General features: G+C 71.3%; 56 protein-coding genes (2 of these 56 cut by a window edge). 34 read left to right on the forward strand and 22 right to left on the reverse strand.

The window, feature by feature from the left end:
* Positions 1-441: the 3' portion of a type III secretion system chaperone family protein gene (locus AC0NH5_RS25440; protein ID WP_474408306.1), read on the forward strand. 48 nt of this gene lie to the left of the window's left edge; only the last 441 of its 489 coding nucleotides appear in the window; its start codon lies off the left edge, out of view; its stop codon occupies positions 439-441.
* Here the strand turns inward: AC0NH5_RS25440 and AC0NH5_RS25445 are convergent.
* Positions 419-1,594 (reverse strand): Ig-like domain-containing protein, encoded by a 1,176-nt coding sequence (locus AC0NH5_RS25445; RefSeq protein WP_474408308.1) that lies wholly within the window; start codon positions 1,592-1,594, stop codon positions 419-421. The genes AC0NH5_RS25440 and AC0NH5_RS25445 overlap by 23 nt on opposite strands.
* 562 nt (positions 1,595-2,156) lie before the next feature.
* Complete coding sequence (locus tag AC0NH5_RS25450) at positions 2,157-3,401, reverse strand: MDR family MFS transporter (RefSeq protein ID WP_474408310.1); 1,245 nt, start codon at positions 3,399-3,401, stop codon at positions 2,157-2,159.
* Positions 3,402-3,536: 135 nt separating this feature from the next.
* Here AC0NH5_RS25450 and AC0NH5_RS25455 point away from each other — a divergent pair, with 135 nt between their 5' ends.
* Positions 3,537-4,283 (forward strand): phosphoglyceromutase, encoded by a 747-nt coding sequence (locus AC0NH5_RS25455; RefSeq protein ID WP_474408312.1) that lies wholly within the window; start codon positions 3,537-3,539, stop codon positions 4,281-4,283.
* A 142-nt stretch (positions 4,284-4,425) separates the two neighbouring features.
* Here AC0NH5_RS25455 and phoU read toward each other — a convergent pair whose 3' ends face one another.
* The gene (gene phoU / locus AC0NH5_RS25460; RefSeq protein WP_474408314.1) at positions 4,426-5,091 is read right to left on the reverse strand and encodes a phosphate signaling complex protein PhoU; all 666 of its coding nucleotides are present in this window, start codon (positions 5,089-5,091) and stop codon (positions 4,426-4,428) included.
* 196 nt (positions 5,092-5,287) lie between these two features.
* On the opposite strand from phoU, the gene AC0NH5_RS25465 reads away from it, so the two are divergent.
* Together AC0NH5_RS25465 and AC0NH5_RS25470 are read left to right on the forward strand one after the other, a co-directional pair.
* Entirely contained in the window at positions 5,288-6,568 is a 1,281-nt protein-coding gene (locus AC0NH5_RS25465) for a sensor histidine kinase (RefSeq protein ID WP_474408316.1), read from the forward strand.
* Positions 6,569-6,597: 29 nt separating this feature from the next.
* Complete coding sequence (locus tag AC0NH5_RS25470; protein ID WP_189199254.1) at positions 6,598-7,281, forward strand: response regulator transcription factor; 684 nt, start codon at positions 6,598-6,600, stop codon at positions 7,279-7,281.
* 386 nt (positions 7,282-7,667) lie between these two features.
* On the opposite strand, the gene AC0NH5_RS25475 is transcribed toward AC0NH5_RS25470, so the two are convergent.
* A complete protein-coding gene (locus AC0NH5_RS25475) occupies positions 7,668-8,504 on the reverse strand; it encodes a DUF3109 family protein (RefSeq protein WP_474408318.1) in 837 nt (278 codons plus the stop codon).
* An 84-nt stretch (positions 8,505-8,588) separates the two neighbouring features.
* Here AC0NH5_RS25475 and AC0NH5_RS25480 point away from each other — a divergent pair, with 84 nt between their 5' ends.
* Positions 8,589-9,401, forward strand: coding sequence for a sugar phosphate isomerase/epimerase family protein (locus tag AC0NH5_RS25480; protein WP_474408320.1), 813 nt, complete (start codon positions 8,589-8,591; stop codon positions 9,399-9,401).
* A gap of 120 nt (positions 9,402-9,521) precedes the next feature.
* Here AC0NH5_RS25480 and AC0NH5_RS25485 read toward each other — a convergent pair whose 3' ends face one another.
* Positions 9,522-10,100: a CGNR zinc finger domain-containing protein gene (locus AC0NH5_RS25485; protein WP_474408322.1), complete on the reverse strand. Its 579-nt coding sequence runs from the start codon at positions 10,098-10,100 to the stop codon at positions 9,522-9,524.
* A gap of 112 nt (positions 10,101-10,212) precedes the next feature.
* Here AC0NH5_RS25485 and AC0NH5_RS25490 point away from each other — a divergent pair, with 112 nt between their 5' ends.
* From AC0NH5_RS25490 to AC0NH5_RS25510, 5 genes are all read left to right on the forward strand, one after another.
* Positions 10,213-11,130, forward strand: coding sequence for a proline dehydrogenase family protein (locus AC0NH5_RS25490; protein WP_474408324.1), 918 nt, complete (start codon positions 10,213-10,215; stop codon positions 11,128-11,130).
* Positions 11,131-11,315: 185 nt separating this feature from the next.
* On the forward strand, positions 11,316-11,528 hold the full coding sequence (locus tag AC0NH5_RS25495; RefSeq protein ID WP_014447695.1) for a helix-turn-helix domain-containing protein: 213 nt from the start codon (positions 11,316-11,318) through the stop codon (positions 11,526-11,528).
* 384 nt (positions 11,529-11,912) lie between these two features.
* Positions 11,913-12,014: a 30S ribosomal protein bS22 gene (locus tag AC0NH5_RS25500; protein WP_007465623.1), complete on the forward strand. Its 102-nt coding sequence runs from the start codon at positions 11,913-11,915 to the stop codon at positions 12,012-12,014.
* Between the two features lie 153 nt (positions 12,015-12,167).
* Positions 12,168-13,301: an NAD-dependent epimerase/dehydratase family protein gene (locus AC0NH5_RS25505; protein ID WP_474408331.1), complete on the forward strand. Its 1,134-nt coding sequence runs from the start codon at positions 12,168-12,170 to the stop codon at positions 13,299-13,301.
* Entirely contained in the window at positions 13,298-14,305 is a 1,008-nt protein-coding gene (locus tag AC0NH5_RS25510; RefSeq protein ID WP_474408333.1) for a lysophospholipid acyltransferase family protein, read from the forward strand. Before AC0NH5_RS25505 ends, AC0NH5_RS25510 begins: the two co-directional genes overlap by 4 nt.
* Positions 14,306-14,437: 132 nt before the next feature.
* Here the strand turns inward: AC0NH5_RS25510 and AC0NH5_RS25515 are convergent, their stop codons facing one another.
* Complete coding sequence (locus AC0NH5_RS25515) at positions 14,438-15,595, reverse strand: DUF5667 domain-containing protein (protein WP_474408335.1); 1,158 nt, start codon at positions 15,593-15,595, stop codon at positions 14,438-14,440.
* 175 nt (positions 15,596-15,770) lie between these two features.
* A complete protein-coding gene (locus AC0NH5_RS25520) occupies positions 15,771-16,631 on the reverse strand; it encodes an ECF subfamily RNA polymerase sigma factor, BldN family (RefSeq protein WP_474408478.1) in 861 nt (286 codons plus the stop codon).
* 459 nt (positions 16,632-17,090) lie between these two features.
* Between AC0NH5_RS25520 and AC0NH5_RS25525 the strand changes: the two genes are divergently transcribed.
* The 8 genes from AC0NH5_RS25525 (at position 17,091) to hemB (ending at position 25,324) form a co-directional block, all read left to right on the forward strand.
* On the forward strand, positions 17,091-18,587 hold the full coding sequence (locus AC0NH5_RS25525; RefSeq protein WP_474408337.1) for a class I adenylate-forming enzyme family protein: 1,497 nt from the start codon (positions 17,091-17,093) through the stop codon (positions 18,585-18,587).
* Positions 18,584-18,838, forward strand: coding sequence for a glutaredoxin family protein (locus AC0NH5_RS25530; protein WP_474408480.1), 255 nt, complete (start codon positions 18,584-18,586; stop codon positions 18,836-18,838). The genes AC0NH5_RS25525 and AC0NH5_RS25530 overlap by 4 nt, the downstream gene beginning before the upstream one ends.
* 11 nt (positions 18,839-18,849) lie before the next feature.
* On the forward strand, positions 18,850-19,491 hold the full coding sequence (locus AC0NH5_RS25535) for an HAD family hydrolase (RefSeq protein ID WP_474408339.1): 642 nt from the start codon (positions 18,850-18,852) through the stop codon (positions 19,489-19,491).
* A 231-nt stretch (positions 19,492-19,722) separates the two neighbouring features.
* A complete protein-coding gene (locus tag AC0NH5_RS25540; protein ID WP_474408340.1) occupies positions 19,723-20,463 on the forward strand; it encodes a redox-sensing transcriptional repressor Rex in 741 nt (246 codons plus the stop codon).
* On the forward strand, positions 20,460-21,782 hold the full coding sequence (locus tag AC0NH5_RS25545) for a glutamyl-tRNA reductase (RefSeq protein WP_474408342.1): 1,323 nt from the start codon (positions 20,460-20,462) through the stop codon (positions 21,780-21,782). Before AC0NH5_RS25540 ends, AC0NH5_RS25545 begins: the two co-directional genes overlap by 4 nt.
* Positions 21,776-22,705: a hydroxymethylbilane synthase gene (hemC, locus tag AC0NH5_RS25550; RefSeq protein ID WP_474408482.1), complete on the forward strand. Its 930-nt coding sequence runs from the start codon at positions 21,776-21,778 to the stop codon at positions 22,703-22,705. Before AC0NH5_RS25545 ends, hemC begins: the two co-directional genes overlap by 7 nt.
* Positions 22,702-24,288, forward strand: coding sequence for a bifunctional uroporphyrinogen-III C-methyltransferase/uroporphyrinogen-III synthase (locus AC0NH5_RS25555; protein WP_474408344.1), 1,587 nt, complete (start codon positions 22,702-22,704; stop codon positions 24,286-24,288). Before hemC ends, AC0NH5_RS25555 begins: the two co-directional genes overlap by 4 nt.
* 55 nt (positions 24,289-24,343) lie before the next feature.
* Complete coding sequence (gene hemB, locus AC0NH5_RS25560; RefSeq protein WP_474408346.1) at positions 24,344-25,324, forward strand: porphobilinogen synthase; 981 nt, start codon at positions 24,344-24,346, stop codon at positions 25,322-25,324.
* Positions 25,325-25,441: 117 nt separating this feature from the next.
* Here hemB and AC0NH5_RS25565 read toward each other — a convergent pair whose 3' ends face one another.
* Complete coding sequence (locus tag AC0NH5_RS25565) at positions 25,442-26,401, reverse strand: GNAT family N-acetyltransferase (protein WP_474408484.1); 960 nt, start codon at positions 26,399-26,401, stop codon at positions 25,442-25,444.
* Positions 26,402-26,631: 230 nt separating this feature from the next.
* Positions 26,632-28,188, reverse strand: coding sequence for a lytic murein transglycosylase (locus tag AC0NH5_RS25570; RefSeq protein WP_474408348.1), 1,557 nt, complete (start codon positions 28,186-28,188; stop codon positions 26,632-26,634).
* 101 nt (positions 28,189-28,289) lie between these two features.
* Between AC0NH5_RS25570 and AC0NH5_RS25575 the strand changes: the two genes are divergently transcribed.
* Together AC0NH5_RS25575 and AC0NH5_RS25580 are read left to right on the forward strand one after the other, a co-directional pair.
* Entirely contained in the window at positions 28,290-28,502 is a 213-nt protein-coding gene (locus tag AC0NH5_RS25575) for an FmdB family zinc ribbon protein (protein WP_474408350.1), read from the forward strand.
* Positions 28,503-28,886: 384 nt separating this feature from the next.
* Positions 28,887-31,505, forward strand: a complete 2,619-nt coding sequence (locus AC0NH5_RS25580) for an ATP-binding protein (protein WP_474408352.1) — start codon at positions 28,887-28,889, stop codon at positions 31,503-31,505.
* Here AC0NH5_RS25580 and AC0NH5_RS25585 read toward each other — a convergent pair.
* The gene (locus AC0NH5_RS25585) at positions 31,502-31,963 is read right to left on the reverse strand and encodes a phospholipase (RefSeq protein ID WP_474408354.1); all 462 of its coding nucleotides are present in this window, start codon (positions 31,961-31,963) and stop codon (positions 31,502-31,504) included. The genes AC0NH5_RS25580 and AC0NH5_RS25585 overlap by 4 nt on opposite strands.
* A 63-nt stretch (positions 31,964-32,026) precedes the next feature.
* Here AC0NH5_RS25585 and AC0NH5_RS25590 point away from each other — a divergent pair, with 63 nt between their 5' ends.
* Positions 32,027-33,043 carry a potassium channel family protein gene (locus AC0NH5_RS25590; RefSeq protein WP_474408356.1) on the forward strand — a complete coding sequence of 339 codons (1,017 nt, stop codon included), beginning with the start codon at positions 32,027-32,029 and terminating at the stop codon, positions 33,041-33,043.
* Positions 33,044-33,143: 100 nt separating this feature from the next.
* On the opposite strand, the gene AC0NH5_RS25595 is transcribed toward AC0NH5_RS25590, so the two are convergent.
* A complete protein-coding gene (locus AC0NH5_RS25595; RefSeq protein ID WP_474408358.1) occupies positions 33,144-34,163 on the reverse strand; it encodes a 2-oxoacid:ferredoxin oxidoreductase subunit beta in 1,020 nt (339 codons plus the stop codon).
* A complete protein-coding gene (locus AC0NH5_RS25600; protein WP_474408360.1) occupies positions 34,156-36,009 on the reverse strand; it encodes a 2-oxoacid:acceptor oxidoreductase subunit alpha in 1,854 nt (617 codons plus the stop codon). Before AC0NH5_RS25600 ends, AC0NH5_RS25595 begins: the two co-directional genes overlap by 8 nt.
* Before the next feature lie 204 nt (positions 36,010-36,213).
* Between AC0NH5_RS25600 and ndhC the strand changes: the two genes are divergently transcribed.
* The 5 genes from ndhC (at position 36,214) to AC0NH5_RS25625 (ending at position 39,005) form a co-directional block, all read left to right on the forward strand.
* Complete coding sequence (gene ndhC, locus AC0NH5_RS25605; RefSeq protein ID WP_474408362.1) at positions 36,214-36,591, forward strand: NADH-quinone oxidoreductase subunit A; 378 nt, start codon at positions 36,214-36,216, stop codon at positions 36,589-36,591.
* An 80-nt stretch (positions 36,592-36,671) separates the two neighbouring features.
* A complete protein-coding gene (locus tag AC0NH5_RS25610; protein WP_474408364.1) occupies positions 36,672-37,238 on the forward strand; it encodes a DivIVA domain-containing protein in 567 nt (188 codons plus the stop codon).
* Positions 37,235-37,744 (forward strand): SRPBCC family protein, encoded by a 510-nt coding sequence (locus tag AC0NH5_RS25615; RefSeq protein ID WP_474408366.1) that lies wholly within the window; start codon positions 37,235-37,237, stop codon positions 37,742-37,744. The genes AC0NH5_RS25610 and AC0NH5_RS25615 overlap by 4 nt, the downstream gene beginning before the upstream one ends.
* Positions 37,745-37,888: 144 nt before the next feature.
* Entirely contained in the window at positions 37,889-38,467 is a 579-nt protein-coding gene (locus AC0NH5_RS25620) for a DNA-3-methyladenine glycosylase I (protein WP_474408368.1), read from the forward strand.
* Positions 38,468-38,492: 25 nt separating this feature from the next.
* Positions 38,493-39,005: a hypothetical protein gene (locus AC0NH5_RS25625; RefSeq protein WP_474408370.1), complete on the forward strand. Its 513-nt coding sequence runs from the start codon at positions 38,493-38,495 to the stop codon at positions 39,003-39,005.
* Between the two features lie 139 nt (positions 39,006-39,144).
* Here AC0NH5_RS25625 and AC0NH5_RS25630 read toward each other — a convergent pair whose 3' ends face one another.
* The gene (locus tag AC0NH5_RS25630) at positions 39,145-39,978 is read right to left on the reverse strand and encodes an enoyl-CoA hydratase/isomerase family protein (RefSeq protein ID WP_474408372.1); all 834 of its coding nucleotides are present in this window, start codon (positions 39,976-39,978) and stop codon (positions 39,145-39,147) included.
* A complete protein-coding gene (locus AC0NH5_RS25635) occupies positions 39,975-40,787 on the reverse strand; it encodes a PaaX family transcriptional regulator (protein ID WP_474408374.1) in 813 nt (270 codons plus the stop codon). Before AC0NH5_RS25635 ends, AC0NH5_RS25630 begins: the two co-directional genes overlap by 4 nt.
* Positions 40,788-41,060: 273 nt before the next feature.
* Here AC0NH5_RS25635 and AC0NH5_RS25640 point away from each other — a divergent pair, with 273 nt between their 5' ends.
* Both AC0NH5_RS25640 and AC0NH5_RS25645 read left to right on the forward strand, forming a co-directional pair.
* Positions 41,061-41,228 carry a DUF3117 domain-containing protein gene (locus AC0NH5_RS25640; RefSeq protein WP_014447667.1) on the forward strand — a complete coding sequence of 56 codons (168 nt, stop codon included), beginning with the start codon at positions 41,061-41,063 and terminating at the stop codon, positions 41,226-41,228.
* A gap of 77 nt (positions 41,229-41,305) precedes the next feature.
* The gene (locus AC0NH5_RS25645; RefSeq protein ID WP_474408376.1) at positions 41,306-42,721 is read left to right on the forward strand and encodes a leucyl aminopeptidase family protein; all 1,416 of its coding nucleotides are present in this window, start codon (positions 41,306-41,308) and stop codon (positions 42,719-42,721) included.
* Here AC0NH5_RS25645 and AC0NH5_RS25650 read toward each other — a convergent pair.
* Positions 42,698-43,399, reverse strand: a complete 702-nt coding sequence (locus AC0NH5_RS25650; RefSeq protein ID WP_474408378.1) for an O-methyltransferase — start codon at positions 43,397-43,399, stop codon at positions 42,698-42,700. The genes AC0NH5_RS25645 and AC0NH5_RS25650 overlap by 24 nt on opposite strands.
* 162 nt (positions 43,400-43,561) lie before the next feature.
* Here AC0NH5_RS25650 and AC0NH5_RS25655 point away from each other — a divergent pair, with 162 nt between their 5' ends.
* Both AC0NH5_RS25655 and AC0NH5_RS25660 read left to right on the forward strand, forming a co-directional pair.
* Positions 43,562-44,833 (forward strand): S1C family serine protease, encoded by a 1,272-nt coding sequence (locus tag AC0NH5_RS25655; protein WP_474408380.1) that lies wholly within the window; start codon positions 43,562-43,564, stop codon positions 44,831-44,833.
* 70 nt (positions 44,834-44,903) lie between these two features.
* Positions 44,904-45,326, forward strand: coding sequence for a Sec-independent protein translocase subunit TatB (locus tag AC0NH5_RS25660; RefSeq protein WP_474408381.1), 423 nt, complete (start codon positions 44,904-44,906; stop codon positions 45,324-45,326).
* Between the two features lie 44 nt (positions 45,327-45,370).
* On the opposite strand, the gene AC0NH5_RS25665 is transcribed toward AC0NH5_RS25660, so the two are convergent.
* The 3 genes from AC0NH5_RS25665 to AC0NH5_RS25675 are packed head-to-tail and all read right to left on the reverse strand — an operon-like array spanning position 45,371 to position 48,339.
* Positions 45,371-46,519, reverse strand: a complete 1,149-nt coding sequence (locus AC0NH5_RS25665) for an Mrp/NBP35 family ATP-binding protein (RefSeq protein ID WP_474408383.1) — start codon at positions 46,517-46,519, stop codon at positions 45,371-45,373.
* 21 nt (positions 46,520-46,540) lie between these two features.
* Positions 46,541-47,065: a DUF1003 domain-containing protein gene (locus AC0NH5_RS25670; RefSeq protein WP_474408385.1), complete on the reverse strand. Its 525-nt coding sequence runs from the start codon at positions 47,063-47,065 to the stop codon at positions 46,541-46,543.
* A complete protein-coding gene (locus tag AC0NH5_RS25675) occupies positions 47,062-48,339 on the reverse strand; it encodes a magnesium transporter MgtE N-terminal domain-containing protein (RefSeq protein ID WP_474408387.1) in 1,278 nt (425 codons plus the stop codon). The genes AC0NH5_RS25670 and AC0NH5_RS25675 overlap by 4 nt, the downstream gene beginning before the upstream one ends.
* A 27-nt stretch (positions 48,340-48,366) precedes the next feature.
* Here AC0NH5_RS25675 and AC0NH5_RS25680 point away from each other — a divergent pair, with 27 nt between their 5' ends.
* The gene (locus tag AC0NH5_RS25680) at positions 48,367-49,242 is read left to right on the forward strand and encodes a PhzF family phenazine biosynthesis protein (protein WP_474408389.1); all 876 of its coding nucleotides are present in this window, start codon (positions 48,367-48,369) and stop codon (positions 49,240-49,242) included.
* Positions 49,243-49,425: 183 nt separating this feature from the next.
* Here the strand turns inward: AC0NH5_RS25680 and AC0NH5_RS25685 are convergent, their stop codons facing one another.
* Both AC0NH5_RS25685 and AC0NH5_RS25690 read right to left on the reverse strand, forming a co-directional pair.
* Positions 49,426-49,920: a hypothetical protein gene (locus AC0NH5_RS25685; protein ID WP_474408391.1), complete on the reverse strand. Its 495-nt coding sequence runs from the start codon at positions 49,918-49,920 to the stop codon at positions 49,426-49,428.
* A 238-nt stretch (positions 49,921-50,158) separates the two neighbouring features.
* Entirely contained in the window at positions 50,159-50,866 is a 708-nt protein-coding gene (locus AC0NH5_RS25690) for an HAD family hydrolase (RefSeq protein WP_474408393.1), read from the reverse strand.
* 140 nt (positions 50,867-51,006) lie between these two features.
* Between AC0NH5_RS25690 and AC0NH5_RS25695 the strand changes: the two genes are divergently transcribed.
* From AC0NH5_RS25695 to AC0NH5_RS25705, 3 genes are all read left to right on the forward strand, one after another.
* Entirely contained in the window at positions 51,007-51,933 is a 927-nt protein-coding gene (locus AC0NH5_RS25695) for a DMT family transporter (RefSeq protein ID WP_474408396.1), read from the forward strand.
* 148 nt (positions 51,934-52,081) lie between these two features.
* Positions 52,082-52,720 carry a hypothetical protein gene (locus tag AC0NH5_RS25700; RefSeq protein WP_474408397.1) on the forward strand — a complete coding sequence of 213 codons (639 nt, stop codon included), beginning with the start codon at positions 52,082-52,084 and terminating at the stop codon, positions 52,718-52,720.
* 225 nt (positions 52,721-52,945) lie between these two features.
* On the forward strand, positions 52,946-53,755 hold the full coding sequence (locus tag AC0NH5_RS25705; RefSeq protein ID WP_474408399.1) for an SDR family NAD(P)-dependent oxidoreductase: 810 nt from the start codon (positions 52,946-52,948) through the stop codon (positions 53,753-53,755).
* 151 nt (positions 53,756-53,906) lie between these two features.
* Here AC0NH5_RS25705 and AC0NH5_RS25710 read toward each other — a convergent pair whose 3' ends face one another.
* Together AC0NH5_RS25710 and AC0NH5_RS25715 are read right to left on the reverse strand one after the other, a co-directional pair.
* The gene (locus tag AC0NH5_RS25710; protein WP_474408402.1) at positions 53,907-54,314 is read right to left on the reverse strand and encodes a CoA-binding protein; all 408 of its coding nucleotides are present in this window, start codon (positions 54,312-54,314) and stop codon (positions 53,907-53,909) included.
* A gap of 320 nt (positions 54,315-54,634) precedes the next feature.
* Positions 54,635-55,903, reverse strand: the 3' portion of a protein-coding gene (locus AC0NH5_RS25715; RefSeq protein WP_474408404.1) for an intein-containing Rv2578c family radical SAM protein. Its footprint extends 810 nt past the window's final position; only the last 1,269 of its 2,079 coding nucleotides appear in the window; the start codon falls outside the window, past its right edge; it ends in the stop codon at positions 54,635-54,637.

Consider the following 55,903-nt stretch of genomic DNA (forward strand, 5'->3'; position numbering starts at 1 on the left):
TGGGAGTCCACTGCGGATCGTGCGTACGTGGTGACCCTGCCCGGCACCCACAAACTGAAGACGGCCGTCAACCTCATCGTCGGCGAGCACGCGCTGCGGGTGGAGGCGTTCGTGATGCGCCGGCCCGACGAGCGCCACGAGGACCTCTGGGCCTGGATGCTGCGCCGCAACGCCCGGATGTACGGCGTCGCGTTCTCGATCGACACCGTCGGCGACGTCTATCTCACCGGCCGGGTCTCGCTGAAGGGCCTCGACGAGGACGAGTTGGACCGGCTGCTCGGATCGGTGCTGACGTACGCCGACGAGTCGTTCGACACGATGCTGGAGATCGGCTTCGGCACGTCGATCCGCCGGGAGTGGGAGTGGCGGGTCAAGCGCGGCGAGTCCCTGGCCAACCTCCAGGCCTTCAAACACCTGGCTAGCGACGATAAGACCGGGTGACGCTGTAACGCACGTTGCCCGCCAGGTCGTACGCCCGCACCCGGATCTTGAACTTCTTGCCGTATCTCTTCGGGTCGACCGTGAAGCGGTACGCGGCTGTGGTGTCGGTGGCCACCACCTTGCCGTTGACGATCAGCTGCACCTTGGCGACGCCGTACGGATCGGTGGCCTTCGCGGTCACCGTGAACCTCTTGGTGACCTTCGCCTTGTTCCGCGGCGCCCTGCTGATCGACACCGCGGGCGCGTGGTTGTCGAAGGTCAGCGTCCGCCGGACGACGGTGACGTTGCCGGCCGCGTCGGCGGCGTGCCAGCCGACGGGGTAACGACCGTCCCGGAACACCCGGGTGTCGAACTGGACCGAGCGGCCCGGCCCGTGGAACTCGTGGCCCGGGATCGTGGCGAAGAACCGGCTCAGCGGCGTGGCGTCGCGATAACCGGTCAGCGAGAGCGTGAGGACGCCGCGGGCCGTGCCGGCCGGCCTGCTGCCGGCCGCGATCACCGGACGATCATTGTCGATCGTGACCGCCCGGGTCAGCTCCGTCGCGTTGCCCGCCTGGTCCAGCACCCGGACCGTCATCCGGGCCGGCCCGTTGGGGAGCCGGGTGTTCCAGCGCATGTCGAAGCTGCCGTGGGTCAGGTTCCGTGCGTCCACCACCGCGCCGTTGGCCAGCAACTCCACGTCGGTGACGGCCAGATCGTCCCGGGCGTCGACGGCGAGCACGCCGCCCTGACCGAGATAGCCGGTGCTGCCGGGGAAGCGCAAGGTAACGCCGGTCGGGGCCTGCTTGTCCACTGTGCGCAGGTCTTCCCACGTCTCCGTGTTGCCCAGCACGTCGGCAGTCTCGGCCCGCAGGCGCACCACGTTCGCGTACGGCCGGGTGTCCCAGTCGACGCTCCACGGCGCGGCGGTGTCGGTGCCGACGAGCTTGCCGTCGGCGAAGAGCGAGACCGAGGCCATGTCGGAGAGGTCGTCACCACCGCGCGGCACGAAACTGACCGGGACCACACCGTTCAGCACCCAGTGCCCGCGGGGTGTCTGGATGGCGACCCGGGGCCCCTGGCTGTCGTCTGCAGACGCCGGCGTTGCCGCAGCCAGCGAGACGGCCACGACTGCTGAGGTGAAAAGCCCGATGTGCCGGATTGCGAGTGCCAAGAAATCCCCCAAGATCGCTGCGACGGGAGTCTATCTGATGGAGAACTGCGACCAGGAAATGAACTCCGTGTGAACCGGTGCCCGTCGGGTAATTCTGGGGGTCGTATTTCTTCTGAGTCGGGAACCCCGGACGAGTGATTGGCGGATCAGCCGATCGGTTGGTTGTCGGTGAATGTGACGGTCGAGACAGATGTCGACACGGAATCGGGTTGTGGGGCTTGACTGCCCCAACTAGCGTGGTCGATGGACGCCGAGCCGTTAGTTCGGGGAACGGGTCGACCGGCAACGGTCGCCGCGGATCGGCGTTTGGGGACGGGTGGCATGAGCCGTTGGGGGACGGCGCGACCCGAGACCGGCGGTTAGTGCGGGCGGTGCCTATGGGGATGGGCGCCGTCCGCCGCCGCCGGCGCTTTTGTTTGCGGCCCCGTTGTGTTGCTTAGCGCTTTCGATCAAACGATGTGCGCATTCCGCGCGGATGTTCGCGCGACGCGTGCGCGATTCGACGCTGCCCTGTGAAGAGGGCTCCTTGCGCCCGGGTCGCAGCGCTACGTCAGGCGGGCCCTCACGGTACGGGCGCCTTCGCCGTTCGGCGTTCCCCGGCCCGGCGCTGCTGCTCCGCTCGCCGAGCTCGTGCCGGCCCGGCCAGCAACTGGCCCACCGCGGACAGGGCGCACAGCACGAAGCAGCCCACCCAGAGCTCCGCGTCGCCACCCTTCTGCAGGATCAGGCCGCCGAGAACCGGCGCCACCGCCGACCCGATCGACCAGGTGAGCGAGTTCAGGCCCTGATACCGCCCGCGCAGCGCGGGCGGGGACAGCGCCGCGACGGTGGCCGCGTTGCTGGGTGACTGGAGCATCTCGCCGAGCGTCCAGATGATCACGGCGATCGCGTACATCCAGGCTGCCTCGGCGACCGCGAACAGCCCGAACCCCACCCCGATGATCAGCGCCGCGAGCGCCAGGACCCGGGCGCTGTCGCGGCCCGCGATGAGCTTGGGCACGAAGAGCTGACCGAGCACGATCAGGACGCCGTTGACCGCGATCACCACGCCGTACGTCGCCGCCGAGAAACCGTCGGCCAGCATGGCGATCGGCAAGGTCGAGGCGTGCTGCAGGATCACCAGCACCGACGCGAGGCTGAGCAGCAGGTAGACCAGGAACACCCGGTCCTTCAGCGCGGCGCCCATGCCGGGCGCCGCGACGTCCTCGGCGGCCGGGCGCACCCGCGCGGGACGGGTCTCGGCCAGGAAGACGGCGGTGATGACGGCGGTGACCAGGGTGGTGCCCGCGTCGACCGCGAACAGCAGGAAGTAGTCGAACTGCGCGGCGAACCCGGCCGCGACCGCGGCGAGCGCGAACCCCAGGTTGACGGCCCAGTAGTTCAGCGAGAACGCCCGGACCCGGTCGTGGTCCGGGACGATGTCGACCATCATCGCCGAGAAGGCCGGCCGGACCGCCTCGGCGAACAGGCCGAGCACCAGCGTGGTCACCGCGATCTGCGCGTACGTGTGGGCGAATCCCAGCGCCAGCATCAGGGCGGCCGCGCCGAACTGGGCGGTCAGCATGGTCGGCCGCCGCCCCCATCGGTCGGCCAGCACGCCGCCGGACATCGTGCCGATCGCGCCGCCCACCCCGTACAGCCCGAGGATGATGCCCGCCTGGCTCTGCGTGAAATGCCGGTCGCCGGTCAGGTAGATGCTCAGGAACAGCACCACGAACGAGCCGAGGCGGTTGATCAGGGTGCCGGTCCAGAGGAACCAGAACTGCCTCGGCAGCCCACCCGTGGCTTGCCGCAGCCAACCCCGCACGACGCCTCCCCGGTAAGCCCCCATGGCGGTCAATATCCTTACATTCCGGTGTTCGGCGCAACCGGGTTTCGCTGTGGCGGCGGCCACGTGCCGGGTGGCCGCACGCGTCACCCGGTCACGGGGGAAGATGTGGTCATGACTGGAACCCTGGTGCTGCTGCGGCACGGCAACAGCGAGTGGAACGCCAAGAACCTCTTCACCGGCTGGGTCGACGTGGACCTGGACGCCAAGGGTGAGGACGAGGCCCGGCGCGGCGGCGAACTTCTCAAGGAGCAGGGGGTGCTGCCCGACGTGGTGCACACCAGCCTGCTGCGCCGCGCGATCCGGACCAGCGAGATCGCCCTGCACATCACCGACCGCCACTGGATCCCGGTGAAGCGTTCCTGGCGGCTCAACGAGCGCCACTACGGCGCCCTGCAGGGCAAGGACAAGAAGCAGACCCTGGAGGCGTACGGCGAGGAGCAGTTCATGCTCTGGCGCCGGTCGTACGACGTGCCCCCGCCCCCGATCGAGGACGGCGCCGAGTTCTCCCAGGCCGGCGACGCGCGGTACGCGGCTCTCCCGCCGGAGATCCTGCCCAAGGCGGAGTGCCTGAAGGACGTGCTGGTCCGGGCGCTGCCCTACTGGTACGACGCGATCGTGCCGGACCTGCGCGCCGGCAAGACCGTGCTGGTCGCCGCGCACGGCAACTCGCTGCGCGCCATCGTCAAGCACCTCGACCAGGTCTCCGACGAGGCGATCGCCAAGCTGAACATCCCGACCGGCATCCCGCTGCGGTACGACCTGGACGACAACCTGCGCCCGGTCAACAAGGGCGGCACCTACCTCGACCCGCAGGCTGCCAAGGAGGCCGCCGCCGCGGTCGCCAACCAGGGCCGCTGACCCCACCCCGTGTGTGAAGTTCGGCCCACATGGCGACCCGAACTTCACACGCGGGACGGGCCGCACCGAGGACGACGAAGGCCGGGATGCCCCCGTGGCATCCCGGCCTTCCGCATCCTCAGGCGTCGGCCCGGGACCTCCGTCAGTCCTCGGCGGTGGCCACCGGGTTCGCCGGCTGCCCGGTGATCAGGTAGATCAGGTGCTCACCGATGTTCACGGCGTGATCCGCGTACCGCTCGTAGAACCGGCCGAGCAGAGCGCCGTCGATGGCGGTCTCCGCCCCGTACGGCCAGTCGTCGTCCAGCATGATCTTGAAGAGGTGACGCTCGAGGTCGTCGATCGCGTCGTCTTCCTTCTCCAGCTGCGCGGCGACCGCGGCGTCCGGGTTCTGCAGCAGCCCGGTGATCTTCTCCGCCATCCGGTCCGCCACCTCCGCCATCTGCTTGAAGGTGGGACGCAGCTCGGCCGGGACGGCCGGCGACGGGTGCCGGCGCGCGGCGGTCTTCGCCACATGCTCGGCGAGGTCGCCCATCCGCTCCAGGTCCGCCGAGATGTGCAGTGCGGTGATCACCCGGCGCAGGTCACCAGCGACCGGCGCCTGCCGGGCGATCGTGTCCGCCACCTTCCCCTCGACCAAACCGTAGATCTTGTCGACCTCGACGTCGCGCTCCATCACCGCTTCGGCGGCCTTGAGGTCCGCAGTCAGCAGCGCGGTCGTCGCCTTGCGGAGCGCGGCGCGAACCGACTCCGCCATGGTCACCAACAGGCGGCTCACCTCGACGAGGTCGGCCTGGTACTCCTCGCGCATGTTCTGGTCCCGGTGCTCAGGGCCGGCCCGATCCGCGGGCGCCGGCCGGTGTGGTGCCCACGCTAGGTCGAGACGGCGGCGTGAACATGAACAGTGGTGAACGACGCCGGGCGCAGTGGTGAACATTATTCGACGCGCGCCGGTTTTGCACCATTAGCCCTGTAGCTCAGGTAAACAATGACCCTACGATCGCAGCGTGGAGTGGGAATTCGCCGTCGGCCTAGCCGTTACCGCGCTCGCCGTCGGTGTCGCAGCGGGGCTGACCCTGGCCCGGGTCCGCCGGCCGGGCGAAACAGCCCAGCCGGGACCGCGGGAGGGGAGCGCCACCATCGAACCGGACGACGATCGCCCGGCAGGCAAACACGGCCTGAAAGGGCTCGGCCGAAAGAGCCTCGACTCGCTACGCGTCGGCGTGGTCGTCCTCGACTCGGAGGACTCCCCCGTTCTCGTCAACCCGGCAGCCCGTGCCATGGGCCTGCTCCGCTCCGGCGGCGCGCCCGGCACCATCGCCGCACACCCCATCCTGCGCACCCTGGCCGGCCAGGTCCGGCGCACCGGCGTACGCCGCGAGGTCGAACTCGACCTGCCGCGCGGCCGCGCCGGCGGGGCCCAGGCCCCGCTCGGCCTGCACCTGCGCGCCGTCGCCCTGAACGCCACCCACGTCGCCGTCGAAGCCGCCGACGTGACCGAGTCGCACCGGCTCGCCCGGGTCCGCCGGGACTTCGTCGCCAACGTCAGCCACGAGCTGAAAACCCCGATCGGGGCGCTCCAGCTCCTGGCCGAGGCGCTGCTCGACGCCACCCAGCTGCCCGAATCGGAGATCGAGTCGCAGTCCGAGGACCTCCTCGCCGCCCGTCGCTTCGCCGAACGCATCCACCACGAGTCCGCCCGGATGGGCCGGCTCGTCAACGAACTCCTAGAACTCAGCCGCCTCCAGGGTGCCGAACCGTTGCCCGACCCCGAACCGGTCCCCATCGACTGGGTCATCGCCGAGGTCATCGACCGGACCCGGACCACCGCCTCGGCCAAGAACATCGAAATCGTGTACGAAGGGCCCAAGGGCTCCACCGCCTACGGCAGCGACAGCCAGATCGCCACCGCAGTCACCAACCTCGTCGAGAACGCCATCGCCTACTCCGGCAACGACACGAAGGTGTCGCTCACCATGCGGCACAACGAGGACTGGATCGAGATAGACGTCACCGACCAGGGCATCGGCATCTCGCCACAGGACGTCGACCGCATCTTCGAACGGTTCTACCGAGCAGATCAGGCCCGGTCCCGCTCCACCGGCGGAACAGGACTCGGCCTGGCCATCGTCAAACACATCGCCACCAACCACGGGGGCCGTGTCGACGTGACCAGTTCACTCGGCGACGGCTCTACGTTCACCCTGCGCCTACCGGCGCGTCCCCCGGAATCCCCCTCGCCGTCACCGACGGCGATTGAGATCGAGTCCGGTGTGGCCGGGCGCTGACCCGGTCACCGACGACGGAAGGAACTTCATTGGCACGCGTGCTCGTGGTCGAGGACGAGGAGTCGTTCTCCGACGCCCTGTCGTACATGCTGCGTAAAGAAGGATTCGAGGTCTCGGTCGCCGCGACCGGAACCTCCGCGCTCACGCAGTTCGACCGGACCGGTGCCGACATCGTCCTGCTCGACCTCATGCTGCCGGAGATGTCCGGCACCGAGGTGTGCCGCCAGTTGAGGCAGCGCTCCGCAGTTCCGATCATCATGGTCACCGCCCGGGACAGCGAGATCGACAAGGTGGTCGGTCTCGAGATCGGTGCTGACGACTATGTGACCAAGCCCTATTCGCCGCGTGAACTGGTGGCCCGGATCCGTGCGGTGCTGCGCCGCCAAGGTGCCGAGGCCGCGGAGGTGACCACCCCGACGCTGGCTGCCGGGCCGGTCCGGATGGATGTCGAACGGCATGTCGTGACTGTGGACGGGGCGGGGGTGCAGTTGCCGCTCAAGGAGTTCGAGCTGCTGGAGTTGCTGCTGCGGAACGCCGGCCGGGTCCTGACCCGGGGGCAGCTGATCGACCGGGTGTGGGGTGCGGATTATGTGGGCGACACCAAGACCCTGGACGTCCATGTGAAGCGGCTGCGGTCGAAGGTGGAGCCGGAGCCTTCTGCGCCTCGGTACATCGTCACGGTGCGGGGGTTGGGCTACAAGTTCGAGCCGTGATCGGGGCGGGCGCGGTTGCCCGGGGTCTTTCCTCGGCGGGGACGAGCAAAAGACCTCGGGGGTACGGCCGCGCGCCATGCGCCCCGGGCACGCGGCGCGTCATGCGCCATGCGCCGCGCGTCGTGCTTCCCGGGCAACGCGCCACGCGGCCACGCGCCCCGCACGCCGCGCGCTGGCACGGCTGCGCACCTCGCGCTGGCATGGCCATGCGCCGCCGCAGCAAATCCGCGGGGCACCTTCGCGGCGGATCTGCGTGCGGTGGGGGCCGCCTGCGGCGGGCTTTGCCTCCGGCGGGGGAGCCCCCACCATCAGGATGGGGACGCCATCCCGGCGCCCGTCGACCCAGGCGGAGCCGAGCAAGTTGTCGCCGGGGTGCCGGCTCGGGGTCAGGTTTGGCGGGGAGTGGCTGGTTCGCGGCCGCCGCGGCGGCGGGGCTGGGCGCTCTGGTTGGCCTGGGTGGTGGCGGGGTGGATGGCGATCAGGCCGGAGCTGATGCGGGCCGTGCAGAGTTCGGTGAGCTTGCTGTATGCGGCCTCGCCGATCAGCTCGGCCAGTTCCGGGCCGTAGGAGATGTACATCGGCTCGGTGCCTACGTGGGCTTCCGGGGACGAGGTGCACCACCAGGCCAGGTCGTGGCCGCCGGGGCCCCAGCCGCGGCGGTCGAATTCGGTCAGGGTGGATTGCAGGAGCTTCGTGCCGTCGGCGCGGGTGATCCAGTCTTGTTCGCGGCGGACCGGTAGCTGCCAGCAGACGTCCGGCTTGTACTTCAGCGGGTGTACGCCGTCGCGCAGGGCCTGGGCGTGCAGGGCGCAGCCGCCGCCGGCGGGGAAGTCGGCGTCGTTGAGGAAGACGCAGGGGCCGTCACCGGTTCGAGTGGCGGTACGCCGTGCGGGTTTCGACCCGTCGACGGTGTCCACCTCCGTGTAGTTCTTGAAGCCTCGCCGGTGGTGCTGCCACGTCTCCGGGGTGAGCCGGGCAGCGGCCGCTTTGATCCGGTTCTCGTCGTCGGCGTCGGTGAAGAAGGCGCCGTGTGAGCAGCAGCCGTCCTGGGCGCGGCCGCGCAGGATGCCGTGGCAGGCTGAGCCGAAGACGCAGGTCCAGCGGGAGAGCAGCCAGGTCAGGTCGGCGCGGACGAGGTGCTGGTCATCGGCCGGGTCGAGGAACTCGATCCATTCGCGAGGGAAGTCGAGCGGTACTTCCCGGGGCGGCTGCGTGCGGCTCATCCGCGACAGCGTACGCCCATCCGTGGCTCATGACCGTTTAGCGCTGATATATCCGGGCGTGCCGGGCGCGGCTACGCTTGAGGCGTGAGTTCCCGCGTTCCCGTGCTTCTCTCCAGCTCCTCGGTCTTCCCGGAGCCGACGGCGGCCGCGTTCGAGATGGCGGCGACGGTCGGCTACGACGGTCTCGAGGTCATGGTCTGGACCGACGCCGTCAGTCAGGACGCCGGCGCCCTGAAAGGGCTGTCCGAGCATTACGACGTGCCGGTGCTGTCGGTCCACGCGCCCTGTCTGCTGGTGACCCAGCGGGTGTGGAGTTCGGATCCGTGGGAGCGGCTGAGCCGGGCCGCCCAGCTCGCCGAGTCGCTGGGCGCGCCGACGGTCGTGGTGCACCCGCCGTTCACCTGGCAGCGTGACTACGCGCGCAACTTCGCCGAGGGCCTGGCCAAGGTGCAGGACCGGCATCCGGGCCTGCGGTTCGCGGTGGAGAACATGTTCCCGGTGAAGATGGCCGGGCGCTGGTTCGTGCCGTACACGCCGGGCTGGGATCCCACCGAGACCGGCTTCGACGCGTACACGCTGGATCTGTCGCACTGTGCGGCCTCGCGCATCGACGCGCTGGAGATGGCCGACCGGATGGGTGCGGGTCTGCAGCACGTGCACCTGGGTGACGGCACCGGCGAGGGCCGGGACGAGCATCTCGTGCCGGGGCGCGGCAATCAGCCGTGCGCGGAGCTGTTGCAGTCGCTCGCCGGGCGCGGGTTCACCGGGTCGGTGGCCTTGGAGATCAACACCCGCAAGGCAGCCAGCCGTCCGGCACGCGAGGCCGACCTGCGCGAGGCCCTCGAGTTCGCCCGCCGTTATCTGGCCCCCGCCGAGACCGCGATCACCCAGGCATGACCCGCACCCTCAGATCATGAGACCGCGGGGGTACGACAAAACGCGTGCCGTCAAAGGCAGGCGTCACTACCCCCCCCGTAACCCGGTGTGACAGCGCCCCAAACGCGTTTCCCCATCGACCTACCGGGGCGAAACGCCGCCGAGCGCAGCGAGGCCATCAGACCCAGCGAGGCCATCAGACCCAGCGCGCTTCCGCGCGCGGTGCGCCGCCACGTGCGAGCGGGTGGCGCACCGCTCGGAGCAGAACCGCCGGCAGTTGTTGGACGACGTGTCGAGGTAGACGTTGCCGCAGCGCTCGTCGGCGCAGATGCCGAAGCGGGCGCTGCCGAACTCGCACAGCCACACCGAGAGGCCCCATGCGGCACCCGCCAGGTATTCGGCGCTGACGGACGCGCCACGGCTGGTCACGTGCATGTGCCAGTCGCTCGCGTCGTGCCCGGAGATGCGTGGCTGCACCGGGTGGGCCTCGAGCAGCGTGTTGAGTTCCTGCACCGCCTCGGCGTCGCGCCCGGAGGTGCCGTACTCGAAGACTTCGCGCAGGCGCCGCTGGGCGCGGCGGAACACGGCGAGGTCTTTCTCGCCGACCTCGTCCCGCATCCAGGCCTGCTCACCGGAGAACAGGGCTCGCAACCCGGCGAGGTCGTCCAGGCCGGCGTTGACGAGGTCGACCGCCGTCCGGGCGTACGCATCGAAGTTCACCCGACAACGGTAGCCGCACCTGGCCCGAACGGGCACATACGCAGTGCCCGGGACGTGCGAACGGGGGTCGCGCCGCAGGCTCGCGGGCGGGGCCAGCGGTTACGCTCGGCGCATGTTCCGTTCCCTGTTTCTCGCCGCGGCCGGATCTGCCCAACTCCAGCGGATGGTCGAGTCCGTGCCCGCGACCAGGATAGTTGGGCGTTTCGTCGCCGGTCGCAGTGTTGACGAGGCGCTGCGGGTGAGCCGGGAGCTGGCGGACGACGGGCTGACTGTGAGCCTGCACCACCTTCGGGCCGACACCCGAACGGGGGACCAGGCGGTGGCTACCCGCGACGAGTACGTCGCCGCCCTCCGGCGGCTGCGGGACGGCGGTCTGACGCCGGCGGTCGAGGTGAGCGTGAAGCTTTCGGCGCTGGGGCAGCAGATCGACGAGAAACTGGCGTACGAGCATGCGCGCGCGATCTGTGCGGCCGCCGACGAGGCCGGCACCGCCGTGACGCTGGACGCCGAGGATCACACCACGACCGATGCGACGCTGGAGACGCTGCTGGAGTTGCGGCGTGACTTCCCGTCGACGGGCGCGGCGTTGCAGGCCCATCTGCGGCGCACCGAGGGGGACTGCCGGGAGCTGGCGACGGCCGGGTCGCGGGTGCGGCTCTGCAAGGGGGCGTACGCGGAGCCCGAGTCGGTGGCGTTCCAGTCCGCGCTGGACGTCGACAAGTCGTACGTCCGCTGCCTGAACATCCTGATGTCAGGGGAGGGCTATCCGATGGTGGCCACCCACGACCCGCGGCTGATCGCGATCGCCGAGGACCGGGCCCGCTGGTTCGACCGCTCCACCGGTGACTACGAGTTCCAGGTGCTGTACGGCGTCCGCCCCCAGGAGCAGGCCCGGCTGGCGGCCGGCGGGCACACCGTGCGGGTCTACCTGCCGTACGGCGAGCAGTGGTACGGCTATCTGATGCGCCGCCTCGCCGACCGCCCGGCCACCGTGGCGGTGCTCGCGCGGGCCGTCACCTCAAAGAAGTAACTCAATCGGGCGATAACCGTCCGAAAGCGGCGTGTCTACCTTGACTTTTTGTGGGCATTTCACGGAACGTATCGCGTTGGTCACAGCTGTATCGATACCGTTCTGATGACACGCACGTCATCCGTCGCGGCGCCACTGGGCCGGTCACGGCGGATCGTGCCTGCGAAAGGATCGGTGCGAACGCGATGACGGGTCCAGCCCAGACCGAGGAACGCCTCTCGGAGGTTCGGTTCCTGACGGTTGCCGAGGTGGCCGCGCTCATGCGGGTTTCCAAGATGACCGTTTACCGGCTCGTGCACGGCGGTGATCTCACCGCGGTCCGGGTCGGCCGATCGTTCCGGGTGCCCGAGCACGCGGTACACGAGTATCTGCGCGGCGCGTTCTCACAGAGCGCTTGACGCGGAGCGCTTGAAGGCAGAGCGCTTGAACGCAGGGCGGCCGGGAAGTAGCGCGCGCCGGGAAGCAGGGCGCGCCGGGAAGTAGCGCGCGCCGGGAAGCAGGGCGCGCCGGGAAGCAGGGCGCGCTGAAAACAGGGCGCCTGAGGATCTGGGCACCGGCGACGGTGAGCGCCGCGGAGGCAGCGCACCGGAGCGGCGGAGCGCCTGACGGCCGGGGTCGTGTTGGCCCGGTAGGAGCATGCCGGTACGCTTGACCGGTTGGTTCCCGGGTCCGTGCGCCGTTCCGCGGCGCTGTCGCTCCCGGAGACCGTCCGGTCCGGTTCCGGCCACGTCCGCAAAGGCGTGTGCCAGGTCCCACTCACATGGTTTCGAGAGGCTTTTCGTATGGGCTCCGTGGTCAAGAAGCGCCGCAAGCGTATGGCGAAGAAGAAGCACCGCAAGCTGCTGCGCAAGACCCGCGTCCAGCGTCGCCGTCTCGGCAAGTGACGGCCGGCCGGGTGTGACACCCGGCCGTCACCGGCTCTTGCCGACAATCTCCGAGACTCTCCCTCGACGGGCGCTGCTTCACCCGGCGCCGCTTCGACGGGCACTGCTTCGCGAGACTCTGCACCGCAAGACTCCGCATCGAAAGGTGCACTCGTGGTGACCTCACCGCCCAGCGTTGTCGTGGTCACCGGAGTCAGCCGCTATCTCGGCGCTCGGGTGGCCGCACGCCTCGCCGCCGATCCTCGGATCGACCGTGTCGTCGGCCTGGATCCGCACGATCCGCCAGCACGGCTTCTCGGCCTGCTCAAGGACGTGGAACGGATCCGGGCCGACGCGCGCGCGGCCACCGAAGCGATCGCCGAGCTCGGCGCCGAAGCGGTCGTGCACCTGGCCGTGACCAGCGTGCCCGACCCGCAGCACGGCGGCCGCGCGGCGATGAAGGAACAGAACGTCATCGGCACCATGCAGGTGCTGGCGGCCGCGCAGGGCACCAGTCGCCTGCGCAAGATCGTGGTGCGGTCCTCCACGGCGGCGTACGGCGCCTCGTTCCGCGACCCCGCGGTCTTCACCGAGGACACCGAGCCCCGGGCCGTGCCGCGCGGGCCGTTCGCCCGCGACATCCTCGACATCGAGGGGTACGTGCGTGGCTTCCGCCGCCGCCGTCCCGAGGTCGCGGCCACCGTGCTCCGGTTCGCCCCGATGATCAGCGACTCCGCCGACACGTCGCTGACCCGATATTTCTCCCAGCCCGTGGTGCCGACAGTGCTGGGCCGCGACGCGCGGCTCCAGTTCGTGCACGTCGAGGACGCGCTGGAGATCCTGCACCGGTCGGTGACCGAGGACCATCCGGGCACCTACAACGTGGCCGGCGCGGGTGTGCTGATGCTCGCCCAGGCGGTGCGCCGGGCCGGTCGCCTCGCTCTGCCGCTTCCCGAGTCGGCGCTCTCCGCCGGTGCCGCGCTGCTGCGCAACCTCGGTGTCGAGCAGATCGGCCTGGACCAGATCGACCTCTTCGTGCACGGCCGCGTCGTGGACACCACCCGGCTGATCCGCGAGTTCGGCTTCACCCCGCGCACCACCACGGAGGCGTTCGAGGAGTTCATCAAGGCGCACGCGGCCGGCTCCACGCTCACGGCGGACCGGCTGGCCACCGCCGAGCGGGCGATCCTGGACGGGATCCGGCGGGTGCGCGCGGCGGCCGAGGCGCCGGCTGTCGAGCCGACGACCACCGGAGCGGCCGGCCGGCCGGCCGCCGGATCAGCCACCGCGGGACGGGACCGGTCATGAGCCAGGACGAGTTCCGCGACATGCTGCCCGGGCAGGCCGACTTCCAGCTGCCCTCGCCCGCCCCGGTGCAGCGGGTCAACGGGCGCCGGCCGATTCCGGAGGAACCCGTGGGGACGCAGCCGACGGCACCGCGCGCGGCGAACGACTCCGCCGGCGACAGCATCGACATCTGGGACCAGCGGGTCGCCAGGGGCCTGGCCTTCCTGCGCCGGCGACTCGCCGGGGCGTACGAGGTGGACGACTTCGGGTTCGACCCGGAGCTGGCCGAGTCGGTCTTCCACCCGATGCTCAAGGTGCTCTACCGGGACTGGTTCCGCACCGAGGTCCTCGGCATCGAGAACGTGCCGGCCGACGGCGGCGCCCTGGTGGTCGGTAACCACTCCGGCACGATCGCGCTGGACGCGCTGATGCTGACCGTCGCGATGCACGACAAGCACCCGGGCCGGCGGCATCTGCGCCTGCTCGGCGCCGACCTGGTCTTCCGGATGCCGGTGATGAGCGAGCTGGCCCGGGCGGCCGGCGCGACGGTGGCCTGCAACCCGGACGCCGAGCGCCTGATGACCAGCGGCCAGCTGGTGGGCGTCTTCCCGGAGGGCTTCAAGGGGATCGGCAAGCGCTTCGCGGATCGTTACAAGCTGCAGCGCTTCGGCCGCGGCGGGTTCGTCTCGGCCGCGCTGCGCACCGGCACCCCGATCGTCCCGGTGGCGATCGTCGGCGCCGAGGAGATCTATCCGATCCTCGCCGACCTGAAGCCGCTGGCCCGGCTCCTCGGCGTGCCGTACTTCCCGGTCACGCCCACCTTCCCGTGGCTGGGTCCGCTGGGCCTGGTGCCGCTGCCGAGCAAGTGGCTGATCCAGTTCTGCCCGCCGATCCCGACCGCGCACCTGACCGAGTTCGCCGACGACCCGCTGGTCGTCTACAACCTGGCCGACCAGGTGCGCGAGACGATTCAGGCCACGCTGCACGAGCTGCTGGAGAAGCGCCCGGACCCGTTCGGCCTGTGAGGGCGGGCCCGGCCCGGAAACGTGACGGATCGGCGTGAATCACTGGAGTGGTTCACGCCGTCCGTCCATAATGATGAGTGAGGGGCGGCCCTGGAGGTGAATCTCCGGCACCGCCCCTCGCCACGTTCGCTTCTAGAACAGGTCGCCGAGCACGCCGCCCAGCACACCGTCCTTCTTCTTCTCGTCCTCGGTCCCGTCCGTGGGCGGCGTGGTCGTCGCGCCGGACGGTTCGGGCGTCACGCTCGAGATCGTCGGGCGCTCCGTGGGCTCCTCGGACGTCGCCGATCCGGGCACCGCCGCCCCGCCGGTGGCGTCCGGCTTCGCGGTGGCGCCGCTCTTCGCCGGCTTCGGCGTGGAGCGCTCGCCGTCCTGCTTGCCCGTGCCCTTGCCGCCCTTCGACGGCTGCGGGCCGGAGTTCGCGGGACTCTCGGAGCCGCTGTCGCAGTCCTTCAGCTTCGGCCCGAGCCGGTCGGTTCCGGCCGGGACGACCTTGGCGCAGCCGAGCCCGTCCCGCAGATCGCCGGTGCGCCCGGCGACCTCCTCCAGCAGGGCCAGCGACTTGAACGCCCGGTCCTGGTTGTCCGCGGAGAGCGTCTCCAGGGCCGGCCCGAAGGTTTCCCGCTGCCCGGCGACGAAACCGTCCAGCGTGGTGAGCGGCTGCACGTCCTTGTTGGACACCGCCGAAGTGGTGAGCAACCGCACCCCCTTGCGGGTGTCCGCGTCCATGTCGTCCAGCACCGTGCGGAAACTGGGATCGGCGCCGTCCATGGCCACCGCCTCGGCCAACCGGGTCCTCGCGAAGTCCAGCGACAGCTGGCCCCGCGTCACGTCGGACCCGGCGATCGCCAGCTGGGCGCGCTCGGTGGACCGTTTCACGCTGTAGAGAGCGTCGCCGGGTGACGCGCTCTCACTCGCCGCGGAGATCCCGGACACGGCCATCGCGCCGGCGGCCACGCCGATCACGATGGCGCCCCGGGCCCGGATGCGGCGCCCGAAGAACGCTCGCCGGGCGCCGTCCGCGGTGTGCGCGGCCGGCTCGAAGTCGTCGGTGGCGGTACGGCCGATGCCGTCCCGCTCGGCCGTCGCGACCAGCATGGCGCGCAGGCCGACGCGGAACTCGGAGTCGACCGGCGCACCGGGCCGCGCCGTGGAGAGGCGGTTGCCGATGGCCACCAGCCGGTCGAGCTCCGCGCCGGCGTGGCCATGACTGTGGTGCCGGGCGCCGCCGGTCTCGTCGAGAAGTTCCGCGAAGCGCTCGGCGCTCCGGCGGTCCAGAAATGCGAACTTCACCGTGGGCACCTCCCCTCGCTCGTGACTGTCTCGCCGGCCTGCGGGCCGGCGTCGGCGACCCGGCCGGTAAAGACGGCCCGGGGTCGCATCCGGACAAACGCGCGACACGCGGCGCCGGTTACGGGTGTGCGGAGGTGCCATCGGGTATCGGAGATCGACATCCGGGAGCGCTTGATCAAGATTGGAACCCTTCCGGCAGGAGCCGGTTGAGCGCGCGCACGGCCCGGTACTGCAGAGCCTTGATGGCGCCCTCGTTCTTGCCCATGGTCTGCGCGGTCTCGGCGACCGAGAAACCCTGCAGGAACCGGAGCACGATGCACTCCTGCTGTTCCGGGTTGAGCTGCTTGACCGCCGTGAGCAGAGCGACGTTGGTGATGTGGTCGACCACCGCGGACTCCGGGCTGCCCTCCGGCCCCCGGTCCTCGCGGTCGGCGTCCAGGACGTCACCGGTGGTCACCTCGAGGCGGTACCGGCCCGACTTGAAGTGGTCGGCGACCAGGTTGCGGGCGATGGTGACCAGCCACGCGCCCAGGTCACGGCCCTGCCAGGTGAAGCTGCCGATCCGTTTGAGCGCGCGCAGGAAGGTGTCCGAGGTCAGGTCCTCGGCGAGTTGCCGGTTGCCGACCCGGAAGTAGACGAACCGGAAGACGGTGTCCACATACCGGTCGTAGATCAGTCCGAATGCCTCCGCCTCGCCGGCCTGCGCCCGCTCGACCAGCGCCCACACCTCGGCCGCCGGGTCCCCTCGGTCCGGCCGGGCCTTGGGTGGTGCCGACTCGGTCGGGGGACCGGTGGTGCTCTGCGTCGGCAGGACCACGGTGTGGTCCGGCGTGGCCGCCTCGGCCTCGGGCAGGTTGGACCGCTGGCCGGCGGTCGGTTGTGCGGGCGGACGCGGCACACCGGCCCGGCCACCGCTGTACTTGCCGTTGCCTCCGTGCGGCTGGGTGGCCGCCGGCGGACTGTTCGGAGTCCGGCGGCTGCCGGTCTGCTTCGGACTGTCACCGCGGATCGCGTTGACGACGAATGAGTCGCGCAGAACGTTCAACCCTCCAGTGAGCGCTTGTCGTGTCGCGAGGACGTCGCGCCGGAACGGGCCCTCGGCGTACACATGAGTCACTTCGCCTCCTCAACCCGGCGGGCCTGTGACGACCGCGAATCCGTCCCGCCAGACAGGGATTCGCCATGATTCCGTGCGTTGTGTGGCACAGCGGCCTCCTCGGGATGAGGGTGGTCACTCACAACAAAAGGGGTGGGGCAACCCGCTGAAACGCCGGTTGACCTCACCCGTTGGTGTGGATCCCGTTACACAGACCGGAAGTATCACCGGCATCGGACACGACGAGTCGCACACCGTGTGCGCTGCGCGCAAAGCCGCGAATCCCAGCAAAACGTGAATGCCGAAGGTCTCCTCCAACCTCGCCGGAACGGCGCCCGCCGGAACGGACCGGCTGTCCGGCATCCCGGTGGGAGGCGGGTTGTGCCAGACTCGGGCCTCGTGGAGGAACCCGCCCCCGCCGCGCCGGCCCGAGACGCGGTCGCCGAGGCCGCCGCCCGTCGTCCCGGCCGCACCGCGCTGATCGCCGGTGACACCGAGATCGACTGGGCGGAACTGGACACCAGGGTGTCCGCGGTCGCGCACTGGGTGGCGTCGCGCACGGCGCCGGGCGACCGGGTCGCGCTGCTGCTCGGCAACACGGTGGAGTTCGCGGCGGCCTATTTCGGCATCCTGCGGTCCGGCCGGGTGGCGGTGCCGCTCAACCCCGGATACACCGCGGACGAACGGGACCACGCGATCACCGACTCCGGTGCGGCACTCGTGATCGACCGTGCTCCGGTCGTACCCCCGCGGTCCGAAAGAGGAGGGGACGCTCTGCCGCAGCCGGCGGCAGACGATCTCGCGGTCCTGCTCTACACCTCGGGGACCAGCGGGCGGCCGAAGGGCGCAATGCTCACCCACGCCGCGCTCGCCGCCAACCACGATCAGCTCGGCCGGATCGAGCCGCCGGTGGCCGGCCCGGACGACATCATCCTGCTGACCGTGCCGTTCTTCCACGCCTACGGCCTGAACACCGGCCTGGGCGCCGTCGCGCACCACGCGGCGACCGGGGTGCTGGCCGAGCGGTTCGACGCCGAGGGCTCGCTGGAGCTGATCTCCCGGCACCGGGTGACCGTCACCGTCGGTGTGCCGGGCATGTACCTCGCCTGGTCACGGGTCCCGCAGGCAGCCGGCGCGCTGAGCGGCCTGCGGTCCGCCGTCTGCGGCGCGGCGCCGCTGGACAACGGGGTGGCGGCGCGCTTCAGCGCCCTGACCGGCAAGAACATCATCATCGGGTACGGCCTGACGGAGTCGGCGCCGGTGCTCACCACGACTGCGGTCAGTCACCGGGACAAGAGCGGGTCGATCGGCCGCCCGTTGCCCGGGGTGGAGCTGCTGCTGCGCGCCCGGGACGGCGCCGAGCTGTGGCGCGACGGCACCGCGTCGGTCGAGGAGGACCTCGCCGAGCTGGACCTGGCGCTCGCGGTCTCGGCGGGCACCGACCCGGGCGAGATCGTGGTGCGCGGGCCGAACCTCTTCTCCGGTTACTGGCCGGACGGCGCCGGTGGCCCGGACCCGGACGGCTGGTGGGCCACCGGGGACATCGCCTACGCCGACGGCGACGGCGACCTGGTCCTGGTCGACCGGATCGGCGAGATGATCCTGGTGAACGGTTTCAACGTCTACCCGGCTGAGATCGAACGGGTGCTGGACGCGCATCCGCGGGTGGCCGCCGTGGCCGTGGTCGCGGTCCCCGACCCGGAGAGCGGTCAGCGGCCGCACGCCTACGTGGTGCCGGCCGGCGATCCGCCGGCGGCCGGGAGCCGGCTGACCGTGACCGAGTTGCGGGTGCACTGCGCGGCCCGGCTGGCCCGGTTCAAACTGCCGACCATCGAGCTGGTCGCCGACCTGCCCCGGTCGCCGATCGGGAAGATCCGCAAGAGGGAACTCAGCTGATGACCAACCGCCTCACCCTGATCAGCCGCGTCGGATGCCACCTGTGCGAGGTGGCCGAGCAGACGCTGGAGCGGATCGCGCCCGGACAGTGGACCAAGGTCGACGTGGACTCCGACATCGAGCTGGAACGTGACTACGGTGACCGGGTGCCGGTGCTGCTGCTGGACGGCAAGGAGCACGGCTACTGGCGGATCGAGGAGGAGCGGCTGCTGCGAGATCTCGCTGGACAACCGGGTGAGCCCCGGTTGTAAGTTGGCTCCCCGTGACAGCAAAGCACCTGGTCTGGGACTGGAACGGAACCCTTCTCGACGATCTTCACCTGGTGGTCTCCTCGACCAACCACGCCTTCGCCACGGTCGGCGGCCGCGCCGTCGAGGCCGACGAGCACCGGCGGGCGTTCCGGCGTCCGGTCGCCGAGTTCTACGCCGAGATGCTGGGCCGGGCGGTGGACGCGGAGGAGTTCGGCCGGCTGGACCGGATCTTCCACGACGCGTACCGGGTCGGCCTCACCGACATCTCCCTCGCCGCCGACGCCACGGCCGCGATCCGCGCCTGGCCGGGAACCCAGTCGCTGCTCTCCATGTGGTTCCACGAGGAGCTGATCCCGGCCGTCGAGGGCCACGGGCTGACCGGCCTGTTCACCCGCATCGACGGCCTGCGCACCGAGGTGGGCGGCGACCTGAAGGCCGGGCATCTGGCGCGCCACCTGGCCGAACTCGGAGTGCCCGGCAGCGCCGTGGTGCTGATCGGCGACTCCCTCGACGACGCCACCGCGGCCGAGGCCGTCGGGGGGCAGGCGGTCCTCTACACGGGCGGTTTCACCGACCCGGCGCGGCTGCGCGCCTCGGGCCGTCCGGTGGCCGACACGCTGGTGGACGCGGTAAAGATGGCCATGTCACTCTGAGTCAAGTGGCTACGGCGGGGTCCGAGCGGTAATACTCGACAGGTCGGTCCGGCTAACACAGCTGGGTCGATCTTGTCCAATTGTCCCGACAAGATCGCGATTTGTGCACGCCTTCACAAGCGCCTACTCTGTGATTTCGAGAGCCCCGCTACCACAGCCACCCCACGAGGGTTCCACCGGTATCGCACAGACTGGGCTCACCGCAGGTTCGCCTCGTCGGCACGGAGTCAGATGAGTCAGCAGCGTCACGGAAGCACGCCCGGCAACGCCGGTGACGTCCCGGCCTTCCCGGAACTGCCGGAGGCGACCATCGCGCGGCTGCCGGAATATCTGCGCGCCCTTCACCACCTGGCCGAGACGGGCGCCGAAACGGTCTCCAGCGAGGGACTCGCCGCCGCCGCCGGGGTGAACTCCGCGAAACTCCGCAAGGATCTGTCCCACCTCGGGTCCTATGGAACCCGGGGCGTGGGGTACGACGTGGCCCTCCTGGTCCACCAGATCGAGTACATCCTGGGCCTGGACAAGAACCGGGCGGTCTGCCTGGTCGGAGTCGGCAACCTCGGTCACGCGCTGGCCGGTTACGCCGGGTTCGCCAGCCGGGGCTTCCGCGTCGTGGCGCTCTTCGACGCCGACCCGAACAAGGTCGGCGAAAGGATAAACGGTCTGGCCGTGCAGCACATCGACGAGCTGAGCCGGGTCGCGGCCGAGGAGTCGATCGCGATCGGCGTGATAGCGACCCCGCCGGGCACCGCCCAGTCGGTGGCCGACGCCCTGGTCGCGGCCGGTGTGACGAGCATCCTGAACTTCGCTCCCGGCGTCCTCTCGGTGCCGGCCAACGTCGACGTGCGCAAGGTGGACCTCGCGATCGAACTTCAGATCCTCTCGTTCCATGAACATCGCAAGGCGTCCCTGACCGCGCTGCCGGGAGGCCGGACAGCCGAGGCGGACGATCAGGAGGCGGTCAGCTCGTGAACCTGCTCAGCATCGGCGCGTCCTACCGGACCGCCGACGTCTCCGTCCTGGAACGGGTCGTCATCCCCGAGTCGGCGGTGCCCGGCGTGCTGCAGAAGCTCATCGCCCAGCCGTACGTGGGAGAGGCCGTCGTCGTCTCCACCTGCAACCGCGTCGAGGTGTACGCGGCGGTCAGCGGCTTCCACGGCGGGCTCGGCGACATCTGCAACGTGCTCGCCGAGCACTCCGGCATCCCTGCCAACGAACTGGCCGGCCACCTGTACGTGCACTACGGCGAAGCCGCCGTCCAGCACTCGTTCCGGGTCTCCGCGGGCCTCGACTCGATGGTCGTCGGCGAGGCGCAGATCCTCGGGCAGCTCCGTGATTCGTACCACGCGGCGACCGAGGCGGACTCGGCCGGCCGCCTGCTGCACGAGCTGATGCAGCAGGCGCTGCGGGTCGGCAAGCGCGCGCACGCCGAGACCGGCATCGACAAGGCCGGCCAGAGCGTGGTCACAGCCGCCCTCGACGTGGCCGGCGAACACCTCGGCGGCGACCTCACCGGACGGCCCGCGCTGGTGATCGGCGCCGGCGCGATGGGTGCGCTCTCGGTGGCCACGCTCACGCGTACCGGGGTGGGGCCGCTGCGCATCACCAACCGCAGCCCGGAGCGCGCCGGCCGGCTGGCCGAGGCGTACGGAGCCGTCGCGGTGCCGTTCGAGGAGCTCGAGACGGTCCTGCGCGAGGTGGACATCGTGGTCAGCGCGACCGCCTCCACCACCCCGGTGCTGACCCGGGACCGGCTGGCCGCCGTGCTCGCCGCCCGTGGCTCCGACGGGACGGCGGCGCCGCTGGTGGTGCTTGACCTCGCCGTGCCCCGGGACGTGGCGCCGGACGCCGCCGACCTGCCCGGCGTGGTGGTGGTCGACATCGACGGGCTGGCCGCGAGCCGACGGTCCCTGCCCGCGACGGCCGAGACCGCGGCGGTGGAGCAGATCGTCGCCACCGAGGTGGACAACTTCCTCGCCTGGATGCGCGGCGCCGAGATCGCCCCCACGGTGGCGGCCCTGCGCACGCGCGCCGAGTCGGTCGTCTCGGCCGAGATGCGCAAGCTCCTGTCGCGGCGGCCGGAATTCACCGAGGAGCAGCGGGCCGACGTTTCCCGTACCCTGCACCGGGTCGTCCAGCAGCTGCTGCATTCGCCGACCGTGCGGGTCCGGCAGCTGGCCGCCGAACCCGGCGGAGATCAGTACGCGGCGCTGCTGCGTGAGCTGTTCGATCTGGACGTGCCCCTCGCCACCCATGCCGACGCCGTGCCTGAGATCGGAGGTCGATCGTGAACCCACTCCGTCTCGGCACCCGGGGCAGCGCGCTGGCGCTCACCCAGTCGCAGCTGGTCGCCGACGAGGTGACCGCGAAGACGGGCCGCCCGGTCGAGCTGGTCCAGATCCTCACCACCGGCGACCGCTCCACGGCGCCGGTCGCCCAGCTGGGCGTGGGCGTGTTCGTCTCCGCGCTGCGGGACGCGCTGCTCGCCGGTGAGATCGACTTCGCCGTGCACTCGTACAAGGACCTGCCCACCGCCGACCACCCGCGGCTGCACATCGCCGCGGTGCCGCAGCGGGAGGACCCCCGGGACGCCCTGATCGCCCGCGACGGACTGACGCTCACCGAGCTCCCACCGGGCTCGGTCATCGGCACCGGGGCGGTGCGCCGAATCGCGCAATTGCATGCCTTGGGCCTAGAGTTGCAGGTCACGCCGATCCGGGGGAACGTCGACTCGCGCATCGCCCGGGTCCTGGGACCCGGTGCCGACCTCGATGCCGTCGTCCTGGCCCGGGCCGGTGTGGCTCGTCTCGGCCGGTCGACGGAGATCACCGAGACGCTCGACCCGATGCTCATGCTGCCCGCCCCCGCTCAGGGAGCGCTGGCAGTGGAGTGCCGGGCCGGCGACACCGACCTGATCGAGCTGCTGGCCGCACTCGATCACGCACCGAGTCGCGCCGCCGTCGTGGCGGAGCGGTCGATGCTTGCCACGCTCGAGGCCGGGTGCTCCGCCCCGGTCGCGGCACACGCCGAGTTCGCCGAAGGCGAGGACGGTGACGAGATCTACCTGCGCGGTGCGGTGATCAGCCCGGACGGGCTCCGAGCCATCCGACTGTCGCGCACCGGAACGCCCGCCGGCGCGGCGGAGATCGGCAAGGCGCTCGCCACCGATCTCCTCGACGCCGGAGCCGATACCCTGATGGGGAGCACAGAATGACCACCCGCACCGCCCGTAAGCCAGCCGGACGCATCGCGTTCATCGGCGCCGGACCCGGCGACCCGGAGCTGCTGACCCGCCGCGCGTACGCGGCGCTGACCGATGCCGACCAGGTGGTCTACGACCGTGGCGTCCCCGATTCGCTGCTGAGCGCGATCCGTTCCGGCGCGAAGGACGACGCTCAGTTCAGCCCCGCCGAGGGCGCGCCCGGCGACGTCGCCAAGGTGCTCCTGTCCGCCGCCAAGTCCGGGCTCTCCGCCGTGCACCTGGTCGCCGGTGACCCGTTCGGGCACGACTCGGTGGTCAAGGAGGTGCAGGCGGTCGCACGGACCGCGGTGCACTTCGAGGTGATCCCGGGCATCGGGCAGGCCGAAGGCGTCGCCGCCTACGCCGGCGTGCCGTTGCCCGGCGTGCGCATCGCCGCCGACGTCGACGACATCGCCACCCTGGACTTCGACGCGCTCGCCGCGGCGGCCCAGAAGGGCTCGTTCGCGGTCGCCGTGGACGCGGGCGACCTCGCCGCGGTCCGCGACGGGCTGCTCGCGGCCGGGGTCGAGCCGGGCGTCCCGGTCGGCGTGACCGGCGACGGCACCGGCGAGACCCAGTACACGACCACCTCAACGGTGGACAGCTTCGTCGCTGCGGCGCTCGGCTTCACCGGCCGGGTGGTGCTGACCGTCGGCGCCGAGGTGGCCGAGCGCGACACCCTCAGCTGGTGGGAGAACCGCCCGCTGTACGGGTGGAAGGTGCTCGTCCCCCGGACCAAGGAGCAGGCCGGCGCGATGAGTGCCCGGCTCCGGGCGTACGGGGCCATCCCGTGCGAGGTGCCGACCATCGCGGTCGAGCCGCCCCGCACGCCGGCCCAGATGGAGCGCGCGGTCAAGGGCCTGGTCGACGGCCGGTACGCCTGGGTGATCTTCACCTCGGTGAACGCGGTCCGCGCGGTCTGGGAGAAGTTCGGCGAGCACGGTCTCGACGCCCGCCACTTCGGCGGCGTGAAGATCGCCTGCATCGGTGAGGCCACCGCCGACGCGGTCCGCGCGTTCGGCATCCAGCCCGAGCTGATCCCGTCCGGCGAGCAGTCCAGCGAGGGTCTCCTGGCCGAGTTCTCGCCGCACGACGAGATCCTCGACCCGGTCGGCCGGGTGCTGCTGCCGCGCGCCGACATCGCCACCGAGACCCTCGCCGCCGGGCTCATCGAGCGTGGCTGGGAGGTCGACGACGTGACCGCGTACCGGACGGTTCGCGCGGCCCCGCCGCCCGCCGAGATCCGCGACGCGATCAAGTCCGGCGGTTTCGACGCGGTGCTGTTCACCTCGTCCTCGACGGTGCGGAACCTGGTCGGCATCGCCGGCAAGCCGCACGCCCGTACAGTGGTCGCCGTGATCGGCCCGAAGACCGCCGAGACCGCTGTCGAGTTCGGCCTGCGGGTCGACACCCAGCCGCAGACGGCGTCGGTCCCGGACCTGGTCGAGGCCCTCGCCGAGTACGCGCTGGAGCTGCGCGAGAAGCTGGCCGCGATGCCGGCCAAGCAGCGCCGGGGCTCGAAGGTCCAGGGCCCCACCGCTCTCCGTTTCCGCTGATCTCGTGAAAGCGCGCCGGCAGCCGCCGGCGCGCTTCTTCCGTGTAGGAGCGCCGATGTCCTTCCCTGACATTCGCCCGCGCCGGCTCCGGCGCACCCCGGCGATCCGCCGCCTGGTGGAAGAGACCCGGGTCGCCCCGTCCGAACTGGTCCTGCCGCTCTTCCTCAAGGAGGGGCTGACCGAGGCCCGGCCGATCAGCTCGCTGCCCGGCGTCGTCCAGCACTCCCGCGAGTCACTGCGCAAGGCCGCGCACGAGGCGGTCAGCGCGGGCGTCGGCGGGCTCATGCTCTTCGGGGTGCCGGAGAACGCCAACAAGGACGAGACCGGCTCGGCCGGGCTCGACCCGGACGGCGTCCTCAACGCCGGGCTCCGTGACCTGAAGGCCGAGCTGGGCGACAGCACGGTCATCATGAGCGACCTGTGCCTCGACGAGTTCACCTCGCACGGGCACTGCGGCGTGCTCGCCGCGGACGGCTCGGTGGACAACGACGCCACGCTGGAGATCTATGCCAGGATGGCGGTCGCGCAGGCCGACGCCGGGGCGCACATGGTCGGTCCGTCCGGGATGATGGACGGCCAGATCGGCGTGGTCCGCAAGGCCCTCGACGCCGCCGGCCACCAGGACGTGGCGGTGCTCGCCTACTCGGCGAAATACGCGGGCGCCTTCTACGGGCCGTTCCGTGAGGCCGTGGAGTCCAGCCTGCAGGGCGACCGCCGGCAGTACCAGCAGGACCCGCCGAACCTGCGGGAGGCGCTGCGCGAGGTCGACCTGGACGTGGCCGAGGGCGCGGACATCGTGATGGTCAAGCCGGCGCTGCCGTACCTCGACGTGATCGCCGCGATCCGGGACCGGGTCACCGTGCCGGTCGCGGCCTATCAGGTCTCCGGTGAGTACGCGATGGTCGAGGCGGCCGCGGCCAACGGCTGGATCGACCGGGAGCGGGTCATGGTGGAGTCGCTGACCTCGATCAAGCGGGCCGGCGCCCAGATCATCCTCACGTACTGGGCCACCGAGGTCGCCCACCTGCTCCGCTGACCCCCAGCGTGGGGAGTTGGGGTGCGATACGCGCCCGAAGTCCCCACGCAGCTCTGCGCCACCTGTGTGGTGACTTGAGGTCCCGTGCGCACCCCACTCCCCACGCTGGGTGGGGTGTCAGGGGTCGGTGGGCTCCAGCGTCTGCACGAGCTGCGTGACGTCGGCGATGTACTCGAACCAGTCGCGGTCGGACTGGTAACCCAGCTCCGCGTTGACCTTGAGCATCGACTCGTTGTGCTGCGCGTTCCACGTCTGCACCTGGCGCAGGCCGGGCTCGGCGGCGCGCAGTTCGAAGAGCATCCGCGCCTTGATGGCCCGGTCGATGCCGTAACCACGGTGCTCCCGCACGACGATCGTGTCGTACTGATCGGCCCGCTCCGGGTGCTGCGCCGGGACGACCACCTCGGTCAGCCCGGCGACGGCGCCGGTGGCGTCGTGGATGGCGAGCACGATGTACGGCTTCAGGCCCCGCTTGTGCAGGGTGTCCAGTGACTCGCGCAACCGTTGCGGGTCGGACGAGCGGGGCTGCAGGTCGAGATCGTCGTCGTCGTGCTGCGCCTCGGCCTTGGCCAGCGCGTACGCCTCGAGGAGCGGGTCGGGCGGGCCGCCCGGGTGGTACTCGATGCGGTAGCCGGCGCTGATGCCGCCGGCCATCGCTCCCAGGGCCGGCCAGTCCACCGTGTCCAGGTTGAGCACGCTGCGTGTCTCCACGTACTCCCGCTCGAAGCCGAGTGACTCGTAGAACGGGATCGCCGTGGTGCCGCCGATGGCCTCCACGCCGATCGAGGAGAAACCCTCCAGATATGCCCGGCGGGCCGCCATCGCGACCAGCTGCCGCCCCAGGCCACGGCGGCGCAGCTCGGGCCGGACCAGCACCTCGAGCACGCCGATGTCGCCGAGCAGCAGGATGCTGACGTGGGCGAAGATGCGGCCCTCACCCTCGGGGAGACGGTCGTCCTCGGCGATCCAGGTGATCCGCCGCTCGCCCGGCATGGTCTCCGCCAGATAGTCGCGGACCTGCACGTCACGCCAGGGTGGATCGTCCGGGAGATCGGCAGCCATGATGGCGTTGACCATCTCCACGAGCGAGTGGATCTCGGTCGCGGACGCGGAGCGGGGATCCCATTCACGCACCCTCACTCGTACATCGTGCCGTTCAACGGACCTTCAGGGAAGTGCCCACCACGCAAAATGTACCGGCGCGCTCACCCAGCGTCGCGACCCCGGACCACTGTCGAACCGCTTCGGACCTGCTAGGACGGTCCTTTGAGGTAGGCGCGGCGCTAGGTCATACCGCTTCGGCGTAACTACGTGCGGCTGCGCACGCCGTAGTCGTTGGCCGCAGTGAAGACGTCCTGCGCGTACTGCCGGACGTCGTTGTAGGTCAGCACCGCGTCCCACCAGGAGTCGGCCCGGGCCATGTCGCGGCCACCCTTGCAGAGGTACGCCGCGGCGGTCAGCGCGGCGTCGTCGATGTCGTTGGGGTCCTTCGCGCCGTTGTTGTCGGCGTCGACGGCCGTCGCCTGCCAGGTGGCCGGAATGAACTGCATCGGGCCGATCGCCCGGTCATAGGTGGTGTCGCCGTCGAGCGTGCCGCGATCGGTGTCCCGGATCATCTGGCGTCCGCCCTGCCCGTCCAGCGGCAGGCCGCGGATGGGCGGCGTGGTCACCCCGTCCGCCCCGAGCACCGCTCCCTCGTGGCTGCCGTGCCCCGACTCGATCTTGCCGATGGCGGCGAGCGTGGTCCAGCTCAGGTGACAGGAGGGCGTGGTTCTCGCGGTGACGAGCTCGGCGTAGCCGTATGCCTGGACAGCGACGACCGGGATGCCGACGCGGGTGCCGACCTGCTGCGCCCAGCTCGCCAGCGCGTCGGCCGGCCGGGCGCCGGTCGCGGTGGGCTGGGCGGTCGGGAGGCCGGTCGCCGGCAGGGTCCCGGTGGGCGGCGCGGCGCCGGTGGTGGCCCCCGGGGCGCCGCCGGGGAGCGTGGGACCGCCGGGGACCGCGGGGTCGCTCCAGCCTGCGCTGGGCGCCGCGGACTGGCCGGTGAACGTGGGGGTGGCGGTCGGGGCGGCGGCCTCCAGGGCGCGCGGGACCAGATAGGCCCCGGACGTCCCGGCGAGCACCACGAGGCCGACGACGACGAGACCGGGCAGGACCACGCGGCCCACCGGACCGCGTGCCCAGGTGGCGGTCGCCCGGCCACCCTTGCCGACGGCGGCCAGCGGCCGGAACCGGCGGGTGGCGGCGCCCGCCGCCGCGGCAGCCGGCACAGCCGCCTTGCCCGCGGCGTCTTTGCCCGTGCCTTCCTTGGCCGCGCCCTCTTTGCCCGTGCCCTCCTTGGCCGTGCCCTCCTTGGCCGCGCCCTCCTTGGCCGCGCCCTCCTTGGCCGCGCCCTCTTTGCCCGTGCCGTCCGTCGAGGCGCTGTCCTTGCCGGTCGCATCCTTGGGGGCGTCGCCCTTGGAAGCGTCGCCCTTGGGGGTGGCGTCCTTGTCCGCGGCGTCCTTGGCTGCGCTGTCCTTGACGGCGTCCTTGGCAGCGTCCTCGGCGGAGGGCTCCTTAACCGGGCCGCTCGGGGCCGCGGCCTTCGTCTCGGCCGGCTTCTCCGGGCTGTCCTTCGCTGCTTCAGGCTTCGAGGGCGCTGCCGGTGTCTCGGCCGTGGGCGTCGTGGGCGCGTCCTCAGCCGGCGGGACCTCGCTGCCGGACGTCACCGCCGACTCCGGAGCCGGCTCACGCACATCCGACTTGTCCGACTCGCTGGGATCCCCGCTCGGCGCCGCGCCGGAACTGCCCAGCGGCCCGCGCTGATGTGGTGCCGCGGAGCGCAACTCCGGCACCTCTCCTGGGGTCTTTCGCGCCTCCGCCACAGATCGACCCTACCCGCCCGTGTCACTGGACGGGGAGGTCGCCGGGGCCCTGTGGCCAAGTCGCCGTGCGCCGACCCTGGCATGGGCCCTACGCTGGTCTGATGCCGCGTTATGAGTACCGGTGCCGCGCCTGCGGCGCCACCTTCGAGGTCAACCGTCCGATGCGGGAGGCGACCGCCGCGGCCGCCTGTCCGGAGGGCCACGCCGACACTGTCAAGCTGCTGTCCACAGTCGCCGTCACCGGCCGCGGCGGTGGCGCGCCGGCAGCCCCGGCCGGTGGTGGCGGCTGCTGTGGTGGCGGCTGCGGCTGCTGACCAACTGATCACCCGCCCGGCCGGCCGCGCGGCCGATCCCGGCACGGCCGGCCCCGGCTCGACTTCCTGGGCAAGGCTGTGCGGCGAGGCGCGTCGACTTCGGCCGGTGAGCCCGCGCTCGCACGCCGTACCCGTTCCGTTGCCCCATATGGGTACACCCGAACGGCCTGACGGTTTTGGCTGAGCGCGGCGTTTCCGTGTTCGATCTCTTTCGTTACGAGACGCGTAGTCCCGTATGCCGCCGTCGATCCCGCGATCAGTTCGTCCTCCGTACGGGGTAGGCCGTGGCGCATAAATGATTACCGTCCGTTTCTAGGATGGGCGGTGACGCAGAGATACGGCAACATGAGGCGTGACTTCCACAAAGGGGGCGGAGGTTCCACCGTGTCGGGACGGAGCGAGCTACCTAGCGGTCTGGTGACCTTCATGTTCACCGACATCGAGGGCTCGACACGCCTCGCCCGGATGCTTGGCGAGGCGTACCGGGATGTTCTCGGAGCGCATCGATCGGTGCTACGCGCTGTGTTCAGAAACTACGACGGTGTCGAACTGTTAACTGAGGGTGATTCCTTCTTCGTCGCCTTCTCGAATGCTGACGCCGCTGTTGCCGCGTGCGTCGAGGCGCAGCGCCGACTGTCCGGTCACGACTGGCCCCGGGCCGACGCGGTGCCCCGCGTCCGGATGGGACTGCACACCGGGCGGGCCACACCGATCGGCCAGGAATACGCGAGCGCCGAGGTGCACCGCGCCGCACGCGTCTCCGCCGCCGCCCACGGCGGCCAGATCCTTTGCTCCGAGGCGACCACGCTGGCCGTGACCACGACCTATGCCACCGCCGGCGTGCCCACCGCTGCCGCCGCGATGCTGGCCACCGTGGACCTGCTCGACCTGGGCCCGTTCCGGCTGCGCGGCTTCGACGACGACGAGCGGCTGTTCCAGGTGATCGCGCCCGGACTGGATCGTGACTTCCCCCGGCCACGCACCGCCGCGGCGCCACGGCACAACCTGCCCGCCGAGCACAGCCTCTTCATCGGCCGGCGTGCCGAGTCCGCCGAGCTGGCCGAGTTGATCAGCCACTGTCGGCTGGTGTCGGTGGTGGGACCGGGCGGTGCCGGCAAGACGCGACTCACGCATGCGGTCGCCGAGCGCCTGCTTCCGGCGTACCCCGATGGTGTTTGGACGATCGATGCCGCCACCGCGGCGAACGGCCTGCCCAGCGCCTTGGCCGCGGCCCTCGGCCTGCGCCCCGAGCCGGGCCGTCCGATGATCGACACCCTGGTCGAGCAGTGCGCCGAGCGGCGGATGCTGGTGCTGTTACAGACCTGCGACGCGGCGCCCGCGCTCACCGCCAATCTGGTCCACCGCCTGCTCAGCCGGTGCCGGCGGTTGGACGTCGTGGCCACCGGGCGCGCGCCGCTCGGTCTCGCCGGCGAGACCGTCTGGCGGATCCCGCCGCTCGTGCCGGCCGACTCGTTCGCGCTGCTCAAGGACCGTGCGTCGCTGGCGCAGGGCGGCCGGGCGGGTGACGGTGAGGCGCAGCTGGCGCGGTTGGCGGCCCGGCTGGAGGGGTCGCCGCTGGCGATCGAGCTGGCCGCCGCGCGGCTTCGGCTGCTGCCGGCCGAGCAGCTCGCCCGGCGCCTCGACGATCCGCTCGGCGCGCTGGACAACGACGCGGCCGGCGACGGACGGCACGCCAGCCTGGCCAACAATCTGGCCTGGTCCTATCGAACCCTGGGGAGCCGGGCGGCGGGTCTGCTGCACCGGCTGGCGGTCTTCGCGGGGCCGGTGGACCTCGCGACCGTCGAGTGGTGCGGCGCCGAGGCGCTCGGCGCGCTCTCCGAGCTTGCCGACAAATCACTGGTCGAGGTGGTGCCCGGCCCGCGCTACCGGCTTTCCGATCAGGTACGCGCGTACGCGCTGCGCCGACTCGCCGCGGTCGGCGAGGAGCCGGACGCACGCGACCAGCACCTCGCCTGGTCGCTGCGCATCGTCGAGACCGTCACGGTGGACACCGACGGCCAGGCGCGCACGGTGTCGCTGACCGAGCTGAGCCCGTACGTCGGGGAGTGGGAGTCGGCGCTGCGCTGGGCCGCGACCGGCGGTGACGTGCGGGCCGGGTTGCGGCTGGCCGGCGTGCTCGATCCGTGGTGGCGGGAACACGGCGGTGCGGGCGCGGGACGTGAGCTGCTCTCCCTGCTCTATCAGCGGATCGGCGCGGAGCAGGCCGGGCCCGCCGAGCTGGCCGGGGCGTACCTGGTGCACGCGGGGCTCGCCGACGACCGCGCCGAGCGGGAGCGCTACCTGCGCCGGTCGGAGGAGGCGGCCCGCGAGTGCGGTGATCCGGTGCTGCTGATCCGGGTGCTGGCCGCACGCCAGGCGCAGGTGGAGCGCGCCGGCGACGGCGCGGAGCAGGCCTGCCGGGAGGTGATCGCCGAGGCCGAGCGGGTCGGCTCGCCGGCCGCCGCGCTGCCGGCCGTGCTGGCCCTGGCCGAGCTGCTCTGGCGGCGGGACGCGCTGGGCGAGGCCGCCGAGCTGCTGGGCGCCGCGCGCCAGCTGGAGGCCGAGCATCCGGAGGATCGCGGCCGCCGCACCGTCGACTGGCTGCTCGGCATGGTCGCGCTGCGCCGCGGTGACCTGGTCGCCGCCCACGACCACCTGGTGGTCGCGCTGCGGTCCCGGCTGCGGCACGGGTTCCGGGGCGCCGCGGCGGACGCGGTGGCGGCGATCGCGGTGCGCTGCGTGCTCGGCGATGACCCGGTAACCGCGACGGTGCTCTTCGGCGGGGCGGAGGCGGCGTCCGGCGCGCGCCGGACCGAGTCGTTCGGCGCCTTCTGGTCGGCCCAGCAGCAGGCGTTGCGCGTCGCGCTGGGCGATGCGGCCTTCGATGCGGCGTACGCCGACGGGGCCGGCCTCGGATTCGATCAGATCGTGGCGATGGCGCTGGCCGTCGAGCACCCGGACCTCGAGAACGGCGCGGCCCGCTTCGCGCAGATCGCCCGCTAACCCTCGCCCCAGTGCACGGTGGCCTGGTAATAGGTCCAGGCCACCGTGTTGCAGACCGGCTGCACCACGACGCGGTACCCGTCGCAGGTCCGGCGCAGATCCGCCCGGAACGTCTCGTCCAGCCGGCGCTTGTGCAGCTCGAACGTCCCGGCCGCCCGGTAGTTGCGGTACCCGAAGTCGTGGTGCCGGCAGGCGTTGCGGAAGGTGAAGCCGAACGGCCGCTCCGGGGCGTGCGAGCAGTGGTCGGTGGACCAGTCGAAGTCGTACGCGGCCCACTTCGCCCGGTCCCGCCGCGCGGCGTTCCACTCGGCAGTGCTGGCCGCGGTCGGCTGGGTCCAGCGCAGCAGGAGGGCGGCCTTGTCGACGTCCGCCCCCCGAGCCGGCCCGATCGGCCATATCATCGTGCCCGCCAGCATGATGCCCGCTACGGCGGCGCGGCGGATCGCAGGGCGCGTCATCGTGCCTCCTGAAGGGTGCGACCTCCAGCTTGACCGTTAGGGTGTGTTCGTGCGGGCGGTTCCATGATTCATCTACCGCTGGTCCGGCAAGGACCACTTCGGGCTCTCGGCCTACGGGTCGTGATGGCCTGCACTCTCGTGTTGGTCTCGGTCGCCGTCATCTACGCGGACCGCGAGGGGTACCGCGATGTCAACGAGGACGGCCTGACTCTCCTCGACTGCTTCTATTACGCCGTCGTCTCGCTCTCCACCACGGGGTACGGCGACATCACCCCGGCGACCCAGAGCGCGCGGCTGGTGAACGTCCTGTTCATCACGCCCGCCCGGGTGCTCTTCCTGATCATTCTGGTCGGCACCACACTGGAGGTGCTGACCGACCAGTACCGGAAGGGCCTGCGGGTCACCCGGTGGAGGCGAAAGTTGAAAGACCACGTGATCATCTGCGGTTACGGCACCAAGGGCCGGGCCGCGGTCGCCGCACTGCTGGAGACCGGGTACGAGAAGTCCCGCATCGTGATCGTGGAGAACCGTGAGGCCGGTGTCCGGCAGGCCGCGGCCAGCGGGCTCGTCGTGATCGAGGGCGACGCCACCCGGTCCGTGGTGCTGAACGAGGCGGACGTGAAGAACGCCAAGTCCGTCATCATCGCCACCGACCGTGACGAGGCCTCGGTCCTGATCACGCTGACCGTGCGCCAGCTGACCGCCGGCCAGGTGCGGATCATCGCGGCTGTCCGGGAGCAGGAGAACGCCGCCCTGCTGAAGCAGAGCGGCGCGCACCACGTGATCGTGTCGTCGTCCACGGCGGGCCGGCTGCTGGGCCTGACCACCACCGCGCCGCCGCTGATCGACGTGGTGGAGGATCTGCTGACCCCGGGTCAGGGCATGGCGCTGGCGATGCGCTCGGCGGAGCGGGCCGAGGTGGGCCGCAATCCTCGTCAGCTGCCGACGCTGGTGGTCGCGTTGATCCGGCGGGGCAAGGTGCTGCCGCTGGGCGGGGAGCACGCGATCAACATCGAGACCGGCGATCTGCTGGTCTACATCCGTGACGAGGAGAGTGCTTCCAACGGCGTCTCGGTCTGACCCGTGGCGATCTGAGACACCACATCGCATGGGCGAGCGGCGGGTGTGGTGACTCAGGGTGCGCTGGGCGCCCGAAGTCACCACACAGAAGCAGTGGCCGTCAGATGATGGTCCAGGTGTCGCCGGCGTTGAGCAGCTCGCCGAGCATCTCCTCCGGCGTGCCGGTGGCCTGGGCCTTGGCGTCCAGCACCTGCTTGCGCACGATCTCGTCGTACGACGGGCGCCGCACGTTGCGGAACACCCCGATCGGGGTGGTGCTCAGGTCCGAGCCGGAGAGGCGGCTGAGGGCGAACGCGTACGCCGGGTCGTCGACCGTCGCGTCGTGGACGATAGCGGTGCCGCCCTCCTGCACCTTCAGACCGAAACTGCCCTCCGGGTGTACGACCGAGAAGCGCTCGTCCGGGCCGAAGGTGATCGGCTGACCCTGCTCCAGCCGGATCAGGTGCTCGTCCCGCGTCGACGGGTCCTTGACCAGCTCGAACGCGCCGTCGTTGAAGATGTTGCAGTTCTGATAGATCTCGACGAACGCGGAGCCCTCGTGCTCGGCGGCCGCGCGCAGCACCGACTGCAGGTGCTTGCGGTCCGAGTCGATGGTGCGGGCCACGAACGTCGCCTCGGCGCCGAGGGCCAGCGAGAGCGGGTTGAACGGCGAGTCCGCCGAGCCGGCCGGTGTCGACTTGGTGATCTTGCCGATCTCCGAGGTCGGGGAGTACTGCCCCTTGGTGAGCCCGTAGATCCGGTTGTTGAAGAGCAGGATCTTCAGGTTCACGTTGCGGCGCAGCGCGTGGATCAGGTGGTTGCCGCCGATCGAGAGCGCGTCGCCGTCGCCGGTGACCACCCAGACGCTGAGGTCCGGGCGGGAGGAGGACAGGCCGGTGGCGATCGCCGGCGCGCGGCCGTGGATCGAGTGCATCCCGTAGGTGTTCATGTAGTACGGGAAGCGGGACGAGCAGCCGATGCCGGAGACGAAGACGATGTTCTCCCGCGGGATGCCGAGCTCCGGCATGAAGCCCTGCACCGCGGCGAGGATGGCGTAGTCACCGCAGCCGGGGCACCAGCGGACCTCCTGGTCCGACTTGAAGTCCTTGGCGGTGAGCTTCACCGTGACCGGGCTAGCCATTCTTGACCACGTCCTCGAGCATGCTCTCCAGGGTCGCGGCGGTGAACGGCAGGCCGCTGACCTGGTTGAAGGGGACCGCGTCGACCAGATATCTCGCTCGGATCACCGCAGCGAGCTGGCCGAGGTTCATCTCCGGGACGACCACTCTGTCGTACCCGGCAAGCACGTCGCCGAGATTGGCCGGCAGCGGCGCGAGGTGCCGCAGATGGGCCTGAGCGATCGGCAGGCCGCGCTGGCGCAGCGCCCGGCAGGCGGCGCCGATCGGGCCGTAGGTGGAGCCCCAGCCGAGGACGAGCACGCGGGCGTTCTCCTCAGGGTCCTCGACGTCCACGTCCGGCACCGGGATCGCGTCGATGCGCGCCTGCCGGGTCCGCACCATGAACTCGTGGTTGGCCGGGTCGTACGAGATGTCGCCGGTCTTGTCGGCCTTCTCCAGACCACCGATCCGGTGCTCCAGGCCCGGGGTGCCGGGGACCGCCCAGGGCCGGGCCATCGTCTCCGGATCCCGCAGATATGGCAGGAACCGCCCGTCCGGGGTGTTCGGCTCGGTGGTGAAGGCGACCCGCAGGTCCGGCAGCTCGTCGACGGACGGCAGCAGCCACGGCTCGGAGCCGTTGGCCACGTAGTTGTCGGAGAGCAGGATGACCGGGGTGCGGTAGGTCAGCGCGATCCGGGCGGCCTCGATCGCCGCGTGGAAGCAGTCCGACGGCGACTTGGGCGCGATCACCGCGAGCGGGGCCTCGCCGTGCCGGCCGAACAGCGCCATGTTGAGGTCGGCCTGCTCGGTCTTGGTGGGCATGCCGGTGGACGGCCCGGCACGCTGCACGTCGACGATGACCAGCGGCAGTTCCAGGGCGATGGCCAGCGAGATCGTCTCGCCCTTGAGCGCGACGCCCGGGCCCGAGGTGGTGGTGACGCCGAGCGCCCCGCCGTACGACGCGCCGAGCGCCGCCCCGATCGCGGCGATCTCGTCCTCGGCCTGCATGGTGGTCACGCCGAACCGCTTGTGCTTGGAGAGCTCGTGCAGGATGTCCGAGGCCGGGGTGATCGGGTACGCCCCGAGGAAGACCGGCAGCCCGGCGCGGACCCCGGCGGCCACCAGCCCGAGCGAGAGCGCCTGGTTGCCGGTGATGTTGCGATAGGTGCCGGGCCGCATCTTCGCGGGCTTCACCTCGTATCGCACCGAGAAGGCCTCGGTGGTCTCGCCGAAGTTCCAGCCGGCCCGGAACGCCGCCTTGTTCGCCGCGACCAGGTCCGGACGCTTGGCGAACTTGCGCTCCAGGAACCGCAGGGTGGACTCGAAGGGCCGCGAGTACATCCAGCTGAGCAGGCCCAGAGCGAACATGTTCTTGGCGCGCTCGGCGTCCTTCTTCGCGACGCCGGCGTCGGCCAGCGCGCCCACCGTCATCGACGTGAGGGCCACCGGGTGCACCGCGAACTCGGCCAGCGAGCCGTCCTCCAGCGGACTGGTCGCATATCCGACCTTCGCCAGATTTCTTTTGGTGAACTCGTCGGTGTTCACGATGATGTCGGCGCCGGCGGGCAGCTCGGCCACGTTGGCCTTGAGCGCCGCCGGGTTCATGGCGACCAGCACGTTGGGCGCGTCGCCGGGGGTCAGGATGTCGTAGTCGGCGAAGTGCACCTGGAAGCTGGACACGCCCGGGAGCGTGCCGGCCGGCGCGCGGATCTCCGCCGGGAAGTTGGGCAACGTCGAGATGTCGTTGCCGAGCTGAGCGGTCTCCGAGGTGAACCGGTCCCCGGTCAGCTGCATGCCATCGCCGGAGTCGCCGGCGAATCGGATGACCACCCGATCCAGCTGCTCGACTCGCTTCGCGGGAGCGGCCACGTTCAACCTCCAAAAGACGCGGTCCGGCGACTCAGGTCCGTCGATGGGCCGGCCCGTACATCGTCAGTTCCACAGTACGTCGCCGCTCCTTACGAGGCGGTCGCGGACCGTTGACCACAGTAGCCACGAGTGGCGAGGACCAGCCAACAAAGTCCACCATGCGGCACGTCGCGGTCGGCCGCTCGTCGGTTAGGCTCCCCGATCGTGGACGGATATCTCGGTTCGTACGCCACGCTGGGCCTGGTGCTCGCCGCCGGGGTGCTGCTGTTCGTGGCGGCGTTCGGGGCGAACCGGCTGCTGCGGCCGGCCAGTCCGGCCGAGCCGCCCGGCAAGCGGATCTCGTACGAGAGCGGCATCGACCCGGTCGGCGGCGACTGGGCCCAGGCGCAGATTCGGTACTACGTTTACGCGTACCTCTATGTCCTCTTTGCGGTGGAAGCCGTATTTCTCTTCCCGTGGGCGTTGATCTTCGACCGACCCGAGTTCGGCGGTCCGGCCGTCGCGGAGATGGGTGTCTTCGTCGCGGTGCTCGCGCTGGGCATTCTTTACGCCTGGCGCAAACGCATCCTGACCTGGACCTGACCCCCGCCGGGGGAGTCGCGGGGGCAACCGACCGGGTGGCGGGCTCGCCACCGGAAAGCGGACATGCCAACATCGTGCGCATGGGTCAGCTTCTCCTCTTCGTTGTCGTGGCGCTGGTCGTCGCGACGATCGTCTTCGGCGTGACCGTCCTGCTCAGCGGAGGCGACTCCGGGCTGACCCCGGTCGAGCCCGACGGCCGGGCGGTGCCGCTGCCCAGCGACCGCCCGCTGGGGGAGAAGGACGTCTCCGAGACCCGGTTCGACACCGCCTGGCGCGGCTACCGGATGGCCCAGGTGGATCAGGCGTTGCAGCGCGCGGCGTACGACATCGGCTACAAGGGTGAGCTGATCGGCGTGCTGGAGGCCGAGGTCACCGCCCTGCGCGAGGGCCGCCTCGCGGACGCCGACGCGCTGCGCAAGGCCCGCGAGGCCGCGGCCGCACCGCCCGCACCGGCCGGCCCACCGCCGACCGCTGAGCCGGGCAACGCTGGGCCGGGCAACGCTGGGCCGGGCAAAGCTGGACCGGGCAACGCCGGGCCGGCCGCCGAGAAGACCCCGGAGCCGGCCGGAGCCGTTGCCGCCGACAGCCCGCTCATCGAGGTGGGCGACGTGCCGCCCGCCAAGGGGGAGCCGGCGGACCGCCGATGACCGGCGTGGGACCCGCGGACGGCCCAGCCGGGGGCCTGGGCGACGCGGCCAGGCCCGGATCCGGGGAGTTCACCGCCACGGTGATCGTCAACGCGCCGGCGTCCAAGGTCTTCGCCGCCTTCATGGACTGGGAGAAGCAGTCCGAGTGGATCCCCTTCACCCGGGTCCGGGTGGTCGAGGGCGACGGCGGCGAGGGCAGCCTGGTCGAGGCGGTCACCACGATCGGCCCGGCGGTGATCCGCGACGAACTGCGGGTGGCCAAGGTCAACGCGCCGTACGAGGTGCGCGTCGTGCACTGCGGAAAGGTGCTGCGCGGCCCTGGCGCGATGCGGTGCACCGCGATGTCCGGCGACCGGACCCAGGTCGTGCTGCACGAGTGGTTCCACCTCCCGGCCGGCGCGGTCGGCAAGCTCGCCTGGCCGGTGCTCTGGCCCGGCTCCAAGCTCGGCTTCACCGGCGCCCTGAAGAAGTTCGGGCGGCTCGTGGAGCAGGGGCGGCTCCCATGACCGAAGCATTCGCAGCGTGTGAAGTTGCGGCTCGGATCGAGCCGCAACTTCACACGCCAGGGTGGCTGCCGTGACCAAGGCAAGCGCAGCGTGTGAAGTTCGGGCTCGGATCGAGCCGCAACTTCACACGCGGGGACGGCTGCTGTGACCGACGGGCTGGTGATCGGGGCGGACGGGCGGCCGCGGTGCTTCTGGGGCGCGAGCACCCCGGAGTACACGGCGTACCACGACGACGAGTGGGGCAAGCCGGTCCGCGGCGACGACGCCCTCTTCGAGCGGCTCACCCTGGAAGCGTTCCAGTCCGGCCTCTCGTGGATCACCATCCTGCGCAAGCGCCCCGCGTTCCGGGCCGCCTTCGACGACTTCTCGATCGCCAAGGTGGCGCGGTACACCGAGGCCGACGCCACCCGCCTGATGGCCGACGCCGGCATCGTCCGCAACCGGATGAAGGTGGACGCCGCGCTGCACAACGCCCGGGTCGCCGCCGAGCTGCCGGAAGGGCTCTCCGCGATGCTCTGGTCGTTCGCGCCGGCCGCCCGCCCGCGCCCGCGCACCCGGGCCGACGTGCCGGCTGTCACGGCCGAGTCCACGGCGCTCGCCAAGGCGCTGAAAAAGCGCGGGTTCAAGTTCGTCGGACCCACCACGGCGTACGCGTTGATGCAGGCCACCGGCATGGTCGACGACCACCTCGAGGAGTGTTGGGTCCCACCCCGAAACGGTTGACGACCCCCGTGATGAGATGGACCGCATGGCGCAGTGGTCGGTGATCATTTCGGACGAGCAGTGGGCGACCGAGCGGTTGTTCCAGCATGATGTCGTGACCGTGGCGGGCGGCCCGGCGGAGGCCTCCGCCGGTGACGAGGTCGTCCTGCTGGCCGAGGACAAGGTCGTCGCGCTGGCCCGGGTGGAGAAGACCGAGGGCGGCGAGCTGGTGCTGGGTTACCGGCGGCGCGCCTTCGACGAGCCGGTCCCGGCCGAGGGGCTGACCGGCGGCCCGCTCGACGCGGCCACGTTCCGCCGGCTGGCCGAGCGGCTCGGCGCGGCGGCCGACCGCAAGCCGTGGCTGGTCAGCGTGGCGATGCCGATCGAGGCGAACTCGCCGGCCGAGGCGGTGCGCCAGTTCTGGTCGCACGTGCTGGAGCTCGGTCCGGCCGAGCTGCCCACCTATGTCTGGCCGTCCGGCGACGAGCTCGCGATGCAGGCGTTCGTCCTCGGCGCCGAGGCCAACCAGGACCCCGAAGAAGACGAGGACGACGACTGAGCCCCCGCTGTCGCCCTTCACAAGCGTCAGCGTGCCCTGACCCCGCCCCCCGATGGCCGTCCGTCCACCGGGGGGCGAGAATCCCACCCCGCTCGAGCTAGCGCGACAGTCGCTGACCCGCCTGGCGCAGCCAAGCGGGTCAGCGACCCTCGTAGACCGGCTTCTGCTTGCTCAGGAAGGCCGAAACCGCCGCCCGGTGATCCCCGGTGGCCCCGCAGATCGATTGGGCCTGAGCCTCCGCGGCAAGGGCGTCGCTGAGCGTCCCCGCGTCGCCGATGGACAGCTCCCGCTTGATCGCCCCGTACGCCACCGTCGGCCCCGCCGCGAGCCGCGCCGCCAGCTCCTGCGCCACCGGCAGCACCTGCTCGTCGTCCTCGGCCAGCTGGGAGAGCATCCCGATCCGGTACGCCTCCTCGGCCTTCACCGGCTGGGCGAGCAGCAGCAGCTCCAGCGCCCGGGCGTGCCCGACGATCCGCGGCAGCGACCACGAGATGCCGCTGTCGCCGGCCAGACCCACGTTGGCGAAGGCCATCAGGAACTTGGTCGACGGGCCGCCGATCCGGAAGTCGGCGAGCAGCGAGAACGACGCCCCCGCGCCGGCCGCCATGCCCCGCACCGCGGCGACGACCGGCTTCGGCATGTTCGCCAGACGCTGCGCGATCGGGTTGTAGTGCGCCTGCACGGTGTTCAGGTCGGTGGAGCCGGCGTCCAGCAGGGCCGCGTGCTCGCGCAGGTCCTGACCGGCGCTGAAGGCGGTGCCGGCCCCGGCCAGCACGATGGCGCGGCATGACCGGTCGCTCTCCAGCGTCGCCAGGGTGTCGCGCAGCGCCTCCTTGAGGTCGACGGTGAAGGAGTTCATCGCCTCGGGGCGGTTCAGGGTGAGGGTGACGACAGCGTCTGTGCGGTCGACGAGGAGGGAGTCGGTCTTCAGTCCGTTCGTGGGTGGCGGGTGGGGCGGTCGGATGGCGGTCATGAGTCTGAGAATCCCACACGACCTCCACGGCTGGCCGCCTGCAGGCAACGTTCCACGTAGCGGTCGGCCGCCGGCCGTAACCGGGTGGCGTGCTTGTCGAAGAAGGCGGCGGCGCGCACCCCCGGCCAGCCCGGCGGCAGCAGCGCGCCGGGCAGTTGCGGGTCCTGGAAGAGGAACGACCGCCAGGCGTGCACGAGGCGGAACCGGGCCGCGTACGCCTCCTCGTCGGAGCTACGCGCAGTGACCGCGGTGACGACCGGACGTAGATCGGTGACGAAATCTTCGTACGACTTTCCGATCCGTTCCAGGTCCCACGCCCGCCCGACGATCTCGGCGGCGCCCGCGGAGCCGGCGGTGTGGCCGGCGCTGAACCGGTCGTACCCCGCTTCCGCCTCGGCCAGCGTCGCCTCGATCTCGTCGGAGGCTCGGGGCGCGACCCAGACCTGTTCGGTGAGCGGGCCGTAACCCAGATAGGCGAGCCGGGCGGCTTCCCGTCGCGCCGGTGGCTCGTACAGGAGGATCATGTCGAAGCGCCCGTCCCAGCCGCCGCGACCGGTTCGGTACACCCGGCCCGCCGCCTCGTCGAGGCGCCGGGCCGCTTTCGGCGTGAGCAGATATCCGGGTCCGGAGGCCAGACGAAGGGGGTGCAGCCATCCTTGTCGCACCATTCGCGACACCGCTGTACGAACTGCGGGCGCCGCGATGTCGAGCGGGGCGAGCAGCCGCACCAGGGCCGAGACCGGCGCCCGCGAGCCACGAGCGCGCAGGTAATCGCCGTACAGGTCGAAGAGTGCGGACCGCGCCTGCATGACCGCACATTGTGACAGCCGAAAACGTTATATGCTAGATGCTGTCACATCCGCCCGGGCTGGGTTTGGGTTCGCCGGTGTTCATCAGGGAAAATGTTTGATCGGCACGGTGGGCCGCAACGCGTGGAGACGTGAAACGGCCTGTACGGCCGCCGGTCGGAAACGAGCATCGCGTCACGTGGGGCTGAGCACGTGGCGTGTTGCTGTGCATTCCAGGAGCAAGTGGCTGTGGGGCAACCCACCGACCCTGACGTAGGTCTGAGGGGAGACAAGATGGCGGCGATGAAGCCGCGGACGGGCGATGGTCCGCTGGAGGTCACCAAGGAGGGTCGTGGCATTGTCATGCGCGTCCCGCTGGAGGGTGGTGGCCGTCTCGTCGTGGAGATGACCCCGGACGAGGCCAACGCGCTCGGTGACGCGTTGAAGTCGATCGCCGGCTGACGTTTCACGCGAGCCCGCCGGTACGGTACCGCCCGTACCGGCGGGCTTTCCACGTCTTACGGAAAGGTCATCCTCCCGTGTTCGCAATCCGTTTGACCGAGGCTCCCGACACCGGCGCGACCTGGGTGATCCCGGTCGGCCCGGACGGGCCGGTACCCGCCGGCGACGTCGATGCCGAGGTGTCCGCCCTGGCCGCACAGACCGAGGGCGCCGGTGCGGCCGGGCGGGTGGTGGCGTTGCCGCGTCCGCTGGGCGTGCCGGCCCGGGTGTTGCTGACCGGCATCGGTGCGGGTGACGAGGCCGGCTGGCGCGCGGCCGGTGCCGCGGTGATTCGCGAGGCGGGCGACGACGACCTGGAGGTACGGCTGCCGGCCGGCGCCGGCGAGGCCGCGCTGCGGGGCCTCGCGGAAGGCCTCTGGCTGGGCGGTTACCGCTATCGCGACGCGCCGAAGGCGGCCCGGCCCGGCGAGGTGCGGGTCGTTGCCGACGACCCCCGGCGGTACGACCGGAGCCTCACCCTGGCCCGGGTGACGGCCACGGCGACATGGTTGGCCCGGGACCTCACGAACACACCGTCCTCGGTGAAGAACCCGCAGTGGTTCGCCGACCAGATCGTCGCCGAGGCCGCCGGGCGCCCGGGGCTGACCGTGACCGTGCTGGCCGGTGACGACCTGCTCCGCTTCGGCGGGCTGCGCGCGGTCGGCGGCGGCTCCGCCACCCCGCCCCGGTTCGTCGAGCTCTCCTGGCAGCCGCCCGGTGCCACCACGCACGTGGTGCTGGTCGGCAAGGGCATCACCTTCGACACCGGCGGCATCTCGATCAAGACGCGCGACGGCATGAAGTTGATGAAGAAGGACATGGGCGGCGCGGCCGCGGTCGTGGCGGCCACGCTCGGCGCCGCGGACCTGGCCCTTCCGGTACGCGTGACCGCGCTGGCTCCGCTCGCCGAGAACGCGGTCAGCGGCTCCGCCTTCCGCCCGGGTGACGTGATCACCCACTTCGACGGCTCGACCAGCGAGAACACCAACTCCGACGCCGAGGGCCGGATCGTGCTGGCGGACGCCCTGGCGTATGCGGCGGAGCGCCTGCGGCCCGACCTGGTCCTCAACCTGGCGACGCTGACCGGCGCGAACGCGGTCGCCCTCGGCAAGCGCCTCGCCGCGCTGTACAGCCCGGACGACGACCTGGCGAAGGCGCTCACCGAGGCCGGCGAGGCAGCCGGTGAGCGGATGTGGCAGCTGCCGCTGGCCGACGACTACACCGACAACCTGCGCAGCGACATCGCCGACCGGGTCAGCGCGCCGGCCGGGCCGGGCTCGGTGATGGCCGCACTGTTCCTGCGCGACTTCTTCGGCGACACGAAGTGGGCCCACCTCGACATGTCCGCGCCGAGCTGGGCCGACGCCGACGACCTCGACCTGGTCAAGGGCGCTACCGGCTGGGGGGCTCGGATGTTGCTCCGATACCTCTCAACGCTTTACGGCGGCCAGTAAGCCGGCGCCGGACGGGATCACCGCGGGGATCCAGTCCTCGGACTCGCGGATCGCCTTGACCGTCTCGCGGATGGTCAGGGTGTCCACGTCCCGGGCCGACGGGTCGCTGATCCGGCCACCCGCGTGCGCGCCGTTCACGATCAGCACCCCACCCGGACGGAGCAGCCGCAGGGCCGCCTCCGTGCACGCGGCGAACTCGGTGGTGTCCGCGTCCACGAAGATCAGGTCGTAGGCGCCGTCGGCGAGCCGGGGCAGCACGTCCAGCGCGCGCCCGCTGATGATCCGGGTCCGGGACGAGGCGAAGCCGGCCTCCAGGAACACCCGGCGGGCGATCCGCTGATGTTCGTGCTCCACGTCGATGGTGGTGAGCACCCCGTCCGGGCGCATGCCGCGGAGCAGCCAGACGCCGCTCACGCCGGTGCCGGTGCCGATCTCGACGACCGCCTTGGCGTTGCCGGCGGCGGCCAGCAGGCGCAGCACGGAGCCCGCCCCGGGTGAGACGCAGGGCAGGCCGAGCTCGTGCGCCAGGGAACGCGCGGTCTGCTGGACCTGGTCCTCGGTGGCGTAGGTCTCGGCGAACAGCGTTGCCTGCGGCGCCGGCTGACCGAATGAGCGGGCTGGACCGATGATGACGACCTCCGGACGAAGCGGTGATGGTCGCGGCGCAACCGCGCACATCGGATAAGAGAGTAGAGCGATGCCCTCTGGTGATGCACCACACCGTCGATGCACAAACAGTCCAGTCGGACCGCCAGTGGCATCGGTGGGAAGGTGGTATCCGGCGGATCCGTGTCATCCTGGAGGCTCGGAGCCGGGAGGACGACGAGTGGAGGCACCGAGTTGACCGACGGCTGGAACTGGCGCCGGCCACCGACGTCGCCTGGTTCGGGCGTGCCCGGAAGCCCGCCGACGCCGCCGCCCGGTTCGCCGTGGTGGTCCGATGCGACGGCCGACCCGTGGCGCGATCCGTACTCTTCGTCGGCCGTGCACCTGCCCCCTCCGCCGCCCACCGGCGGACCACCTCTGGACCCGGTTGCCAACCCTGACGCGCCGCGCCGGTCACTCACCCCGGTCCTGCTGATCTGCCTGGTCACGGCACTGTTGGCCGGTGGTCTCGGCGGGACGCTCGGCTTTGTGTTCGCGGTCCGCGGCGGCTATGTGGCGAACGCCGGCACCCAGCTGGGCGGCCCGCCGCAGCAGGTCCCGGAGTCCGCGCAGCGGGCCCCCGAGTCGCTCGCCGGGGTCGCCCAGCGGGTGGCTCCGAGCGTCGTCACGGTCCACGTCACCGGCGCGATCGGATCCGGCTTCGTGGTCTCCACCGACGGTTACGTGATCACCAACGACCACGTCGTGGAGAGCGCCGACGAGGTTCTGTCGGTCTCGTTCAACGACGGGTCCTCGGCCTCGGCCCGGCTCGTCGGCCGGGATCCGGAATCCGACATCGCAGTGATCAAAGTCGCAAAGAGCGGCGTGGTCCCGGTGGAGCTGGGCGACTCGGACGCGCTCGCGGTCGGTGACCCGGTGCTCGCGTTCGGTTCACCGCTGGCCCTGAAGAACACCGTGACCCAGGGCATCGTGAGCGCCCTGGACCGCACGCTCGAGGCGGGCGACCCGGGCGGCACCACGCGCTACTACGCGGCCATCCAGACCGACGCCGCGGTCAACCAGGGCAACTCCGGCGGCCCGCTGGTCAACGCGGCCGGTCAGGCGATCGGGGTCAACTCGGTGATCCGATCGGTCGGTGGCGCCGACACCGAGGCGGGCAACATCGGCCTCGCCTTCGCCATCCCGATCAACCAGGCCAAGCGGGTCGCGCAGGACATCATCGACACCGGCAAGCCGCGGCGCACGGTGATCGGCGCCGAGGTGGTCACCGGCGAGACGGCCGGCGGCGCCCGGCTCCGCTCGGTGGAGCCCGCCGGACCGGCCGGCGCGGCCGGCCTGAAGAGCGGTGACGTGGTCACGAAACTGGACGGGCACCTGGTCGAGGAGGGCACCGATCTGATCGCCCTGGTCCGCAAGTACGCGCCGGACTCGGTGGTCGCGGTGGAGTACCGCCGGGGCAACCGGAGCGCCACGGCATCCGTGACACTCGCCGCGGACACCAACTGATCACCGGACGGGGTGTCGTTCGTTCCCGGATCGTGCGTACGCTTGGCCCGGGACGCCTGGGAGGCTGCACGTGTTCGAGAACTTGAACTGGTGGGAGATCGGCGCGCTGCTCATGCTGGCGCTGTTGATCTTCGGGGAACGCCTGCCCAAGGTGATCGGCGACGGCTTGCGCCTGCTGCGCGGCCTGCGCAACATGGCGCAGAACGCGACCACCGACCTGAGCCGGGAGCTGGGCACCGACATCCAGCTCGAGGATCTGCACCCGAAGGCGTTCATCCGCAAGCACCTGCTCAGCGAGGAGGACGAGGCGGCGATCCGCAAGCCGCTGCAGACCCTCTACGACGACGTGAAGCAGGATCTCAACGGCGTCCGGACCGAGCTGAACGAGGTGGCCTCGGCCGCCGACTTCAAGAACGGCAGCACCCCGAAAGCGGCGACGCCGGCCGAGGTCACCCCTCGACCGGCGCAGCGTTACGACCTCGACGCGACCTGAGCCGACCCGCGACCTGAGCCGGCCCCAGAGACGCTGCGCGGCGGTCAGCGCTTGGCGTTGACCATCAGGCTCAGCGGCTTGCCGACCAGTGACTCCCGCCGCACGGCGAGCTTGTCGGCCACCGCGTCCAGCGCCTTGGCCGCCGGCGCGTCCGGCTCGGCCAGCACGATCGGCGTGCCGTCGTCACCGGCCTCCCGCACCCGGGTGTCCAGCGGGATCTGGCCGAGCAGCGGCACCCGTGCCCCGATGGTCTGGGTCAGCGACTCCGCCACCTTCGCGCCGCCGCCCGCGCCGAAGACCTCCATGCGGGAGCCGTCCGGCAGCTCCAGCCACGACATGTTCTCCACGACGCCGACCAGGCGCTGGTGGGTCTGCAGGGCGATCGCGCCGGCCCGCTCGGCCACCTCGGCGGCGGCCGTCTGCGGGGTGGTGACCACCAGGATCTCCGCGTTCGGCAGCAGCTGGGCCAGCGAGATGGCCACGTCGCCGGTGCCGGGCGGCAGGTCGAGCAGCAGCACGTCCAGGTCGCCCCAGTAGACGTCGGCGAGGAACTGCTGGAGCGCCCGGTGCAGCATCGGGCCGCGCCACACCACCGCGGCGTTGCCGGCGGTGAACATGCCGATCGAGATCACCTTCACGCCGTGCGCCTGCGGCGGCATGATCATGTCTTCGACCCGCGTGGGTGCCCCGTCCACGCCGAGCATCCGCGGCACCGAGTGGCCGTAGATGTCCGCGTCGACGACGCCGACCGACAGGCCCCGCTTGGCGAGCGCCGCGGCCAGGTTCACGGTGACGCTCGACTTGCCGACACCGCCCTTGCCGCTCGCCACCGCGTACACCCGCGTCCGTGAACCCGGTTGGGCGAAGGGGATGACCGGTTCCGCCGTGGCGCCACCACCGCGCAGCGTGCTCTGCAGCGCCTTGCGCTGCTCCTCGTCCATCACCCCGAAGTTGACCTGGACCCGGTCGATGCCGGGGATCTTGGTGAGGGCGGCGGTGATGTCGTTGTTGAGCTTGTCCCGCAGCGGACAGCCGGAGACGGTGAGCAACAGGTCGACCTTGACCAGACCGTCGCCGACGGTGAAGCCGGCGACCATGCCGAGGTCGGTGATCGGGCGGCGGATCTCGGGGTCGTCGACGGTCGCCAGGGCGGCCTGGATCGCGTCCTCGAGCGTCGATGCAGGAGCGGACATGATTGCCATGCTACGTCGAGGTCAGGAGTGGTCCTCGTCCCACTCCATACGCGCCCGCTTCTCCCGGCGGTGCGCGGCCTCGTCCAGCTCGTCGGCCAGCCGGGTCAGCTCCGAACGAAGGAAATCCCTGGTGGCGACATCGCCCAGCGCGATGCGCAGCGCGGCGATCTCCCGCGTCAGGAACTCGGTGTCCGCCTTCTGCATGGCGGCGCGGCGGCGGTCCTCCTCCATCGCCAGCCGGTCCCGGTCGGTCTGCCGGTTCTGCGCCAGCAGGATCAGCGGAGCGGCGTAGGACGCCTGCAACGACAGGATCAACGTCAGGAACGTGAAGGTGTACGGGTCGAAGCGCAGTTTCTCCGGCGCCAGCGTGTTCCACAGGAACCAGGCCGCGATGATCACGGTCATGTAGACGATGAACTTCGCCGTACCCATGTACCGCGCGATGCTCTCCGACCACCGGCCGAAGGCCTCCGGGTCGAACCTGGGCAGCTGCATGCGCCCCGGGTCGCGGGGCTGGTCCAGGCGGTTCGGCCGACTGTCGCTCATGACGCGGCCTGCTCCTCGTCGGAGTTGTCCCGGTCACGCCAGTCCCGGGGCAGCGAATGGTCCAGCACGTCGTCGACGGTCACCGCGCCGAGCAGGCGGTGCGCCGAGTCGACCACCGGGATCGCGATCAGGTCGTACGTCGCCATCCGCCGAATGATCTCGGTGAGCCCGGTGTCGGTGCGCAACGGCTCCAGGTCGGAGTCGACCAGCCCGCCGACCATGCTCGCCGGGGGCTCCCGGAGCAGCCGCTGGAAGTGAACCATACCCAGGTACTTCCCGGTCGGCGTGGCGGCCGGGGCCCGGGCGACGAAGACCTGGGCGGCGACCACCGGGGAGAGTTCCGGCTCCCGGATCCGGGCCAGCGCCTCCGCGACCGAGGTGTCCGGCGTGAGGATCACCGGCTCCGAGGTCATCACACTGCCCGCGGTGCCCGGCCGGTAATCCATCAGCTGCCGGACCGGCGCGGCCTCCTCCGGCTCCATCAGGTCGAGCAGCACCGCCTGCTCCGCCTTCGGCAGCTCGGCGAGCAGGTCCGCGGCATCGTCCGGGTCCATCCGCTCCAGCACGTCGGCGGCCCGCTCCCGGTCCAGCGCGACCAGGATCTCCACCTGATCGTGCTCGGGCAGCTCCTCCAGCACGTCGGCCAGCCGCCGGTCGTCGAGGGCGGCCGCCACCTCGTTGCGCCGTGCGTCCGGCAGGTCCTGCAGCGCGTTCGCCATGTCGGCCGGTCGCATCTGGTCGAGCAGCGCGATCAGGTTCGAGGTGCCCTGCGTGTCGGTCGGCCCGATCAGGCCGCGGGTCCGGTCGTACTCCGCCTGAAAGACGTGCCCGCGCCGGGCGAGCCGGCCGGTGTGCTCGCGAACCGCCACCCGGGTGATGATCCACTCGGTCCGGCGGTTCTGCTCCATCCCGATGTCCACCACCGTGCCGATGTGCTCCGAGCCGTCCTCGTTCTCCGGCAGCACGGTGACCCGGCGGTCCAGGAGATCCTCCAGCACCAGCAGCTCGTTCGGCCGTTTCTCGAACCGGCGCAGGTTCAGCGTCCCCGTGCTGAGCAACACCGCCTCCGCGTCCATGCTGGTCACCCGCCCGATCGGCAGGAAGATCCGGCGGCGCAGAGCCATCTCGGCAACCAGGCCGACGACCTGCGGCGGCCGGTTCGTGGTGCGCAGCCGGACCACCGCGTCACGCACCCGCCCGACACGGTCGCCGTTGGGGTCGAACACCGGCAGGCCGGGCAGGCGGGCCAGATAAACCCTCGTCCCCATGGTCACGCCCTCAGATTAGGTTAGGGTCCGCACATGTCCACCGTGGCCTACGAGATCGTCGACGTGTTCACCGATCGGCCGTTCGCCGGAAATCCCCTTGCCGTGGTGTACGACGCCGATCATCTCGGCGCCGATCAGATGCAGACGCTCGCCCGCGAGTTCAACCTCGCGGAGACAGTTTTCATCCTTCCGCCGACGGTTCCGGGCGCCACCTACCGGGCGCGGATCTTCACCACCGAGGCCGAGTTGCCGTTCGCCGGGCACCCGAGCGTGGGCGCCGCGGTCACCTCGATGCGGCGCGGGCTCTTCCCGGCCGGGCCGGTGGTGCAGGAGTGCGGCGCGGGCCTGCTGCCGATCGAGGTCACCCCCGCGGGCGCGGCCACGGTCACCGGCGGGACGCCACGGCTGGGCGAGCCGGTCGCCGCGGAACCGCTGCTCGACATGCTCGGCCTGACGGCCTCGGACTTCGCCGGCGGCGGGCCTGCTGCCCCACGTCCGGCAGGGTGCGGTCTGGACTGGGTTCTTCTGCCGGTACGCCGGGACGCGCTCAACCGCATCAAACTCGACACGGCCGCCGCGGCCACGATCGGCGTCACCGACATCAGCGTGTTCGCCTGGGCCGACGGGGAGGCGCACGCTCGCGTCTTCGTCCCCGGTACGGCCGTCTGGGAAGATCCGGCCACCGGCTCGGCCGCGCTGGGCCTCGGCGTGTGGCTGGTCGCGGCCGGCTGGCTCCCCGCCGACGGGACCTCGTCTTACCGGGTCCACCAGGGCGTGGAGATGAAGCGGCCGTCGCTGCTGGAGTGCACCGTGACCGCGTCAGCCGGCGTCGCCACCGCCGCCACCGTGGCCGGCCACGTCGTCCCGATCGCCGAGGGCCGGATAGCCGTCCCCCCGTTCATAGGCTGACCCCCACCCAGTGTGTGAAGTAGCGGCGCGTATCGAACCCGAAATCCCCACGCGCCGCGCGCGGCTGGAGTGTGTGAAGTTGGGGTGCGTATCGAACCCGAAATCCCCACGCGCCGCGCGCGGCTGGAGTGTGTGAAGTTGGGGTGCGGAGCGAACCCGAAATCCCCACGGTGAGGGGTGGGGTCAGCGCTTGCGGACCCGGTGCAGGCGGAACGGGCGGCGGGTCTCCACCCGGGCGGGAGTCTCCCGAGGTGGTTCGGCCGCCGACTCGGCCGGCAGCTCGGCGGCGCCGACCGCGGAGTCCGTGACAGGGGTCAACCGGACCACCACGCAGCCGTTCTCCACCCACCGCGCCATCAGGTCCTCGGCGGTGCCGGACGCGTTGAGGCGCTTGTTGGCGAGCTGCGGCGCGATCTCGTCCCACTCCGGGCTGCCCGGCAGCACCCGGGCCACGGCGGCGTCGGTCTGCACGATCGCCCCGCCGTGGTCGCCGCGCAGGCGCACACTGGCGCGGCCGGCCTGGGCGAGCCCCGGCGCGAACTGCTCACCCGGCCCGCTCACCACCGCCAGCGAGCTCTCCACCGGCATGCACCACAGCCCATATGCCGGTCCGCCGTCCACCGAGACCCAGGCGATCGACGCCTTCTTGATCGCCTCTTCCAGCACGCCAGCACTCACCCGGCCATCCTCGCACGCCTCCGCCGCCGATTCAGCCGTCAGGCACCGCACCGCCACGCACCGCTCAGCGTGTGAAGTTCGGGCTCGATATCGACCCCAAGTTCACACACTGGTCTGCCCGTGGTGGTGGGGCTGGCGGGCGCGTCGCGGGGCGGCCCAGGGAGGCTGCCCGCGTGGTGGGACGGGCGGGCACGTCGCGGGACTGTCCGGGGACAGTGTGATCTTGTTCGGGGCGTGCTCAGGCGTACCGGGCGAAGGAAGGCATCGGATCGACAAGCGCGAGCACCTCGGTGAGCGACCGCACCGTCCGGCCGGCGAAGTTGGTGTCCGCGTCGAAGACGAGGTGGTTGGCGAGGTCGGGCGCCGCCAGCCGGACCGGCGTCATACCGACCGCGGCCGCGCCGGTCAGCTCGTGGCTGCCGCCGTCGCCGACGTAGAGACAGTCCTCCGGGGCCACCTCCAGCGCGGCGCACGCCGCCTGGTAGATCTCCGGGTCGGGTTTGCAGACACCGAGCTCGACCGAGTAGATCTGAGCGTCGAGCAGCGGCGCCACCGGGAGGCCGGGCAGGAAGGCGGGGAGTTCGTGGGTGCAGTCGCTGACCACCGCGGTGCGCACCCCACGGTTACGGATCGCGGTGAGTGCGCTGACCACGTCCGGGCGCAGCTGGGTGTCCGCGCGCAGGGCGTCGACCCGGGCCGGCATCGCCGCCCGGATGGCGCTCGGCCGGGTGTCGCCGCCGGCCTGCTCGATCACCCAGCGCAAGGTCGCCTCCGCCGAGCCGAAACGGCCGCAGGCACGGGCCCGGAAGGTGCGGTCCAGGACGCCGACCAGCCTTTCCGGGTCGGCGCCGAGAGCCCGGGCGATGTCGGCATGCTGGGGCCCACGCTGCACAGAACGGGTAAGCGTGCCGAAGAAGTCAAACACCACCGCACGGAATGCGGGCACGTAAATCGGCCTCCACGGCATCGAGGGGTGAAAACGGCCCAGCGGCCGTCGGTGACTGTATCCACTCGGTCACTCTCCGCCAATAGAGGGCGACAAACTGTGACGCGCGACTGTGCAAGAAGCGACTGCCGGGGATGAATATGCGTTCACCGCACACAGTGCCGCCCGCCACAGCATTTGCCCTGCTGGTGGCCGTGGTGGCGGTCTCCTCCTCGGCGCCGCTGATCGCGTTCGCGGCGGCGCCGGCGCTGGCCGTGGCCTTCTGGCGCAACGGGATCGCCGCCGTCGCGCTCACCCCGGTCGCGTTGACCAGGCGGCGCACCGAGGTGCGGGAGGTCCTGCGCAGCCGGGTGGGCCTGTTCTGCGTGCTGTCGGGCCTCGCGCTGGCCGCGCACTTCGCGACCTGGATGCCCAGTGTGCAGCTCGGCTCGGTGGCGACCGCGACGGCGTTGGTGGCCACACAGCCGGTCTGGCAGGGCCTGATCGCGGCGGTGCAGGGCCGGCGCCCGTCCACGGCCGGCTGGATCGGCATCGGGCTGGCGGTGGCCGGCGCGGCCTGGGCCACCGGGGTCGACATCGGGGTCTCCGCGCAGGCCGTCTGGGCGGACGTCCTGGCTCTGCTCGGAGGGATCTTCGCCGCCGTCTACACCGCGTTCGGGGAGCGGGCCCGGGCGACGCTGAGCACGACGACGTACACCTGGATCTGCTACGGCGTCTGTGCCCTCGTGCTGGTCGTCGTCTGCCTCGTCGGGGGAGTGGACCTGAGCGGTTACGACGGGCAGACGTGGGCGGCGATCCTCGCGCTCGTGGTCGGCGCGCAGCTGCTGGGGCACTCGATGTTCAACTACGCGCTGCAGCACACCTCGGCGACGACGGTCAGCGTGCTGATCCTGCTGGAGGTGCCCGGCGCGGCCCTGCTCGCCTGGGTGTGGCTGGGCCAGACGCCCCGGATGGAGTCGTTGCCCGGCTTGGTGCTGCTGGTGCTCGGCGTCGCGGTGGTGATCGTCGGCACCACCCGGAGCGCGCGCCTCGTCCCGGCGGCCGCTGACGCCTCCATCTCGCCGTAAACCTGCTCTTTACGGCGAATTCCTCCCGTAATTGACACTCCTGCCCGTACGGCGCGAGACCGTCTCGATGGCCGCGGCCGTCACCCGCGGCGCGGTACCGCTCGTTGCACCTGCAACCGGCCGGCCACGGTGATCTAAGGGGAGATGGATGCGACGGGATCGGGTGGCCGGACTGCTGGCCGTGGCGGCTCTCACCCTGGGCGGATGCGCGGAGATCGTCGGCGCGGCCGCTCCGGACCGGGCGCCGCTGACCGGCGGCTGGCGCACCGCCGGATGCGAGTTCCGCCGGGCGCCCCAGTACACCGTCACCGGCGGTGCCCGGACGACGATCACCCCGGCGCGGCTCGGCGCGGCCATGGAACGGATCGAGCGGGGCGGGCGGGAGCGGTTCGCCGCCAGCTTCGCCGGCATCGAGGTCGACCAGCTGCGGGTACGAGCCATCGTGTACCGCGTTCCGTCAGCCGGATTCGACGACTTCGTCCGGCACAGTGCCGAGGACACCTGCATCGTGGTGCGCGACGCCGCGCACGCCGTGGAAGAACTCGGCACGTGGCATGACCGGGTGGTCGCCGACCTGCCGTACTGGACCAGCCGTGACCTGCGCATCGTCACCGTGGGAACCCGTCACGACGGCGTCGGCGTGGAGATCGGCACCCGCGACTTCGACCGCGCCCGCCGCGAGCTCCCCGCCCGTTACGGCTCGGCGGCCCCGCTGGTCTTCGTCGAGGAGGGTCCGGTCACGCCACGGACGAGCGGCCGCCCGGTGGTGCCCGAGTCCGGCGGGTGACCGCGCCCATGTCGGAAAGCCGTCATCAGCCGCCCGTACCGGGTACGCCACAGTGAGGCGATGTTTGCCCCTCCCCCGGCGAGCGGGCAGGATCGCCGCATGGTCTTCGACGCACGTTCCGCCGGGGGCAGCCCCTCCCGGCGTGACGCCACCCGCCCCGCAGACGGCCGACCACCCAATTCGGGCGCTCCCGGGTCCGACCCGGAACGCTTCGACCAGCCGGATATGTTGGAAGTCGTGGAAGCGGAGATCGAAGGAAGCGGCGAAGCCCCGATCACGATGCGCCTGGACGGCAAGGTCGCCCTTGTCACCGGCGCCGGGAGTCCCGACGGCATCGGCTATGCGACGGCCCGGCGGCTGCGCAACCTCGGCGCCCGGGTGGCGATCGTGTCGACCACCCGCCGGATTCACGAGCGGGCCTCCGAACTCGGTGTGACCGGCTTCGTGGCCGACCTCACCGACGAGTCCGAGGTCGGCGCGCTCGCCGACGCGGTCGCGGACCAGCTCGGCGACGTCGAGGTGCTGGTCAACAACGCCGGCCTGGCCAGCCGCACCAGTCCTGAGGTGCTGCGCCCGGTCGCGCAGCTCACCCTGGACGAGTGGCGGGCCGAGATCGACCGGAACCTGAGCACCGCTTTCCTGTGCAGCCGCGCTTTCGTCGGCGGCATGTCGGAGCGCGGCTGGGGCCGGATCGTCAACCTGGCGGCCACCGCGGGGCCGGTCAACGCCCTGCCCACCGAGGCGGCGTACGCGGCGGCCAAGTCCGGCGTCGTCGGCCTGACCCGGGCTCTCGCGATGGAGCTGGTGGCCGACGGCGTCAACGTGAACTGCGTGGCACCCGGCACCATCTACACGGCGGCCTCCACGGTCACCGAGATCAAGCAGGGCCTCGGCACCCCGATCGGCCGTCCCGGCACGCCGGATGAGGTCGCCGCCGCCATCGCCTTCCTCTGCTCGCCAGCCGCTTCCTACATCACCGGCCAGATGCTGGTGGTGGACGGCGGTAACAGCGTCCGCGAGGCCCAGTTCCGCTGAGCCGAGCCCGGTCCGCGAGCCGGACACGTAGCCGGCGTGCCGCCCCGATACCGGGGTGGCACGCCGCTCCCGTTCCAGGGGCGCGAGCCAGGGCACTCGTTCCGGCGGTTCGGGCTGCAGCTACCGTTCCGGGGTGTGGGTCGCCGGGGGCTCAGCGCAGCTTCGTGAGCTGCCCGACCGCGCGCTCGACAGCCATGCAGCGGTCCTCGACGTACTCCATGCCGGCCTCTTCGGCGATCCGCCGTGCCTGCGCCGAGACGATGCCGCTCTGCAACCACACCGCCGGGGCCTTGATCGCTGCGGCCTGCCGCACGATCTCCACCGCGTCCGCCGCCGGCCGGAAGATGTTGACCAGGTCGACCGGCTCGCCGATGTCCGCGAGCGTCGGCACCGTCTTCACACCGAACACCTCGTCCGCGAACGGGTTCACCGGAATGATCCGCCACCCGTGCCGCAGGATCTGCAGAGGCACCGTGTGCGACGGCTTGTAGGGCTCCCGCGACGCTCCCACGACGGCGATGACGTTCGCTTCCGCCAAGATCTGCTGAGCGCTCCGCATCCCCCAACACTATCCGCGCCCACCATGATCCACGACGCGGTCGCCAAGCTCACCGAGCCCCGAGCCCGAGCCCGAGCCCCAAGCCTCGATCCGTGATCCCTGAGCCCTGAGCGCTGAGCGCTGCAGCCCGCTGCAGCCCGCTGCAGCCCACCGCAGCCCGCTGCAGCCCACCGCAGCCCGCTGCTGCTCGCCGCAGCCCGCGGCGGCATGCGGAGGTATGCGCGGCCCCCCGGTTCGCGCATACCTCCGCACCGCCTCGGCCCCGGTCAAGCAGCCGCACCCACCGGGGCAGAGTCGAAAGCCTTGCTGGGAGGCGTGGATCAGAGAAGTGTGAGCTGATCCCCGGAGGCCCGCTTCGACTGCGCGGACCGCTCCGCACCCGAGCCCTCCGGGCCGGGCGTGGGCCGCTTCGCGCCCCGGCCCTCCGCCTCGGGCGCAGGCCGCTTGGCATCCCGGCCTTCCGCGTCGGTGACCCGGCGTGCCTCGGCGGGTTGCTGCCGGTGCAGGCCGTGCCGGCGGGCCGCCATGCGCACCCGGGCGCCGATCTCGTCCTGGTAGGCCCGGGGCGAGTAGGACCCGTTGCCGAACAGCTCCCTGTATCGCGGGCGCAGCTCGGGGTAGGACTGGCCGATCCACTTCGCGTACCACTCGCGGGCGCCGGGCCGCAGGTGCAGCGCGAGCGGCGTGACGCTGGTGGCCCCGGCGCGGGCGATGGCGGCCACCGTCTCGTCGATGGACTCCTCGGTGTCGGTGAGGCCGGGCAGGATCGGCGCCATCAGGACGTTGACCGGGAGTCCCGCGTCGGTGAGCCGGCGGACCGCGTCGAGCCGGCGGCGTGGGCTGGGCGTGCCGGGCTCGGCGGAGCGCCACACGGTCTCGTCGAGGAAGCCCACCGAGAAGGACAGGCCGACGCTTGTCACCTCGGCCGCCTGCAGGAGAAGGTCGAGATCGCGCAGGATCAGCGTGCCCTTGGTGAGGATGGAGAACGGGTTCGCGTGGTCGCGCAGCGCCGCCAGGATCTCCGGCATCAACCGGTATCGCCCCTCGGCGCGCTGGTAGACGTCGACGTTGGTGCCCATCGCGATCGCCGCCCCGGACCAGCGCGGGTTCGCCAGCTCCCGGCGGATCAGCTCGCCGGCGTTCACCTTGACCACGATCTGGGTGTCGAAGTCGTTGCCGGAGTCGAGGTCGAGGTAGGTGTGCGTGTTGCGGGCGAAGCAGTTGTGGCTGACCACCCCGTCGGCGATGAAGTCGCCGGTGCCGGTGGAGATGTCGAAGAGCGGCAGCGTGAGCCCGAGGTCCTCGATGTCGGCGACGGCCAGCCGCCGGGCGGTGCGCACGCCCACCCCGGACGCGTCGAGCGGGTCCAGGGCGGCGCCGGTGGCGTGCCGGAACCGCAGCGCGGCCTCCAGATGCCGCTCCGTCTCGACCCGCCCGAGCGGCAGTGGCCCGTCCTGGTCGAGCCGGGACCGGGGACGGGAGCGGGCCGAGGCGAAGGTCCGCGTGGTGGCCGGGTTGCGTGCGGCCAGCCCGAGGCGGGTGAGAGCTTCGGTGACCCGCCGCAGATAGGCCTGGTCGACGCTCTCGAA

It is taken from the genome of Actinoplanes sp. 13, from assembly GCF_056134165.1.

Excerpts from the sequence above, each read along its gene's own strand:
- AC0NH5_RS25640 (WP_014447667.1), top strand. The coding sequence starts at position 41,061 with ATGGCGGCGATGAAGCCGCGGACGGGCGATGGTCCGCTGGAGGTCACC.
- AC0NH5_RS25635 (WP_474408374.1), bottom strand. The coding sequence starts at position 40,787 with ATGCAGGCGCGGTCCGCACTCTTCGACCTGTACGGCGATTACCTGCGC.
- AC0NH5_RS25595 (WP_474408358.1), bottom strand. The coding sequence starts at position 34,163 with ATGGCTAGCCCGGTCACGGTGAAGCTCACCGCCAAGGACTTCAAGTCG.
- AC0NH5_RS25670 (WP_474408385.1), bottom strand. The coding sequence starts at position 47,065 with ATGAGCGACAGTCGGCCGAACCGCCTGGACCAGCCCCGCGACCCGGGG.
- AC0NH5_RS25705 (WP_474408399.1), top strand. The coding sequence starts at position 52,946 with ATGTTGGAAGTCGTGGAAGCGGAGATCGAAGGAAGCGGCGAAGCCCCG.
- AC0NH5_RS25455 (WP_474408312.1), top strand. The coding sequence starts at position 3,537 with ATGACTGGAACCCTGGTGCTGCTGCGGCACGGCAACAGCGAGTGGAAC.
- AC0NH5_RS25590 (WP_474408356.1), top strand. The coding sequence starts at position 32,027 with ATGATTCATCTACCGCTGGTCCGGCAAGGACCACTTCGGGCTCTCGGC.
- AC0NH5_RS25625 (WP_474408370.1), top strand. The coding sequence starts at position 38,493 with ATGGCGCAGTGGTCGGTGATCATTTCGGACGAGCAGTGGGCGACCGAG.
- AC0NH5_RS25500 (WP_007465623.1), top strand. The coding sequence starts at position 11,913 with ATGGGCTCCGTGGTCAAGAAGCGCCGCAAGCGTATGGCGAAGAAGAAG.
- AC0NH5_RS25555 (WP_474408344.1), top strand. The coding sequence starts at position 22,702 with ATGACCACCCGCACCGCCCGTAAGCCAGCCGGACGCATCGCGTTCATC.
- AC0NH5_RS25565 (WP_474408484.1), bottom strand. The coding sequence starts at position 26,401 with ATGGTCAACGCCATCATGGCTGCCGATCTCCCGGACGATCCACCCTGG.
- AC0NH5_RS25610 (WP_474408364.1), top strand. The coding sequence starts at position 36,672 with ATGGGTCAGCTTCTCCTCTTCGTTGTCGTGGCGCTGGTCGTCGCGACG.
- AC0NH5_RS25475 (WP_474408318.1), bottom strand. The coding sequence starts at position 8,504 with ATGAGCCGCACGCAGCCGCCCCGGGAAGTACCGCTCGACTTCCCTCGC.
- AC0NH5_RS25495 (WP_014447695.1), top strand. The coding sequence starts at position 11,316 with ATGACGGGTCCAGCCCAGACCGAGGAACGCCTCTCGGAGGTTCGGTTC.
- AC0NH5_RS25510 (WP_474408333.1), top strand. The coding sequence starts at position 13,298 with ATGAGCCAGGACGAGTTCCGCGACATGCTGCCCGGGCAGGCCGACTTC.
- AC0NH5_RS25650 (WP_474408378.1), bottom strand. The coding sequence starts at position 43,399 with ATGTGCGCGGTTGCGCCGCGACCATCACCGCTTCGTCCGGAGGTCGTC.
- AC0NH5_RS25585 (WP_474408354.1), bottom strand. The coding sequence starts at position 31,963 with ATGACGCGCCCTGCGATCCGCCGCGCCGCCGTAGCGGGCATCATGCTG.
- AC0NH5_RS25490 (WP_474408324.1), top strand. The coding sequence starts at position 10,213 with ATGTTCCGTTCCCTGTTTCTCGCCGCGGCCGGATCTGCCCAACTCCAG.
- AC0NH5_RS25710 (WP_474408402.1), bottom strand. The coding sequence starts at position 54,314 with ATGCGGAGCGCTCAGCAGATCTTGGCGGAAGCGAACGTCATCGCCGTC.
- AC0NH5_RS25695 (WP_474408396.1), top strand. The coding sequence starts at position 51,007 with ATGCGTTCACCGCACACAGTGCCGCCCGCCACAGCATTTGCCCTGCTG.
- phoU (WP_474408314.1), bottom strand. The coding sequence starts at position 5,091 with ATGCGCGAGGAGTACCAGGCCGACCTCGTCGAGGTGAGCCGCCTGTTG.
- AC0NH5_RS25700 (WP_474408397.1), top strand. The coding sequence starts at position 52,082 with ATGCGACGGGATCGGGTGGCCGGACTGCTGGCCGTGGCGGCTCTCACC.
- AC0NH5_RS25540 (WP_474408340.1), top strand. The coding sequence starts at position 19,723 with ATGAGTCAGCAGCGTCACGGAAGCACGCCCGGCAACGCCGGTGACGTC.
- hemB (WP_474408346.1), top strand. The coding sequence starts at position 24,344 with ATGTCCTTCCCTGACATTCGCCCGCGCCGGCTCCGGCGCACCCCGGCG.
- AC0NH5_RS25575 (WP_474408350.1), top strand. The coding sequence starts at position 28,290 with ATGCCGCGTTATGAGTACCGGTGCCGCGCCTGCGGCGCCACCTTCGAG.
- AC0NH5_RS25680 (WP_474408389.1), top strand. The coding sequence starts at position 48,367 with ATGTCCACCGTGGCCTACGAGATCGTCGACGTGTTCACCGATCGGCCG.
- AC0NH5_RS25615 (WP_474408366.1), top strand. The coding sequence starts at position 37,235 with ATGACCGGCGTGGGACCCGCGGACGGCCCAGCCGGGGGCCTGGGCGAC.
- AC0NH5_RS25665 (WP_474408383.1), bottom strand. The coding sequence starts at position 46,519 with ATGTCCGCTCCTGCATCGACGCTCGAGGACGCGATCCAGGCCGCCCTG.
- AC0NH5_RS25630 (WP_474408372.1), bottom strand. The coding sequence starts at position 39,978 with ATGACCGCCATCCGACCGCCCCACCCGCCACCCACGAACGGACTGAAG.